Source organism: Shewanella sairae (genome assembly GCF_023283535.1).
In the GTDB taxonomy this organism is placed as follows: domain Bacteria; phylum Pseudomonadota; class Gammaproteobacteria; order Enterobacterales; family Shewanellaceae; genus Shewanella; species Shewanella sairae.
In genome coordinates this window covers 1-48091 of sequence record NZ_JAKILT010000040.1, presented here as the reverse complement: position 1 = coordinate 48091, position 48091 = coordinate 1, and the positions used below count along the sequence as shown (strand labels likewise).

Annotated in this window: 44 protein-coding genes; 24 read left to right on the top strand and 20 right to left on the bottom strand. The window is 43.3% G+C overall.

All coding sequences use genetic code 11. The features are described 5' to 3' along the window. Positions 1 to 326 precede the first annotated feature (326 nt). Positions 327 to 884 (top strand): gamma carbonic anhydrase family protein, encoded by a 558-nt coding sequence (locus L2748_RS16070; RefSeq protein WP_220781276.1) that lies wholly within the window; start codon positions 327 to 329, stop codon positions 882 to 884. Positions 885 to 901: 17 nt separating this feature from the next. Here the strand turns inward: L2748_RS16070 and L2748_RS16065 are convergent, their stop codons facing one another. Both L2748_RS16065 and aroE read right to left on the bottom strand, forming a co-directional pair. Then, positions 902 to 1180 (bottom strand): DUF1488 family protein, encoded by a 279-nt coding sequence (locus tag L2748_RS16065; protein ID WP_220781275.1) that lies wholly within the window; start codon positions 1178 to 1180, stop codon positions 902 to 904. 23 nt (positions 1181 to 1203) lie between these two features. Further along, positions 1204 to 2019, bottom strand: coding sequence for a shikimate dehydrogenase (gene aroE / locus L2748_RS16060; protein ID WP_220781274.1), 816 nt, complete (start codon positions 2017 to 2019; stop codon positions 1204 to 1206). A 172-nt stretch (positions 2020 to 2191) separates the two neighbouring features. Between aroE and L2748_RS16055 the strand changes: the two genes are divergently transcribed. After that, positions 2192 to 2623: a group II truncated hemoglobin gene (locus L2748_RS16055; protein WP_220781273.1), complete on the top strand. Its 432-nt coding sequence runs from the start codon at positions 2192 to 2194 to the stop codon at positions 2621 to 2623. A 144-nt stretch (positions 2624 to 2767) separates the two neighbouring features. Here the strand turns inward: L2748_RS16055 and hemF are convergent, their stop codons facing one another. The 3 genes from hemF to L2748_RS16040 form a co-directional block, all read right to left on the bottom strand. Then, entirely contained in the window at positions 2768 to 3682 is a 915-nt protein-coding gene (gene hemF / locus L2748_RS16050; RefSeq protein WP_220781272.1) for an oxygen-dependent coproporphyrinogen oxidase, read from the bottom strand. Between the two features lie 28 nt (positions 3683 to 3710). Further along, complete coding sequence (gene tsaC / locus L2748_RS16045) at positions 3711 to 4274, bottom strand: L-threonylcarbamoyladenylate synthase type 1 TsaC (protein ID WP_220781271.1); 564 nt, start codon at positions 4272 to 4274, stop codon at positions 3711 to 3713. Between the two features lie 87 nt (positions 4275 to 4361). Further along, on the bottom strand, positions 4362 to 4925 hold the full coding sequence (locus tag L2748_RS16040; RefSeq protein WP_220781270.1) for a DNA topoisomerase family protein: 564 nt from the start codon (positions 4923 to 4925) through the stop codon (positions 4362 to 4364). A 135-nt stretch (positions 4926 to 5060) separates the two neighbouring features. Between L2748_RS16040 and L2748_RS16035 the strand changes: the two genes are divergently transcribed. After that, entirely contained in the window at positions 5061 to 6833 is a 1773-nt protein-coding gene (locus L2748_RS16035; RefSeq protein WP_220781269.1) for a collagenase, read from the top strand. A gap of 197 nt (positions 6834 to 7030) precedes the next feature. Here L2748_RS16035 and L2748_RS16030 read toward each other — a convergent pair whose 3' ends face one another. The 3 genes from L2748_RS16030 to L2748_RS16020 form a co-directional block, all read right to left on the bottom strand. Further along, positions 7031 to 7504 (bottom strand): DUF494 family protein, encoded by a 474-nt coding sequence (locus L2748_RS16030; RefSeq protein WP_220781268.1) that lies wholly within the window; start codon positions 7502 to 7504, stop codon positions 7031 to 7033. 2 nt (positions 7505 to 7506) lie between these two features. Beyond that, a complete protein-coding gene (gene dprA, locus L2748_RS16025) occupies positions 7507 to 8526 on the bottom strand; it encodes a DNA-processing protein DprA (RefSeq protein ID WP_220781267.1) in 1020 nt (339 codons plus the stop codon). Positions 8527 to 8680: 154 nt separating this feature from the next. Next, positions 8681 to 9778, bottom strand: a complete 1098-nt coding sequence (locus tag L2748_RS16020; RefSeq protein WP_220781266.1) for a LysM peptidoglycan-binding domain-containing protein — start codon at positions 9776 to 9778, stop codon at positions 8681 to 8683. Positions 9779 to 9927: 149 nt separating this feature from the next. Here L2748_RS16020 and def point away from each other — a divergent pair, with 149 nt between their 5' ends. The 5 genes from def to L2748_RS15995 all read left to right on the top strand — a co-directional run bounded on the left by def (position 9928) and on the right by L2748_RS15995 (position 15709). Next, positions 9928 to 10440, top strand: a complete 513-nt coding sequence (gene def, locus L2748_RS16015) for a peptide deformylase (protein ID WP_220781265.1) — start codon at positions 9928 to 9930, stop codon at positions 10438 to 10440. Positions 10441 to 10444: 4 nt separating this feature from the next. Then, positions 10445 to 11410, top strand: coding sequence for a methionyl-tRNA formyltransferase (gene fmt, locus L2748_RS16010; protein WP_220781264.1), 966 nt, complete (start codon positions 10445 to 10447; stop codon positions 11408 to 11410). A 6-nt stretch (positions 11411 to 11416) separates the two neighbouring features. Further along, positions 11417 to 12697, top strand: coding sequence for a 16S rRNA (cytosine(967)-C(5))-methyltransferase RsmB (gene rsmB / locus L2748_RS16005; RefSeq protein ID WP_220781263.1), 1281 nt, complete (start codon positions 11417 to 11419; stop codon positions 12695 to 12697). 7 nt (positions 12698 to 12704) lie between these two features. After that, positions 12705 to 14114: a Trk system potassium transporter TrkA gene (trkA, locus tag L2748_RS16000; protein ID WP_220781262.1), complete on the top strand. Its 1410-nt coding sequence runs from the start codon at positions 12705 to 12707 to the stop codon at positions 14112 to 14114. 152 nt (positions 14115 to 14266) lie between these two features. Continuing rightward, on the top strand, positions 14267 to 15709 hold the full coding sequence (locus L2748_RS15995; RefSeq protein ID WP_220781261.1) for a TrkH family potassium uptake protein: 1443 nt from the start codon (positions 14267 to 14269) through the stop codon (positions 15707 to 15709). 55 nt (positions 15710 to 15764) lie between these two features. Here L2748_RS15995 and hemG (L2748_RS15990) read toward each other — a convergent pair whose 3' ends face one another. Continuing rightward, the gene (hemG, locus tag L2748_RS15990) at positions 15765 to 16304 is read right to left on the bottom strand and encodes a menaquinone-dependent protoporphyrinogen IX dehydrogenase (RefSeq protein ID WP_220781260.1); all 540 of its coding nucleotides are present in this window, start codon (positions 16302 to 16304) and stop codon (positions 15765 to 15767) included. Positions 16305 to 16504: 200 nt separating this feature from the next. Between hemG (L2748_RS15990) and L2748_RS15985 the strand changes: the two genes are divergently transcribed. After that, positions 16505 to 16813 carry an ArsR/SmtB family transcription factor gene (locus tag L2748_RS15985; protein ID WP_220781259.1) on the top strand — a complete coding sequence of 103 codons (309 nt, stop codon included), beginning with the start codon at positions 16505 to 16507 and terminating at the stop codon, positions 16811 to 16813. Between the two features lie 65 nt (positions 16814 to 16878). On the opposite strand, the gene hemG (L2748_RS15980) is transcribed toward L2748_RS15985, so the two are convergent. From hemG (L2748_RS15980) to pepQ, 4 genes are all read right to left on the bottom strand, one after another. Beyond that, positions 16879 to 17406: a menaquinone-dependent protoporphyrinogen IX dehydrogenase gene (gene hemG, locus L2748_RS15980; RefSeq protein ID WP_220781258.1), complete on the bottom strand. Its 528-nt coding sequence runs from the start codon at positions 17404 to 17406 to the stop codon at positions 16879 to 16881. A gap of 140 nt (positions 17407 to 17546) precedes the next feature. Further along, positions 17547 to 19004, bottom strand: a complete 1458-nt coding sequence (locus L2748_RS15975) for a TrkH family potassium uptake protein (RefSeq protein WP_220781257.1) — start codon at positions 19002 to 19004, stop codon at positions 17547 to 17549. Positions 19005 to 19139: 135 nt separating this feature from the next. After that, positions 19140 to 19754 carry a YigZ family protein gene (locus L2748_RS15970; protein WP_220781256.1) on the bottom strand — a complete coding sequence of 205 codons (615 nt, stop codon included), beginning with the start codon at positions 19752 to 19754 and terminating at the stop codon, positions 19140 to 19142. Positions 19755 to 19809: 55 nt separating this feature from the next. Further along, positions 19810 to 21132 (bottom strand): Xaa-Pro dipeptidase, encoded by a 1323-nt coding sequence (pepQ, locus tag L2748_RS15965; RefSeq protein WP_220781255.1) that lies wholly within the window; start codon positions 21130 to 21132, stop codon positions 19810 to 19812. A gap of 364 nt (positions 21133 to 21496) precedes the next feature. Here pepQ and fadB point away from each other — a divergent pair, with 364 nt between their 5' ends. From fadB to L2748_RS15930, 7 genes are all read left to right on the top strand, one after another. Next, a complete protein-coding gene (gene fadB / locus L2748_RS15960; RefSeq protein WP_220781254.1) occupies positions 21497 to 23650 on the top strand; it encodes a fatty acid oxidation complex subunit alpha FadB in 2154 nt (717 codons plus the stop codon). Between the two features lie 18 nt (positions 23651 to 23668). After that, the gene (gene fadA, locus L2748_RS15955; protein WP_220781253.1) at positions 23669 to 24832 is read left to right on the top strand and encodes an acetyl-CoA C-acyltransferase FadA; all 1164 of its coding nucleotides are present in this window, start codon (positions 23669 to 23671) and stop codon (positions 24830 to 24832) included. Positions 24833 to 25001: 169 nt separating this feature from the next. Next, positions 25002 to 25463: a GNAT family N-acetyltransferase gene (locus L2748_RS15950; protein WP_220781252.1), complete on the top strand. Its 462-nt coding sequence runs from the start codon at positions 25002 to 25004 to the stop codon at positions 25461 to 25463. 58 nt (positions 25464 to 25521) lie between these two features. Then, complete coding sequence (ybaK, locus tag L2748_RS15945) at positions 25522 to 25992, top strand: Cys-tRNA(Pro) deacylase (protein WP_220781251.1); 471 nt, start codon at positions 25522 to 25524, stop codon at positions 25990 to 25992. Positions 25993 to 26136: 144 nt separating this feature from the next. Beyond that, entirely contained in the window at positions 26137 to 26382 is a 246-nt protein-coding gene (gene tusA / locus L2748_RS15940; RefSeq protein ID WP_220781250.1) for a sulfurtransferase TusA, read from the top strand. A gap of 36 nt (positions 26383 to 26418) precedes the next feature. After that, positions 26419 to 26856: an MOSC domain-containing protein gene (locus L2748_RS15935; RefSeq protein WP_220781249.1), complete on the top strand. Its 438-nt coding sequence runs from the start codon at positions 26419 to 26421 to the stop codon at positions 26854 to 26856. A 410-nt stretch (positions 26857 to 27266) separates the two neighbouring features. Continuing rightward, the gene (locus L2748_RS15930) at positions 27267 to 30470 is read left to right on the top strand and encodes an amidohydrolase family protein (protein ID WP_220781248.1); all 3204 of its coding nucleotides are present in this window, start codon (positions 27267 to 27269) and stop codon (positions 30468 to 30470) included. 176 nt (positions 30471 to 30646) lie between these two features. Here L2748_RS15930 and L2748_RS15925 read toward each other — a convergent pair whose 3' ends face one another. After that, complete coding sequence (locus L2748_RS15925) at positions 30647 to 31204, bottom strand: DNA-3-methyladenine glycosylase I (RefSeq protein ID WP_220781247.1); 558 nt, start codon at positions 31202 to 31204, stop codon at positions 30647 to 30649. Between the two features lie 117 nt (positions 31205 to 31321). Between L2748_RS15925 and glyQ the strand changes: the two genes are divergently transcribed. Both glyQ and glyS read left to right on the top strand, forming a co-directional pair. Further along, positions 31322 to 32227 (top strand): glycine--tRNA ligase subunit alpha, encoded by a 906-nt coding sequence (gene glyQ, locus L2748_RS15920; RefSeq protein WP_220781246.1) that lies wholly within the window; start codon positions 31322 to 31324, stop codon positions 32225 to 32227. An 11-nt stretch (positions 32228 to 32238) separates the two neighbouring features. After that, a complete protein-coding gene (gene glyS / locus L2748_RS15915; protein ID WP_220781245.1) occupies positions 32239 to 34308 on the top strand; it encodes a glycine--tRNA ligase subunit beta in 2070 nt (689 codons plus the stop codon). 49 nt (positions 34309 to 34357) lie between these two features. On the opposite strand, the gene L2748_RS15910 is transcribed toward glyS, so the two are convergent. The 5 genes from L2748_RS15910 to dnaA all read right to left on the bottom strand — a co-directional run bounded on the left by L2748_RS15910 (position 34358) and on the right by dnaA (position 41621). Further along, positions 34358 to 35401 (bottom strand): HDOD domain-containing protein, encoded by a 1044-nt coding sequence (locus L2748_RS15910; protein WP_220781244.1) that lies wholly within the window; start codon positions 35399 to 35401, stop codon positions 34358 to 34360. A gap of 83 nt (positions 35402 to 35484) precedes the next feature. Continuing rightward, positions 35485 to 37902: a DNA topoisomerase (ATP-hydrolyzing) subunit B gene (gene gyrB / locus L2748_RS15905; protein ID WP_220781243.1), complete on the bottom strand. Its 2418-nt coding sequence runs from the start codon at positions 37900 to 37902 to the stop codon at positions 35485 to 35487. A gap of 16 nt (positions 37903 to 37918) precedes the next feature. Then, entirely contained in the window at positions 37919 to 39001 is a 1083-nt protein-coding gene (gene recF / locus L2748_RS15900; RefSeq protein ID WP_220781242.1) for a DNA replication/repair protein RecF, read from the bottom strand. A gap of 114 nt (positions 39002 to 39115) precedes the next feature. Next, the gene (gene dnaN, locus L2748_RS15895) at positions 39116 to 40216 is read right to left on the bottom strand and encodes a DNA polymerase III subunit beta (protein WP_220781241.1); all 1101 of its coding nucleotides are present in this window, start codon (positions 40214 to 40216) and stop codon (positions 39116 to 39118) included. 19 nt (positions 40217 to 40235) lie between these two features. Then, a complete protein-coding gene (dnaA, locus tag L2748_RS15890) occupies positions 40236 to 41621 on the bottom strand; it encodes a chromosomal replication initiator protein DnaA (protein WP_220781240.1) in 1386 nt (461 codons plus the stop codon). 444 nt (positions 41622 to 42065) lie between these two features. Between dnaA and rpmH the strand changes: the two genes are divergently transcribed. The 5 genes from rpmH (at position 42066) to mnmE (ending at position 45908) form a co-directional block, all read left to right on the top strand. Then, the gene (gene rpmH, locus L2748_RS15885) at positions 42066 to 42203 is read left to right on the top strand and encodes a 50S ribosomal protein L34 (RefSeq protein WP_011867659.1); all 138 of its coding nucleotides are present in this window, start codon (positions 42066 to 42068) and stop codon (positions 42201 to 42203) included. A 14-nt stretch (positions 42204 to 42217) separates the two neighbouring features. Continuing rightward, entirely contained in the window at positions 42218 to 42574 is a 357-nt protein-coding gene (gene rnpA / locus L2748_RS15880; protein WP_086020069.1) for a ribonuclease P protein component, read from the top strand. Then, positions 42541 to 42795 (top strand): membrane protein insertion efficiency factor YidD, encoded by a 255-nt coding sequence (gene yidD / locus L2748_RS15875; protein ID WP_220764178.1) that lies wholly within the window; start codon positions 42541 to 42543, stop codon positions 42793 to 42795. The genes rnpA and yidD overlap by 34 nt, the downstream gene beginning before the upstream one ends. Positions 42796 to 42798: 3 nt before the next feature. Further along, on the top strand, positions 42799 to 44433 hold the full coding sequence (yidC, locus tag L2748_RS15870; protein ID WP_220781239.1) for a membrane protein insertase YidC: 1635 nt from the start codon (positions 42799 to 42801) through the stop codon (positions 44431 to 44433). A 113-nt stretch (positions 44434 to 44546) separates the two neighbouring features. Then, positions 44547 to 45908, top strand: coding sequence for a tRNA uridine-5-carboxymethylaminomethyl(34) synthesis GTPase MnmE (gene mnmE, locus L2748_RS15865; RefSeq protein WP_220781238.1), 1362 nt, complete (start codon positions 44547 to 44549; stop codon positions 45906 to 45908). Positions 45909 to 46543: 635 nt separating this feature from the next. On the opposite strand, the gene L2748_RS24465 is transcribed toward mnmE, so the two are convergent. After that, positions 46544 to 47068 carry a type II secretion system protein gene (locus tag L2748_RS24465; protein ID WP_220781237.1) on the bottom strand — a complete coding sequence of 175 codons (525 nt, stop codon included), beginning with the start codon at positions 47066 to 47068 and terminating at the stop codon, positions 46544 to 46546. 282 nt (positions 47069 to 47350) lie between these two features. On the opposite strand from L2748_RS24465, the gene L2748_RS15855 reads away from it, so the two are divergent. Continuing rightward, positions 47351 to 47992, top strand: coding sequence for a LysE family translocator (locus L2748_RS15855; protein WP_220781236.1), 642 nt, complete (start codon positions 47351 to 47353; stop codon positions 47990 to 47992). Positions 47993 to 48091 lie beyond the last annotated feature (99 nt).

Here is a 48091-nt window from a genome sequence, read left to right as displayed (position 1 = left end):
AAGAAGTTTTTCAAGCGATGATTCTTTGTTCACTCTCGTGTAAACAACCATCATTCGAAGCTCTTAAAGCGATTGTCACCTGAGGCTAATTCCCGTAGAAGTTAATCTCTCTAACACCGCTGCAAGTCCCGTTCTATCTAAGCTTTCGTTTAGCTAGTTGGCCTGCTGTGCCGTGTCAGTGGATGCGCATTATAGGGAGTTCTCGGACTAGCGCAAGGGCAAAACTGAAGAAAAACGAACTTTTATAATCGTTTGCTCACAAAACCCACTGACTAGCTACTTTTTAGGCTTTATAATGCTAAAAACACCATAATTAGGACTTTTAGATGCCAAACTCTAGAAACAATAACTCACTACGCTCCTACAAAGGTGTCGCCCCTACACTTAAAGAAGGTGTTTATATCGATGAGGCTGCAGTTTTAGTCGGCGATATTACTCTTGATGAGAATGCCAGCGTTTGGCCTTTAGTTGCCGCACGTGGAGATGTAAACCATATCTATATTGGCAAACGTTCAAACATTCAAGATGGCACGGTTTTACACGTGACTCGTAAATCACCTTCGTTACCTGAAGGCCACCCACTTATTATTGGCGATGACGTCACGATTGGCCATAAGGCTATGTTACATGGTTGCCAAGTTGGTAATCGTATTTTAGTTGGTATGGGCGCAATCATTCTTGATGGTGCGATATTAGAAGATGATGTGATCTTGGGGGCTGGCTCTTTAGTGCCTCCTGGAAAAGTATTAAAGAGCGGCTTCCTTTATGTAGGTAGCCCAGCAAAGCAAGCTCGCCCCCTTACAGAAGCTGAACTCGCCTTCTTGCCACAGTCGGCAGACAACTATGTGCGACTTAAAAACGAGTATTTGCAAGAAAGCGTATAATCATACTTATATAGTGCCTATATAAGTACGACTCTACCTTGCTCATCGAATGACTCCTGTTCGATGAGCATTTCAACCTCTTCTTCTATATCAAAGCGGTATTCATCAAATACAGCTAACGCTTGAGCTTCAAGCCCATCGTTATCTTGTTCAAATGTGACTGAAGAAAGCTGAGTCAATTTATTTAAGCTAATGAGGCATTCAATGTTCGCCCCCTGCACTTGCGCAGGAAAGAGTATAGTCTGCGTTTGCGAGTCCCAATCTTGTAGATCTGGGAATAAAATACTTTGGTTCATATCTATCTCAAACTTTTCTAAAATTACAGTTCAGCTCGTAGCTGAGTTAATACCGGCTCAACGAGCGGCTTAGCCTTACGCCAAATATTGAAACTTTCTGCGGCCTGGCCTACCAACATACCTAAACCATCTATTGTTTGGCTCGCGCCCTGCGCTGCAGCCCAAAGATTAAATGCTGTAGGCTGTTTGCTATACATCATATCGTAGCAAACCGTTTGTGGCGTAATGGTATTGATACTGATGTTAGGCACATCACCACTTAAACTTGAAGAGGTTGAGTTGATGATCACATCGTAACTTTTTCCGGTATGATTTATAGGTAAAGCCTCTACAGTACCGTAACCCCAAAAGAGCTCTGCTAGCGACTCGGCTTTAGTTTGTGTGCGGTTAACGATAGTAAGTTTGGCAATACCTGATTGAAGTAGTGGTAATATACACCCTCTTGCTGCGCCACCAGCACCTACAAGCAGCACATCAAGCCCCACTAGACAGCCTAAGTTACGTTGCAGATCGGCAACTAGCCCTACTCCATCGGTATTATCACCACGGATTTTTCCATCGGCTAGTACAGATAACGTGTTTACTGCACCAGCTAGTTTTGCTTGCTCACTTAACTCATCACAAAGTAAAAATGCCTGCTCTTTAAAAGGCACGGTAACATTAGCACCACGACCATTATTAGCAGCAAACTCCTTAAAGCTGGCTTCAAATGCATCTACCGGCGCTAAAATGGCCTCATAAGTCAGTGGCTGCCCCGTCTCTCTAGCAAACATAGTATGGATAGTTGGCGACTTACTGTGGCCAATAGGATTACCAAATACTGCATATCGTTCAGTCATGCTTACCGACTCTATTTACTAAAAAATACAGTGTAACGTGGATTACGACCTAGGCAATCTATTCTAGTCCAGTTATTTTCAATTAAACTGACCAAGTAAAAAGCTTGATAAATCTACCGACTAGGTTGCTACACTAGCGGGCATATTTATTTGACTCTGGTATCAACAAGAAATGAACTGGTTAAAAAAGGTAATGGGTAGCAATAGCAATCAAGACAGAGATCCAAATCAATCGAATGCTTATGATCGCATTGGTGGTGAGAAAGTCATTCGTGCGATAGCCCATCAATTTTACGCTCAGATGCAAAGCAATCCAGCGACTCAAGAATTACTCGCGATTCATAGAGCCCCAATGGCTGACTCTGAACAGAAGTTATTTGAATTTTTAAGTGGTTGGCTTGGTGGACCGCAACTTTACCAACAGAAACATGGACACCCAGCACTGCGTGCCAGACACATGCCGTTTAAAGTCGATGAAGCAATGCGAGATCAATGGTTAATATGCATGAAAGCAGCGATAGAGATAGAAGTGAAACAGTTGCAGCATCAGCAAGCGATATATAGTGCGATTTCGACATTAGCCGATCATATGCGAAACCAATAGCGTTTACATGCTAATGGCTTCGCTATACTGGAAATCAGCTGATTACAACCTCTTGGTTTAAGCTGTTCACCATAGTGTAGCCCTTCTGGATTAGCAGCTGGAGTGTAAGCGCACTCCCTTCGCACCAACCAATAACGTAAATACTTATAGGCTTAGCCAATCTCTTGGTTTAAGGAAATCACTATATAATAGTGCCTCTGGGCTGCCCGCTTCTGGCGTATAAGCATATTCCCAACGAACGAGTGGCGGCATTGACATTAATATCGACTCGGTACGGCCACCGGTTTGTAGACCAAATAAGGTGCCACGGTCATACACTAGATTGAACTCAACGTAGCGACCTCGACGATAAAGCTGGAATTGACGCTCATGCTCGCCGTATTCGGTGTCTTTACGACGCTCAACGATTGGTGCATAGGCGGTTAAAAAACCATTACCTACCGCTTGCATAAAGGCAAAGCTCTGCTCAAACCCTTGCTTATTAAGGTCATCAAAAAATAAGCCTCCTACACCACGTGTTTCATTACGGTGCGGTAACCAAAAGTATTCATCACACCACTGTTTATATTTAGGATAAGCCTCTTCACCAAATGGTTCACACAATGATTTTGCACTTTGATGCCATTGCACAACATCTTCTAAATATGGGTAATAAGGCGTTAAGTCGAAGCCACCACCAAACCACCAAACGGGATCTGCACCTTCTTTGCTGGCAATAAAAAAGCGTACATTGGCATGAGTCGTTGGAATATGTGGGTTATTCGGGTGAATAACTAGCGAGACTCCCATAGCTTCAAAGCTACGGCCAGCAAGCTCTGGGCGATGCGCCGTTGCCGATGCCGGCATAGATGCCCCCATGACATGGGAAAAATTCACCCCTGCTTGTTCAAATACAGCACCACCGGTTAACACGCGGCTTTGCCCGCCACCGCCCTCTTCACGCTTCCAAGAGTCTTCAGCAAATTGTGCTTGGCCGTCTAACGCTGCTAATCCATTGCAAATTCTATTTTGAAGATCGAGTAAGAAAGCTTTTACTACTGCGGGATCTGGTGTGCTCATATTATTCCTTTTTATAGATAGAGGCTAATTAACCTTGTCTTAAAATGGTGCCAGTTTTGGCATCAATAATCGTTGATGGTGACGCTTGAGTGCCTAAATCGCCTTTTACCAATCCAGCAATCATACCGGTAAACTGTTGTTTGATACTTACAGCTGATAACGCGGGCTCTTGCCCTGATAAATTTGCACTGGTCGACACGATGGGCTTATTGATTGCAGCGCATAGTGCTTTAACCCCCTCATGCGCAGTAACACGCACAGCAATAGAATCAAAGCTACCGCTGAGTAACTGAGACAATCCCGGCTTAATCGGCATAATAAAAGTATAAGGCCCTGGCCACTTACTCTTGGCAAACTCGAGCTGCTCTGCGGTTAATTGTGACTCATCAATATAAGGCGTTAATTGTTGATATTCGCCAGCGACTAAGATTAAGCCTTTTTGCCAAGGCCGCTGTTTAATCTGTAATAGCTGTTCAATGGCATCATTATTATCAGGATCACAACCTAAGCCGTATACAGCCTCTGTTGGATAAGCGATAACGCCACCTTGTTTGACAAGCTCAGCAACGTCAGCAGGCAATACTTCTAACATTTATCTCTCTTCACCTTGTATTAGGCCATAGAATATATGCCGCCATGATTACTCAAAAGTGGCATTAGTGAAAGTTAATATGGCGATTTAAACTGTGCGTTTGTATTTACAGGCCTTTTCAGGACACTCCAAACGCATACCCGCCACTCCTTTACGCTCGACCAAAATACCAAAGCCACAATCAGGGCAAGACTCGGCTACCGGAGGGTAATTCACTAAAAATTTGCACTTAGGATAACCGCTGCACGCATAAAACGACTTACCAAAACGGCTAGTTCTATGCTCAATATGACCTGATTTACACTTAGGGCAAGGGATCTCATCTTCGCTATTCGCTTGGTCATGCTTTTCAATATGACTACAAGCAGGGTAATTAGTGCACCCAATAAAGATACCAAATCGGCCCGACTTAACTGCCAATTCACTACCACAATCAGGGCAAATGGAGCCTTGAATGACTTGAGTGTCTATCGACTCATGTTGAACAAGCGGCCGAGTGTAGTCACAACTAGGATAATTGTTACAGCCTATAAACCCACCGTGTTTACTGTGTTTCACCGACAACTCGCAGCCACATTTAGGGCAAAGCTCAAACTCTTTTTCAAGAGCGTGCTCATGCGTTGTAAACAGTTGTTGATCGATCTTAGCCATGATTATCTCAATTCATCTATGTGACGCCATTCTACCAAGGAATCGCTTAAGTTTTATATTCCAGTGTTAGAATTTCGTAAAAAGCAATGATATATTGTATTCAATATTTAAAGGTGTAAATTTAAAGGGATAAAAATGAATACATCCTCAAAGTTCGCTATAACAATTATAGCGGGTATGCTCGCCTCTCTTTCCGGCTGTGCTAGTGTCAATCAACCAGCAACCAACCCGCAGCTCATCAACCAAATCAATACGGCTGCAGAAGCCGATCTGTTTAATGCCCAAAGTCCGCTACTCACAAAAGAGGCTTTTTTACACGCTAGCCTCGCGCTGGGTATGACTCAAGACGTCGAAACCGCTAATCAATTACTTTACTACTTCCGTGCTTTTAGTTATTACGGACCAGTCGATGAGCTTACCGATGCTGACATCAAAGCTTTAGCTACCGCACTCGAAGAGCTCTCAGATTCAGGCATGCTCAATAGCCAATCTCGCCTGCAAGAGCAATATGCCGTAACCGTATACCGTTACTTTGCAAACAATGAAGCGGCTTTCGCCTTGGCGCCACTATTACCTCAATTAGCAACTCAACTACAGCAGCTTGCGACATCAACATCAAACGAAGCTAACGACTACGGTTTACTAGAAACACTTAAAGCCTATGGCTTTTTGCTTAATATTGGCCGTAAAGATATCGATGGTCAGCTAAATACAGTATTGCTAGATGCTGAACTCAATACGCCATTACTCGAGTTTGCGGCAAGCCCCGAAAGTATACGCGCCGAAAATGATTGGCCACGCGCCAACGCATATTGGACGCTAGCACTGTACCGCCTTGCCCTGCAATCATCTGAAAATGGTGAAGATACCAAGCAAGAGCTTGCCATTGATGAAGCTGTCGCTGCTATCGCAAAAGCCGACGTTGCACGACGTGGAGATGCAGCTAAAGATACTTATACAGCAGGTTTTCATGTCAACGTATTTGGTGGCCAAGAGCTGTGTGAAAAAAATAGCGAAATATGCCGCATTCCCGAGCTGAAAACAGCGTTACCTATTGAGCACCACTGTTCTGATAGCCTATTTATATTGACTCAAGATCTCAACCAGCAAGAATTGGCAGAAAGCTGCACTAAGCTGACATCTCAAGAGTCTAACTTCCATAGCGTGTTAGAGACCAAACACCAACCTGCACCTAATGATTTTAATACAGCCCTTAGAGTTGTCGCTTTTAAAAACTGGAGCCAATACCACTTAAATGGCCAACTTATTTTCGACATCAATACCGACAACGGCGGTATGTATATCGAAGGCACGCCCTCTAAGCCCGGTAATCAGGCTACATTTTTTGCCTACCGCCAGTGGTGGATTGAGCCAGAGTTTAAAGTTTGGAACCTTAACCATGAATATGTACATTATCTAGATGGTCACTTCGTCAAATACGCTGGCTTTGGCCATTTCCCAGCAAAAATGGTGTGGTGGTCTGAAGGATTGGCTGAATATATCTCTAAGGGCGATGAAAACCCATCAGCACTGCGAGTCATTAAGCGTGACATTGAGCAAGCACCTACTTTAGAAGAGGTTTTTGCTACCGAATATAAAGATGGTCAAGATAGAACCTATAAATGGAGCTACATGGCTATCCGCTTCTTAGCGGAAAACCATCACGCAGACTTTGTACAGTTAAGTCAATTTCTTAAAACCGACTATTTCGAAGGTTATGAGCAGTTGATGGCATCATTAACCAAGCACCAACCACAGTTTGCTGATTGGTTAAACGTTCAGGTTAATGCCTTTAATGATAGCGAAGGAAAGGCTAAACCTAGGCTGTACAAGCAAGGTCGATATGACTATCGCGACTACCTTCAGCCACAGCATTTAGCTCATGGTGAAAATCATCTGAAATTCTAAGCACAACGCCTATTTGTCTGCATCCATGGCAAATTGGCATAAGTGTTCAGACCTCTAGGGATAGAGGAAATGCGAATAAATATACGACTGAATGGATTCAGGAGGTAGAGTAACGCAGGACGCAGTTACCGATGGAACATTTATCGCCAGACACAAAAAAGGAGGCTTCGGCCTCCTTTGTTTTAATCATATTGCACTTATGAGTGCAAACGTCCATCGGGCTGTTCAAAGATCAGGTCTTCCATCTGCTCATAGGCTGATTCATGACCAGGGGCGTTAAATAACACCATTAAAATAACCCACTTTAGGTCGTCTAAAGTCAAAGTGGGTTCATCAATTTCCATCACACGATCAATCACCATTTCACGTGTTTCCACACTAAGCACTTTAATTTGCTCTAAAAATAGTAAAAAACCACGACTTTCGACATCTATCTTTTCCATTTCCGCATCAGTGTAGATTCGGAACGAATGCTGATCATGATTACAAAGATAAGGCGTGCCGGCTTCTTGTAGGTCGGCTAAATGCTCCAACCAAGCAAGGGCTTTAATGATTTCACTTTGATGAAATCCCGCGCGTGTTAGTTCTTTGGTGAGTTCGTCTTCATCAACAAGAAGTTCAACTTCACTGTGAACATAGTTTTCAAATAAATACATGAGGATATCAAACATGGCTAGCTCCTCTTCAGTCTTATGTAACCACCAGGGACTGCAGTAATCCAACCCTGCAGCTCGAGTTCAAGCAATTGCTCCAATACTAGCTCTATGGTTTTTCCACTATGTTCGACCACATCGTTAATTGTTGTAGTCTCATAGCCTACACTAGCTAACAGCGAGGAAAATGGCAAATCAGAGGCGCTTTCCCCCCCTATATGGTGACACGCTTTAACTTCTTCAAGGTGGTAATGCGATAAAGCTGCAACTTCTTCGAAAATATCACTCACCGATTCGACTAATTTAGCGCCATCACGTAATAACTTATGGCAACCTTCACTTTGGCCACTAAGCACGCTACCAGGAATAGCAAACACCTCTCGTCCTTGCTCACAGGCTAAGCGTGCAGTGATTAATGAACCACTCTTTAAACTCGCTTCAACCACTAAGGTTCCTATAGTTAGACCACTAATAATCCGGTTTCGTTTCGGAAAATTACCAGCAAACGGTTTGACCTCAGGCCAAAACTCACTAATAACACAACCATCTTTTTGAATAGTTTGGTAAATACTCTGATGCCGTTTAGGGTAAACCACGTCGACCCCTGTACCTAAAACCGCAATGCTAGGTTTACTAATATCAATGGCCGCTTGATGTGCAACGCCATCAATACCTAATGCCATTCCGCTAGTAATGGTTAAACCATGCTCTGCCAACTGCGTCGCTAACTCATAGGCAACCTTCTTACCCCCTATTGTTGCATTGCGACTGCCGACAATTGCGATGCTCGGAAATAATAATGCATCAATGTTACCCTTTAAAAACAACACTGTTGGGGGATCACTGATTTGTTTTAATAGTGGCGGGTAAAGCGGACTATCCAAGTAGATAAGGTGGTGATCATCTGCCGCTTGCTGCCAATCTAATGCGGACTCAACCAAAGCAAAATTGGGAGATAATGAAGACTTGAGTAACGATTCAGGCAAAGGTAACGCTTGTGGCTCGTGCGCTAACCTTTGCGTTAACTCAGCTACATCCATGTAGTTTAATAATTGTTTAATCCGAGCTGGCCCTAGCCCAGATACAGCAGAAACAACCAGCCAGTCGACCAGTTTATCGTTAATAGCTAATCCTTTAAAAAATCGATATCACAATAAAAATTATAATCGATAATAAACCTAGATTAACTTTAGACTACTCACTGCTGATCAGCGAGTCCGGTATAACTAACTTATCATCCACTCTTACTGGTCGATCATTTACCATGATGATACCCATACTGGTTTTATCAAAAACTTTGAATACCATTAACTTACCACGATAAAGATCAGGCATTTTCATCACGTTATCAGCAGACATATTTGCCAGTAGCTTTTCATAACGATTGCGGTCATGGGGTTGTACAGGTTGACCGTTACCGTCAATAACAACCACTTTTCCATCTTTAAAAATTGAAAAAACCTGGCCGGCTTCAAGCCCATCAGCGGTACCGCGATCGAGATAAACCACATCTAGCTTGCCCATTTCACGAATGTTCTTGCCAGATGCCAACACTTTCGTAGGCTCTGTAAGTTCAGCAGCTCGCGGCATAAAGTAAGCAGACATAAGTGAATCATCTTCAATAGGCAGCACCCGATATCCGGCCTCTGTTTCTCGGAGGTTACTCAATAGCTCAACCTTTGAGACAGCGCCAGACTCTACAACTCGACCAGAGGCGGAAAGAATTACCTCTAAACCTAAATGCTCTCCCTGGCTATTCTTAAATGTGCGTCCATCAGCATAAACCCCAAGCTTTTGACCAACAGGTAGCTCACCTTGAACATAGATAATATCGTTCATAACATGAAATTTAGAGGTACTTTCACCGCCCATAACTTTAGGTTGCAACTCGAACCAGCCACTATCAACAACACGATTTTGTAATAGATAAGATTGGATTAACGACAAATCAACCGCAGGAATTGCACCATTTTTTGCAGATATACGACCCTGAGGGCTCTTTTTTATATGTGGCTTCATCACCAAACGCGGTTCACCATCAATAAAAACCAAAGTCAGCTTGTCACCAGGGTAGATTAAATGAGGGTTAGCAATCTGTGGGTTTTCCCCCCACAACTTTGGCCAATGCCAGGGATCTTTCAAGAAAAAAGCAGAGATATCCCAAAGGGTATCGCCTTTTTTAACCACATAATAATCCGGGTGGCCAGATTTTAGCGTTAACGTATCTGCGAAAACCGAAGCACAACTAATTAAACTAATTATAAGTGAAGCAAGTAATATTAACCGTTTCATCTGGGTATCCGTACCATTTGCCCTTTTTATTAAAGTATATATAGAGCTTTTGCTGTTATTGAATGCCGCTAACGACTAAAATTGAGCCATTAGCAAAAGTCAGTATAACTAACTGGCTCAAATTTGACAGACTTGTTAAGAGTTTAGATATGAGTTTATTAAAAGTTTTACAATTTCCAGATGAAAGATTACGTACAGTAGCTAAGCCTATTACAGAGTTTAACGCTGCACTTCAAACACAAATCGACGATATGTTCGAAACAATGTACGAAGAGAAAGGCATTGGTCTCGCTGCCACTCAAGTTAATTACCACCACCAGCTGATAGTGATGGATCTGCAAGATGAAGTTGAACGCCCTAAAGTGTTCATCAACCTTGAGATTATTGCTAAGAGCGGTGACTTTTGTAATGAAGAAGGTTGTTTATCTGTTCCTGGCGTTTACGCCAAAGTAGACCGCGCCGAATTTGTTACCATTAAAGCGCTCGACCGCGATGGTAAAGAGTTTACCCTTGAAGCTGACGGACTGTTTGCCATTTGCTTACAGCATGAACTTGACCATCTAGCGGGTAAGTTGTTTGTCGATTACTTATCGCCACTTAAGCGTCAACGTATCAAGCAAAAACTCGAGAAAGCAGCTCGTCTAGAAGCAAAACAAGGATAAATTTTTGAAACCATTAAATGTCATTTTTGCAGGAACGCCAGACTTTGCTGCACGCCATCTTCAAGCGCTAATCGACTCAGAGCACAATGTAATTGCGGTATACACTCAGCCAGACAGACCTGCTGGCCGAGGAAAAAAATTACAAGCCAGTCCAGTTAAAGCACTAGCGCTTGAAAATGACATCGCAGTGTACCAACCAAAATCGTTACGTGATGAAGAGGCGCAAGCTGAACTCGCAGCGCTAAATGCAGACATTATGGTGGTTGTGGCGTACGGGCTTATTTTACCTAAAGTGGTACTCGACACCCCTCGTCTTGGTTGTATCAATGTACATGGTTCGATTTTACCTCGCTGGCGTGGTGCAGCCCCTATCCAACGTGCATTATGGGCAGGAGATACAGAAACTGGCGTTACCATTATGCAAATGGATATCGGCTTAGATACAGGTGACATGCTGCTTAAGACTCAGCTAAAAATCGAAGATACCGATACCTCTGCAACTCTTTATGAAAAGTTAGCCGAACAAGGTCCAAGTGCACTTGTTGAGGCTTTAGCTGGAATTGCAGCGGGAACTTTACCTGCCGAGAAGCAAGATGAAAGCTTAGCCAACTATGCAGAAAAGCTATCTAAAGAAGAAGCACGCCTAGATTGGACTAAGTCGGCTAACGCACTTTGGCGTGAAGTCCGGGCTTTTAATCCTTGGCCAGTTAGCCACTATGAGCACGAAGGCAATACCATCAAGGTATGGCAAAGCCATGTAAGCGACGAAACCAGCACCAAGCAACCTGGCACTATTTTATCTGCCGATAAAAACGGTATTAGCATTGCCACAGCTGAAGGTGTGCTAACCATCACTCAAATGCAACTGCCGGGTAAAAAGCCATTAAGTGTTGCCGACATTCTCAACTCAAGAGCAGACTGGTTTACTCCTGGCACTGTGCTAGCTAGTTCTGACAACCAAGAGGCTTAACCACTAATGAACTTAAGAGCGTTGGCCGCTAAGGTCGTTTTTCAGGTGCTAGAAAAAGGTATCTCTCTGTCAGTAGCATTGCCTGATCAGCAAAGACATCTCGATAATGGCAAAGATAAAGCCCTTCTGGCTGAGCTTTGTTACGGCGTAATGCGTTACTTGCCACAGCTTGATAAGCAAGTGAGTGACTGCATGAGCAAGCAGATGAAGGGCAAGCAACGTATCGTCCACCAGCTTTTGCTAGTGGGTTGCTACCAGCTGTATTTCACCCGCATTCCAAGCCATGCAGCGATATCTGAAACGGCCGAAGCTTGCCGACAGTTAAAGTTTGAAGGCTTGGTAAAAGTGGTTAATGGCGTGCTACGTAATATCCAACGTCAAGAAAAGCCATTAGCAACTGACAATGACACGCTGGCATACAACACACCCGCTTGGATTATTAAGCGCTTGAAAGAAGCTTATCCAGATAGCTGGCAAAATGTGATTGAGCAAAGCCATGAGCGCCCACCAATGTGGCTACGCAACAACCAACAATCTCAAACCAGAGAAACCTACTTACAAGCATTGGCGGGTTTAGAAATTGAAGCCGAAGCCGGCAATAGTCCTGATTCAATTTTATTAAGCAGTCCACGTGATGTAATGCAGCTGCCAGGGTTTGAAACCGGCGCGGCGTCGGTACAAGATGGCGCGGCTCAGTGGGCAGCCACATTATTAGCCCCGCAAGGTGATGAACTGGTACTTGATGCCTGCGCAGCTCCGGGGGGTAAAACTTGCCACCTATTAGAGTTAGCACCAGACATCAAGTTGGTTGCCGTCGACTTTGATGAAAAGCGTCTTGAACGCGTACAACAAAATCTCGATAGGTTGTCACTCAAAGCGGAGTGTATTCACGGCGATGCAGCCAAAATAGATTCTTGGTGGCAAGGCGATAAGTTTGACCGTATATTGCTTGATGCTCCCTGCTCTGCTACCGGTGTTATTCGTCGCCACCCTGATATTAAGTGGCTAAGAAAGAACAACGATATCGAAGAACTAGCGCAACTACAGGCACAAATATTTGATCATTGCTGGAAGTGGTTAAAGCCAGGTGGCACACTCCTATATGCAACATGTTCGATTTTGCCACAAGAAAACAAAGATCAAGTCAGTGCATTTTTAGCGAGAACACCTGATGCGACCTTGGTGCCGATTGCAGAGCAAGCTGATCCAAACGATATCGGTTGGCAGATTGTGCCAGGACAAAACAACATGGACGGCTTTTATTACGCTCGCCTAGTGAAGGATTAGTACGGCAATGAAAATTATCATTTTGGGTGCGGGACAAGTTGGCGGCACATTGGCCGAAAACTTAGTTGGCGAAAACAATGACATCACCATTGTCGACAGCGACAAGAATCGCTTACGTACACTGCAAGATAAGTACGATTTAAGAGTGGTGGTGGGTCATGGTGCTCACCCAAGTGTATTAAAAGAGGCCGGTGCTGAAGACGCAGACATGCTGATTGCGGTCACCAACAGTGATGAATGTAATATGGCTGCCTGCCAAATTGCCTATTCACTGTATGGTACGCCGACCAAAATTGCCCGAATTCGTTCAGAGCAGTACCTAGGTTTACGCGATAAGCTATTTATCGATAGTGAAACTAAAAATGCCGAAAACCGTCCTCGTGGCGGTTTTATCATTGATGAATTAATTGCTCCAGAACAGCTAGTTACCGCCTATATTGGGCGCCTAGTTGAATACCCAGGTGCACTGCAAGTGCTAGAGTTTGCTGAAGGCCGACTCAGCCTTGTTGCTGTACGTGCATATTACGGTGGTCCGCTGGTCGGTAACGCCCTCGCCGCCCTGCGTGAACATATGCCAAATATTGACACCCGGGTCGCGGCCATCTTCAGACAAGGCCGCCCTATCATGCCTCGCGGTACCACTATTATCGAAGCCGATGACGAAGTATTCTTTGTTGCCGACAGTCGCCATGTGCGCGCGGTAATGAGTGAAATGCAAAAGCTAGATAATTCTTACCGTAATATTATGATCGCTGGCGGTGGTAATATTGGTTTAGGTCTCGCTAAACAACTGCAACGTAATCACTCAGTAAAGCTGATTGAGCGTAAGCAAGAGCGCGCAGAAGAGCTGTCTGAGAAGCTTGAAAATACCACGGTATTTTGTGGTGACGCATCAGACCAAGAGTTACTGCTTGAAGAACATATCGATCAGACGGATGTGTTTATTGCTGTCACCAACGACGATGAAGCCAACATTATGGCGGCACTACTGGCTAAACGTATGGGCGCCAAAAAAGTCATGGTGCTAATCCAGCGTGAGGCTTATGTGGATATCGTACAAGAAGCCAATATTGATATCGCGATTTCACCTCAACAAGCCACCATTTCAGCCTTACTAACTCACATTCGCCAAGGTGATATTTGTAACGTGTACTCACTGCGCCGCGGCGCAGCAGAAGCGATTGAGGCAATTGCCCATGGCGACTCAAATACGTCTAAAGTGGTTGGTAAGCAGATTAGTGAGATCAAGCTGCCACCAGGTACAACCATTGGTGCCATCGTGCGTGACGAAGAAGTACTGATGGCACACGATAAAACCGTTATTGAACAAGGCGACCACGTCATCCTGTTCTTAGTGAACAAGAAATTTGTTGGCGAAGTCGAAAAGCTGTTCCAACCGAGCGCCTTTTTCTTTTAAAGCGTGTTGGTACATCAATGCTCTACTGCATTGCGCTTCCCTTGTTAGCCAAGCAATTTGGTTAACAAGGGGATTAAGCGATGCAATAAGAATTGAACCATCAAAAAGACTCATTACTGAGTGCCTTTTTAATTAGATTGGTATAACCCATTATGCTGAACTATCGCCCACTGCTATTTATTCTCGGTATTTTCCTGTCGACACTGACGGGCTTTATGCTAATACCCGGTGCCTTTGCCCTCTATTATGGTGAAGAAACCGTTGCCGCCTTTATGATCTCATCACTGGTTACTGGTACTGCAGCGAGTTTTTGTATGCATCAAGGCCAAAGCAGCAAATTGCACCTCAATATTCGCGACATGTTTTTATTAACCTGCCTAACTTGGGTTATTGTCAGTCTGTTTGCAGCCATGCCTTTTACCTTGTATCACGGCATTAATTATACCGACGCATTTTTTGAGACTATGTCAGGGATCACCACCACTGGCTCAACAGTATTGTCGGGGCTAGATACCATGGATCACAGCATATTAATCTGGCGCTCACTGTTGCAGTGGATGGGCGGTATTGGCTTTATCGTTATGGCGGTAGCCGTATTACCATTTTTAAATGTCGGTGGTATGCGCCTCTTTAGAACCGAATCTTCCGACTGGGGCGATAAAACCACGCCGCGTACCCAGTCGATGGCAAAAAACCTGTTTATTGTTTATTGCCTACTTACCTTTCTGTGCTTTATCGCTTATCACAATAGCGGTATGAGCTGGTTTCAAGCCATAAACCACGCCATGACTACCCTGTCGACTGGTGGCTACTCAACTTCAGATCAATCAATGGCCGCTTTTTCAAATGAGGCGCACTGGGTTGGCACCACCTTTATGTTAGCCGGCGGCTTACCCCTGCTAATGTTTGTGTATATGGTGCAGCATCGCTCTATATCCATTTGGAACGATGCCCAAGTAAAAGGCTTTTTAAAGTTTGTTATTTTCGTATCTTGCTCACTGGCTTTATGGCTATGGAGTAGCAGAGAGATCGATGCCCTCGATGCATTGCGCCTTGCTAGCTTTAATGTGGTGTCAGTGGTCACGACCACAGGTTATGGCCTTACCGATTACACCGCTTGGGGCGCATTAGCCAATATCGCTTTTCTATTTTTAATGTTTGTGGGTAGTTGCTCAGGCTCAACTTCTGGCGGGATTAAAATTTTCCGTTTTCAGATTGCTGGCGTCATCATGCGTGAGCAGTTAAAGCAGCAGTTCCATCCCAATGGCGTGTTTAAAGAGCGCTATAACAAGCGCATTATTAAAGATGATATTGTGCGCTCGTTAGTGACTTTTATTCTACTGTTTGTCATGGTCATAGTGCTGCTGTCTATAGTGTTAGTGCTTACCGGACTCGACCCAGTCACTAGCTTTACCGGCGCCATTACCGCTGTCACCAATGTCGGTCCTGGTTTAGGTGGCACTATTGGCCCAGCAGGAAACTTTTCTACTCTACCCGATGTGGCTAAATGGGCTTTAGCGATAGGCATGTTACTTGGTCGCTTAGAGATTTTAACGGTAGCAGTACTATTCCACCCTAGCTTTTGGAAGTACTAACCCTATTTTTCAGCTACAAAAAAGCCGCATCAAGTGCGGCTTTTGAGTCAATCGCCTACTTAGCTAAACTAATCAGGTGCTCTGCGTAAACTTTCACATCCTCCCAATCAGTGTAATCAATCACAGATTTAGGATCAGTAGGGCCGTCGGTGATCTTCATAATCAACTGGATCATCATTCTGTCGTACCAACGCCAAGATGGGTAATCCACCTTACCCGCAATCACTTTAACATCATTTGGTTTCCAAGCTGAAAGCTCAATAAACTTTTGCAGATATTTATTATTTTCAGGAATGCGCTTTTCAGGGTTACGGGCAACCACGTTGACACTAAAGAAGCTTGAAGCCTTGCTGTTTAGCTCTGCTTGGTACTGGGCACTAAACTCAAATACCGACTTATGATAACTGCCATAAAGTACGCAAGCACCTAAAGCAACAACATCATATTTAGCCCAATCAATACCTTCAGCTTTAGCTTCGTTGATATGCATCATATCGCACTTGTGACCAATACTTAGAAGGTGGTCGGCAACAGCGCGGCTAATTCTGGCAGTATGACCACCACGAGAATAATAGAGTACCAGAACAGATTTCATCTTGATCCCAATAGAGAATTTGTTGTTTAAAGACATTGTTACAGCAAATTGTAGTTTTTACAGGAGAATGGATCACAAATTAGGTATAGCTCATATTATCGACATCAAAAATTGTGAGAAGCAGCATCCACAAGTATATTGTCTTATCAATACGACTCAATTAGAATTAACTAATTAAAGGCTATGGGGTAAGTTAGCGTATGCAACAAGAAATCGATGCCAGTGCAATGGTCACTAATGCAGAAAGTGCGGCTAAATGGCTAAAAGCAATTGCTAACCCATATCGTCTAATGATCTTATGCTTATTACTCGATAAAGAGCTCAGCGTTACCGAACTCAATAAAACAGTGCCACTAAGTCAATCAGCACTTTCGCAACACTTAGCTGTACTACGCTCAGAAGATTTGGTCGCCACTCGCAAAAGCTCTCAAGTGGTTTATTACACCCTGAAAAATGAACAAGTCACTGAAGTCATTTCAATACTGCATCGTAAGTATTGCGCTCAATAAGCACTGCCAATTTTAAAACAAAAAAGCCTGCTATTAAGCAGGCTTTTTATGATTAATACGAACGGTTAACGCTCAGCAAAGGCGCGAGCAAACTCATCCACTTTATTCCAATCAGTAAACTCGAAGGTACCAGTTGTATCTGTCGGTCCCTTGGTCATCCACATAATAAAACGAATCATCACTTTATCGAATAAGCGATATTTAGGGTAATCAATCTTACCTGCAAACACGGCTAACTGTTGTGGTTGCCATAATGACAGTGCCAAAAACTTCTTCATGTAGGGGTTGGTTTCTGGGGTGTTTTTCTCTGGTTTACGCGCCACAACGTTAACGGTAAAAAATGCATTTTGCTTAGCATTAAGTACCGCGTGGTTACGATTAATAAACTGATAAAGTTCCGGTCTATGTTTACCGTAGCGAATACTCGCCGCCACTAAAATTTTATCAAATTGTGCCAAGCCAAGTTTTTCAGCCTCATCAATAGACACCATAGAAACCGTGGCATTTTGCTCTTGGTTAATTTTTTTGATTTGCTCGCAAATCGCTTTGGTTTGGCCATCAACCGTCGAATAGATTATTAGTGTATTGCTCATTAACGTCCTACTATTTTCCTAGTATCACTTAGGTCTTACTAGGCACAACTTACAATTATTGGCCTATCTATATTCAATATACTTGCGAATGATTAACGCTAACTTAGCCCAAGTATACAAGTAAGTATCTTTACACTAATTTAGTTTTTCCAGAAGGTCGGCGTAAACAAAATGAGTAACGTAAACACTTCTAAACGACCAAACAGCATGGCAAACAATAGCACCCACTTTTCACCATCGCCAATACTGGCGTAGTTACTCGCCACCTCACCTAAACCTGGGCCTAAGTTATTCAAACAAGCTGCTGTTGCACTAAAGGCTGTAATCGCATCCATCCCTTGCGCCATCAAAATAAGCATACACACGACAAACACTAACGCGTAAGCAGAGAAGAAGCCCCATACCGCATCAATAACCCTATCGGGCAGCGCGTTACCACTAATACGAATAGAGAACATACCACGTGGATGTACTAAGCGTTTTAACTCTCGAGAACCTTGTAGCAAAAGTAAAATAACGCGAATGACTTTAATACCGCCTGCTGTTGAGCCACCACTGCCACCAATAAAGCTAGAGAAAATTAGTAAGATAGGTAAGAACAGCGGCCATGCATGGAAACTCTCGGTACCAAAACCCGCTGTAGTGGAAATCGATACAGCTTGGAACAGCGCATAATCAAAAGTTTCTTCTGCCGAGTCATAAATGCCTGAGCCATACAGGGTGACAAAACAGATGGCAGTTAGCACCAATTGAATCGCAATGAGCACTTTAAACTCGGCGTCTCTAAAGTAGACTCTAAGGTTAATACCGCGGCGAGAAAAAGCCGCAAAGTGTAAGCTAAAATTCAGTGCTGCAATCAGCAGAAACACCACACAGATCAGGTTGATTGTTGGGCTGTCAAAGTAGCCCATACTGGCGTCGTGAGTAGAGAAACCACCAATTGCAATGGTTGAGAATGAGTGACAAATCGCATCAAACACATCCATCCCCGCCAACCAATAAGCAAAGGCGCAAGCGACGGTTAATGCTAAATAGATATACCAAAGCGCCTTAGCGGTTTCGGCAATCCTCGGGGTCATCTTACTGTCTTTAACTGGTCCCGGCATTTCAGCGCGATATAGCTGCATCCCCCCAACGCCAAGTACAGGCAAAATAGCCACCGCCAGTACAATAATCCCCATACCACCAAGCCATTGCAGCAAGTGGCGATAGAACAAAATCGCTTTGGGTAGGCTATCGAGGCCGACAATCACCGTGGCACCGGTGGTGGTCAGCGCAGAGAACGACTCAAAAAAGCTGTCGGTTAAACTTAGTGAGGGTTGGCCGGAGAAAATAAACGGCACAGCACCAATAGAGCCTAGTACCACCCAGAACAATACCACCAGCAAGAAGCCTTCGCGGGTACGCAGATCTTTACGATGAGCACGGTTGGGATACCAAAGGCTAAAACCCAAAATCAGGCACAATACAAACGCCTGAATAAATGCCATGCCGCCACCATCTTTATAAATAACGGCTACTAAGGCAGGTGGGAGTAAAGATAAAGAAAACAGCCCCATCAGCAGGCCTGTAATTCTTATAATTGTTCGATATTGCATTGATTCCCATCACTCGCGCTAATGCTACAGCGCATTTTTGTACACATAATTAATGACCTTGTACCGCAGCAATTGCAATACAAAGCGCTTGTTACACTTATTACCGATAAATCAGCAAACATAAAACTGGCTAACTTACTCGGCAAATATGGCTTTCAACTGGCCTTTACTCATAGTGGCTAGATCGACGTTTAGCTGCACCTTAAACGCTTTAGGTATAGCAAATTGAATCACTATATTGTCGCTAAACTGTTTGTCGTCAATCACCACGTCATATTGGGCAAAAATATGCTCAACATCTTTGAGTTGATGATAATCACACACTAGAGTCGCTGGATAACGGATCTGCTTAAGTTGAGTTTGCAGCTGAGGAATCGCTTGTTTGATCCCTGAACTATAGGCTCTTACCAATCCACCCACGCCCAGTTTAGTCCCGCCAAAATAGCGGATAACAACTGCGCCAACTTCACCAATATTAGCGCCCTGTAGCGCCGCTAACATCGGCCGACCAGCACTACCTGAAGGTTCACCGTCATCACTAGAGCCCATATTGACGTTATCCGTTGGTGCACCACCAACAAAAGCGTAGCAATAATGGTTTGCTCCCGGATACCCAACCTTTAGGTTGGTAAGTACACACTTCAACTCTTCTGCAGACTGGCAGTGAAATAGAAAAGAGATAAAGCGACTATGCTTTATCTCTTCTTCAAATAATAGCTCTGCGGCAGGAATGAGATAGCTCTCGCTCAAAATAGTTCTCTCAATCGATTATTCGCGATTATCTCGGCCAAATTAGCGAAAAACATTAGCGATTCAACCCTAAATCTCGGGTCATATTCTCAATACTCTCGCCATGAACAATCACGTTATCTTCAATACGAATACCACCAAATGGCCTTAGGGTATCTACCGTATTCCAATTAATTTGAGACTGACGCTTATCTTGTTTTAGCTGCGCTAATAGCGAGTCAATAATATAAACGCCCGGCTCTATGGTCAGTACCTGATTAACATCTAACTCTCGGGTACAACGTAAAAACGGATGCGCATCAGGAGCCGCAATATGAGTTCCCTTATCATCACCAAGGAAACCGCCCATGTCGTGCACCTGAATACCTAACATATGACCTAAGCCATGGGGGAAGAACACGCTAGTTATGCCCTGTTCGACCAGCCCCTGTACATCGCCGCTGACAATATCAAAATCCAACAAGATCTGCGCTAACTTATAATGAGTTTCGACGTGCAATTGCACATAGCTCACACCTGGCTTCATCATATTGATGATCTGCAGCTGTAAATTGTCCATAGCAGTAATCAAATCATCGAAAATATTCTTCTCGAACGCATAGCTACGGGTGATATCAGATGCATAACCGTTAAAGTTAGCACCTGCGTCAATTAAGAATGAACGACGCTGGGCTGGCGGTTTTTGCTCGAGTGCCGTGTAATGCAAAATCGCCGCGTTTTCATTAAGCGCAACAATGCTGCCGTAAGGGACTTGGTTTTCACCTTGTGATACCGCCGATAAGTAAACTTGTAAGATCTCAAACTCACTCGCACCATTATAGAAAGCTGTTTTAGCCGCCTGATGCCCGGTCACAGCAATTGCGTTGGATTGACGCATACAAACCAACTCATAGTCAGTCTTTGTTGCACGGTGGTAATTAAGGAAGCTTAACACTGCGTCTGGATTACGCGCCTTAAAGCCCAAGACATCAGCCACATCTAAGTGCTCACCAATATAAGCCCAATTATCAATATCTTTAGGAAGATACTCAGCAACTTTATCGGCTTTGGTCAAAAACTTAATATCGACGTGCTCTGACCAATATTCTGTCGGCTCTGCAGCCACTTTATGCCAAAAATCCACAGGGCGATAAAAGATTAACACTGGCTTATCTATGCCATTTACGATCAACCATGAGTTAGGATTATCGGTCACCGGTAACCAGGCTTTAAAATGTGGATTAACTTTAAAAGGGTAATCTAGATCATCTAAAAACTGTCTGTGTGCTTGGCCTGAGTGAATGACTAAGCCCGACAAATTTTCGCGAGAAATAATCTCGGCGACACGACCATTTAAGACTTGAAGATGGTCATGATAGAGATGCGCTAACTGTTCCATGAGGGTTACCCTATTGTTATTATTTAGCCAAATTTTCGACGACGGCTCAGTCTAACACATCGTTAATTAAAATTTTTCTTCAAACACATTATTCGCATTTACAGGCAAATAATCAGCCGCCAACTTAAAATCTAAAAGCCTGCAAAAGAACAATAAAACCATGATTATTAAAAGCTATTATTTAGGTGAACCAAAAAACCAAACGATCGTTTAAATTGGGTGTTGTAATTTTATGTGATTCATCGCACACTGGATGGCAACTGGTCAAATGATGGCCTAAGCTGCTGTGACAAAGAAAGTTACATTCAGATAATAAAATCATTAACGATCTGGATAGTGGACTTAAGCTATAAGGAAGCAAGCAATGATCTACCAAAGCCCTACAATTGAGGTTGAGTTACTCGAAGATAATATCGCTCACCTATGCTTTAAAGCACAAGGTTCAGTTAACAAATTAGATAGAGCAACCCTCGATTCGTTAAATGCTGCGCTCGACAGCATCAAACAAGATCCAAACATCAAGGCATTGATGCTGAGCTCAGCTAAAGATGCTTTTATCGTTGGTGCTGACATCACAGAGTTTCTGGGACTATTTAAAGAAGAAGATGCGGTATTACATTCTTGGCTTGAACAAGCTAACGACGTATTCAATAAGTTAGAAGATTTACCCTTCCCAACTCTTTCAGCAATTAACGGCTTTGCGTTAGGTGGCGGTTGTGAAACCATCTTAGCAACAGACTTCCGTATCGCAGACACCACAGCTCGCATTGGTCTTCCTGAAACTAAATTAGGTATTATCCCCGGCTTTGGTGGCACAGTACGTTTACCACGTGTTATCGGTGCCGACAACGCACTTGAGTGGATTACTTCAGGTAAAGATCAACGCCCAGAAGCCGCGCTAAAGGTTGGCGCTATTGATGCCGTTGTCGCTCCAGAGCAGTTAAAAGCCGCTGCATTAAAAATGCTTAAAGACGCCCTAGCAGAAAAGCTAGATTGGCAATCTCGCCGCGCGAAAAAGCAAGCATCGCTAACCTTGCCCAAACTTGAAGCTATGATGTCTTTTGCTACAGCGAAAGGCATGGTATTTAAAATTGCCGGTAAACATTACCCTGCACCAATGGCTGTCATTAGTGTTGTCGAGCAAGCAGCACAAAGTAGCCGAGCAGAAGCCTTACAAATTGAACATCAAGCGTTTGTAAAGCTAGCCAAAACCGAAGTTGCCCAAGCACTGATTGGTATTTTCTTAAACGACCAACTCGTTAAAGGTAAAGCTAAGAAAGCTGGCAAACTGGCTAAGAAAGTCGATTCAGCTGCGGTACTTGGTGCAGGCATCATGGGTGGTGGTATCGCCTACCAAAGTGCCAGTAAAGGTACACCAATCGTGATGAAGGATATCGCCCAACCCGCACTCGATTTAGGCTTGGGTGAAGCAGCAAAACTGCTTACCGCGCAAGTTAAGCGTGGCCGTTCAACGCCTGCGAAAATGGCTGCTGTATTGAATAACATCACCCCTGCACTCGACTATGCACCGGTTAAAGATGCTGACGTCATTGTTGAGGCGGTTGTTGAGCATCCAAAAGTTAAATCTATGGTACTGGCTGAAGTTGAACAGCATGTTAGTGAAGATGCCATTATCACCTCTAACACTTCAACGATTTCAATCAACCTATTAGCTAAGAGCCTTAAAAAGCCTGAGCGCTTCTGTGGTATGCACTTTTTCAATCCGGTGCACAAAATGCCATTAGTCGAAGTTATTCGTGGCGAAAACAGCTCAGAGGAAACTGTTGCTTCCGTTGTAGCCTATGCCAGCAAGATGGGTAAAACCCCTATCGTGGTTAATGACTGCCCAGGTTTCTTTGTTAACCGCGTACTCTTCCCTTATTTTGCAGGCTTTAGTGGTCTACTAGCAGATGGTGCTGACTTTGCGGCTATCGATAAAGTGATGGAAAAGCAATTTGGTTGGCCAATGGGCCCAGCTTACTTACTTGACGTTGTTGGCCTAGATACGGGTCATCACGCACAAGCTGTGATGGCCGAAGGTTTCCCAGACCGTATGGGGAAATCAGGTAAAGATGCTATTGATGTGATGTTTGAAGCAGAACGATTTGGCCAAAAGAACAGTAAAGGTTTCTACCAATACTCAGTTGACCGCCGCGGTAAGCCAAAGAAAGATTTAGACCCAACCAGCTATGAATTACTACAAGCTGAGTTTGGTGAACAAAAAGCATTTGAATCAGATGAGATCATCGCTCGCACTATGATCCCTATGATTATCGAGACAGTGCGCTGTCTTGAAGAAGGAATTATCGCTTCGCCTGCTGAGGCGGATATGGGCCTAGTTTACGGCCTTGGTTTCCCACCATTTAGAGGCGGTGTCTTCCGTTACCTAGATACTATGGGTGTAGCTAACTTTGTCGTACTAGCAGATAAATACGCACACTTAGGTGGTCTATACCAAGTGACCGACACTATGCGCGAACTTGCCGCCAATAATGGCAGCTACTACCAGCAGGCTTAAGCAGGAAGGATTAGAACAATGAAAAATGCCGTTATCGTAGATTGTATCCGTACGCCAATGGGCCGCTCAAAGGCTGGTGTATTTAGAAATGTACGTGCAGAAACTTTATCTGCAGAATTGATGAAAGCGCTACTTGAGCGCAACCCAAAGCTTGATCCAAACACTATTGAAGATGTGATGTGGGGTTGTGTACAGCAAACCCTTGAGCAAGGCTTTAATATTGCCCGTAACGCGGCTTTGCTAGCTGGTATTCCTAAGCAAGTTGGCGCAGTTACTGTTAACCGTTTATGTGGCTCATCTATGGATGCTCTCCACCAAGCGGCTCGTGCGATTATGACAGGCCAAGGTGATACCTTTATCGTAGGTGGTGTTGAACATATGGGTCATGTACCAATGAACCATGGCGTCGACTTCCACCCAGGTCTTGCTAACAATGTTGCTAAAGCCTCAGGCATGATGGGCCTTACAGCAGAAATGCTCGGCAAGATGCACGGTATTACTCGTGAACAGCAAGATGCCTTTGCAGTACGCTCACATCAACGCGCTCATGCAGCCACAGTGGAAGGCCGTTTCGCCAATGAAATAGTAGCGATTGAAGGTCATGACGCCGATGGCGCCTTGATAAAAGTAGAGCACGATGAAGTGATCCGCCCAGAAACATCAATGGAATCACTGTCAGGTCTACGCCCAGCTTTTGACCCAGCCAACGGTACAGTGACTGCTGGTACTTCATCAGCATTATCTGATGGCGCGTCAGCCATGCTAGTAATGGAAGAAGAGAAAGCTAAAGCGTTAGGCTTACCCATTCGTGCAAGAATTCGCTCAATGGCGATTGCTGGTTGTGATGCAGCGATTATGGGTTACGGGCCTGTACCTGCCACTCAAAAAGCACTTAAGCGTGCAGGTCTAACCGTTGATGACTTAGACGTTATCGAACTTAACGAAGCCTTCGCTGCTCAGTCGCTACCTTGCGTTAAAGACTTAGGTTTGATGGATGTGGTTGATGAGAAGATTAACCTTAATGGTGGCGCGATTGCGCTCGGTCATCCACTTGGTTGTTCTGGTACGCGTATCTCTACTACCTTGATCAACCTAATGGAAGCCAAAGATGCTAAGTATGGTCTAGCAACCATGTGTATTGGTCTAGGCCAAGGCATCGCGACTATTTTTGAGCGCCCGTAAAAGCTTCAGCTCTAATAGATAAAAAGCCAGCGTAAGCTGGCTTTTTTGTTTTCGATTCAAGCTGTTTACCTCAAACGAGAAATCATAAGTCACTCAAAGTCCAAACCGGCTAGCCTATTTCCAACAACTGCATTAACCTGAAGTCATCTGTTCTCCCTTAGGATGCGCGATGAAATTAGTATTGCTTGCCGACAATGACTCAGCCATACCTCAAATAGCTAAATGGTATAACGATGAATGGGGCTCTATTGGTGAAGGTCGTAGCACTCAAGAGCTGCAACTTAAGCTCAAGGCTTACCTTAACCACGACAAGCTTCCTTTAATTATCTTAGCCCAAGATGGCGATGAACTACTCGGTGAAGCTCAACTTCGTTTCCATGAAATGGATATCTACCCCGAGAGAGAGCATTGGCTTGGTGGAGTTTATGTTGCCTCCCAGCATAGAGGTAAAGGCATAGCCAATAACTTAGTAAACGCTATTATAGATAAGGCCAAGGAGATCGGGGTAAACAGTATTAACTTACAAACCCAAGATTTTACTGGCGGTCTATATACTCGCCTCGGTTGGCAACCTGTAGAACAGGTCACTTATCACGGTATTAAAGTGCAGGTTATGGAAAGATCACTGTAACTTTAGGCTCGTATCAACTTAAGTCCACACGGCCTGCACTGCATATATAGGTAACACAATGACTCCCGCTATCGACTTGCTCGTTAAACACAAAATTGCTCACCAAGTACATGAGTATCAGCATGACCCATCTTGCCAAGCTTACGGCTTAGAAGCGGCAGAGAAAATAGGTGTCGCGCCAGAGTTAGTATTCAAAACCTTAGTGGTTAAGTTGGACGGTAAGCAACTCGCGGTAGCCATTATCCCCGTTGCTGAAAAGCTCAGCATGAAGTTAATAGCAAAAGCAATCAAAGCCAAAAAAGCAGTAATGGCCGAAGCAATGGAAGTGCAGCGTAGCTCTGGTTATGTGCTTGGCGGTGTCAGTCCATTAGGACAAAAAAGACAGTTAATAACAGTTATTGATCAGTCTGCTGCTACTCTTGAAAAAATGTTCGTCAGCGGCGGACGCCGCGGGCTCGATATTGAACTTGCACCCGATGATATAAAGTTATTACTAAAAGCCCAGTTTACTCCAATCACCGCTGAGTAACAGTCTATTAATTTACAGTGTTCCACGTGGAACATTGTAAATATCCAAATGACCTCAGCTCACAAATTAAAGCGTCACGCTTGGATAAAACAGGTTGCTGGAGTAATATTAGCCACTTCTGTTTAATCGTTCGGCTGAGGAAATATGAACGACCTATTAAATGCTGCGCAACACCAACTAGACGCTTTAGGGCTTCGCTGTCCAGAACCAGTCATGATGGTACGCAAATCAGTAAGACACATGAATGATGGTGAGACCTTATTGATTATTGCTGATGATCCAGCAACCACTCGTGACATTCCTAGTTTTTGCGAATTCATGGATCACACCTTGATTGCCAGCCAAACAGAATCGACACCTTATCAATACTTGATAAAAAAAGGCTTATAGCCACTCGCCCAAACCTAATGGATAAAAGGAATTACCATGGCATCACTTATTGGCATTGCATTTAAAACTGAAAAACGTGGTCAAATGATTACGGTTGAACAAGCTCAAGTGACCCAAGCTAAAGGTGTTGAGAACGACATCTTTGGCCGTCCGGGTAAGCGCCAAGTTACAGTGATGTCTATCCAGCAATGGCAGCTTGCCTGTAATGATGTCGGTAAAACCTTACCCTGGTTTACCCGCAGGGCAAACTTACTCGTCGATGGAATCAGTTTCTCTTCTAAAGATCTAGGTAAGCAACTTGTCATCGGTGACCTCATTTTAGAGATCACTGGTGAAACAGATCCTTGCAAGAAAATGGAGCAAGCTTACCCAGGTTTAGAAGCCGCTCTATTACCGGACTGGCGTGGCGGTGTCACTTGCCGAGTACTTAACGATGCCAAGATTCAGATTAACGTCCCTGTAGACTTAGCCTAAGTTAACTACTCAAGTAAGTTAAGATTGCAGCTTTGTATCGCTCTGATTTAAAGCTGTTTACTTTCCGACTCCTATAAAAACGATATTTCCTAGACTAGAATTACCCCAATTATTCCATCCTCGCAGTTAATAGCGATATTCTCTACAGCCAACGACAACCCTGCTTAAGTCAATCCCAGCCCAAATCAACCCTGCTTCTAGCATCACCCCCTATCTATAGTGCAATCATTTTAATCTTTAATACTTCGATATTTAGCTTAACTAATTGAAACAGAATTTTTGTTTTACTGTTAATTAAATTATGCGATAACTGTTGCACAAATTAATCTCCAATTAAGCCCTAGCCCTAACAATCAATAAATTAAATTGAAAACCACTCCTTTAAAACGATAACAATAATTAGGATTATCATGTTAAAGAATAAGCTTACCCCTCTATATGCCGCTATTGCATTGAGCTTTAGTGTTCCTACAATTGCCGAGGAAGACAAAAAATCTTGGCAAGTTAATGCGCCAGCAAACGCCCCTTTAGAACAAATTAAAATTGAAGTCGATGAAGGGACCTGGATGAACGTTAGTGTTAGCCCTAACGGCAAGCACGTGGTGTTCGACTTACTTGGTGACATTTATCAAATGCCAATTGCGGGCGGCGAAGCCAAGCCATTAGCTAAAGGCATTGCATGGCAAATGCAGCCGGTTTATAGCCCAGATGGTAAATACATCGCCTTCACTTCTGATGAAGATGGTGGTGACAACATTTGGATAATGGAGACTGACGGCAGCAACCCTCGCCCAGTCACTAAAGAAACATTCCGCTTATTGAACAGCCCAGCTTGGAGTCCAGATGGCCAATACCTAGTCGCACGCAAACACTTTACAGGTAGCCGAAGCTTGGGTGCAGGTGAAGTATGGATGTATCACGTTGCCGGTGGTGACGGTGTAAAACTTACTGAGCGCCCAAATGAGCAAAAAGATTTAGGTGAACCTGCCTACTCGCCAGATGGTCGTTATATCTACTTTAGCCAAGATGCGACGCCGGGTAAGACCTTCCATTACTCAAAAGACTCAGTAAAAGGCATCTATAAGATCAAGCGTTATGATACCCAGACCGGCGATATCGAAGTATTGATCCAAGGTACTGGCGGCGCGATTCGACCAACGCCAAGCCCAGATGGCAATAAGCTAGCCTATATCAAACGTGATGGTTTCCAGTCTTCACTCTATCTTCTCGATCTAAAGTCGGGGAAAACAGAAAAACTATACGGTGAACTAGACCGAGATATGCAAGAAACCTGGGCTATCCACGGCGTATATCCAACCATGAGTTGGACAGCCGATAACGATGAAATCGTATTCTGGGCTAACGGTAAAATTAACAAACTCGATGTTGAATCTAAATCAGTAGAGCAAATTCCATTTACAGTTAAAACGGAACGAGCTGTTCAGCCTGCCGTTCGTTTTACCCAAGATCTCGATAAAGATGTGTTCAACGTAAAGATGCTACGTATGGCGCAAGTATCTCCTGATGGTAAGAAAGTTGCTTTTGAAGCCCTAGGTAAGATCTGGGTTAAGAGTTTACCCGACGGCAAGATGTCTCGACTCACCAAGCTAGATAGTGATCTACGTGAACTGTTTCCACAATGGTCACGCGATGGAAAACGCGTTGTTTTCACCACTTGGGATGACCAAAAGCAAGGTACTGTTAGTTTAGCTACCGTGCGCAATAAGCGTGTAAAAGTACTAACCGATGAGCCAGGTAAATACGTAGAACCTACCTTCTCACCAGATGGTGAGACTGTTGTGTACCGTAAAGCTAAAGGTGGCTATATCACTCCACGCACATGGTCACAAGAAACAGGCCTTTATCGAGTAGATATTGATGGCGATAAAAATACTAAGATCACCGCTGCAGGTTACCAACCTCAATTTGGCGCAGACAACGACCGAGTCTACTTTATGGAAAGTGGTGAAACACCACAGCTTGCATCTATTGGACTCAATGGTTTTGAAAAGCGTGTACATTACACCAGTAAACACGCCACCGAATTCAGAGTATCACCAGACGGTAAGCAACTCGCTTTTGCTGAACGTTTTAAAGTGTTTGTCACCCCATTTGCTAAACACGGTGAAACGATTCAAATAGGCCCTAAAGCCAGTAATCTTCCAGTTGAACAATTAAGCGTACGCGCCGGTGAAAGCATCAGTTGGAACACTGATAGCAACCAACTGTACTGGACACTCGGGCCTGAACTTTACCAAGTTAGTGTTGATACTCAATACCAGCAACAAGCAGAAGGTGCTGAAGTATCTAAAGTTGAGCCAACCATTACCGATCTTGGCTTCACCCAAAAAGCTGATGTTCCACGTGGAACAATCGCCTTTGTTGGTGGAAAAATCATTACCATGGAAAATGATGAAGTTATCGAAAACGGCACGGTAATCGTTAAAGATAATCACATTGTCAGTGTAGGTTCTGCATCTGTTATCGATATTCCAACTTACGCTAAGGTCATCGATATTAAGGGTAAAACTCTGATGCCAGGCTTATTCGATGCCCATGCTCATGGTGCTCAGGGTGAGAATGAAATCATTCCGCAGCAAAACTGGGAGTTGTACTCGAACCTTTCTCTAGGTGTTACCGCGATTCACGACCCATCAAACGATACCACAGAGATCTTCGCGGCTTCTGAGCAACAGAAAGCCGGTAATATTGCTGGCCCACGTATTTTCTCTACCGGTACTATTTTATATGGCGCGAACCTTCCAGGTTATACCTCTCATATAGATTCACTCGATGATGCCAAATTCCATTTAGAGCGCTTGAAAAAAGTCGGTGCTTTCAGTGTTAAGAGTTATAACCAACCACGTCGTAACCAACGTCAGCAAGTTATCGCAGCAGCACGCGAGCTGGAAATGATGGTAGTGCCTGAAGGCGGAAGTTTACTGCAACATAACCTAACCATGATTGCCGATGGTCACACAGGTATAGAACACTCGCTACCCGCAGCGAATATCTATAGCGACATTAAGCAGTTCTGGAGCCAAACTGAAGTTGGCTATACACCAACGTTAGTTGTTGCTTATGGTGGTATCTCAGGTGAAAACTACTGGTACGATAAAACGGATGTTTGGGCACACCCTCGTTTGTCTATGTACGTACCATCAGATATTTTGGATGCTCGCTCAATGCGTCGCCCGACAGCACCTGACGGACATTACAATCACTTTAACGTCGCGCGTGTAGCCAATGAACTAAATGAAGTTGGCATTAAAGCTAACATCGGTGCTCATGGTCAACGTGAAGGTCTAGCGGCTCATTGGGAAATGTGGATGTTTGCTCAAGGTGGTATGAGCAATATGGAAGTGCTAAAAACAGCAACCATCAACCCAGCTAAACATTTTGCGATGGATCACCAAATTGGTTCAATCAAGCAAGGAAAATTAGCCGACCTTATCGTTATCGATGGCAACCCGCTAGAAGATATTCGCGTAACCGATCGTGTAACCTACACCATGGTTAACGGTAAACTATTCGATGCCGAAACCATGGATCAGCTAAATGGTGGTTCAAAGAATAAAGGTAAGCAAAGAGAAACCTTCTTTTTCGAAAAATAAATCCAGTTTCAAATTTAAAATCTGGCTAACTTAGCTACGATTTTAAATTTTGAGGAAAATTATTTTTTGATTCAAAAATACGCTTTTTACCTAAAAGCTAAAAATGAAAAAAGGATGTTCCACGTGGAACATCCTTTTTTTATAGAGTAGCAGCTAAGCGGTATAGCACTTTAGTGCTAGTCGCGACAAAAACAATCCGTGGTGTGGTCATTGACCATTCCCACCGCTTGCATAAACGCATAACAAATTGTCGGCCCCACAAAATTGAAGCCCATTTTTTTCAGCGCTTTCGACATAGCCTCAGATTCAGGTGTTTGTGCCGGTACTTGTTGCATAGACTCAAAATGGTTCACTTTGGGTGAGCCACCAACAAACTCCCACAAAAATTTAGAGAAGTCATTACCCTGTTCGGTATAAGCCAAATAGGCTTTAGCATTTTTAATAATAGAATTAACCTTGAGACGATTACGCACAATTCCCGGGTTGAGCATTAGCTGTTCGACTTTGGCATCATCAAAAGTTGCAATTATTTTTGGCTCGAAATTAGCAAATGCCGCCTCATAATTTTGCTGCTTTTTGAGGATAGTAATCCAAGATAATCCTGCTTGCTGACCATCTAAACACAGCTTTTCAAACAGCTCGCGGCTGTCATAAACCGGCTGCCCCCAAACCTTGTCATGGTACTCTTGATAGATAGGATCTAGTCCTACCCAAGCACAACGTGTCACTTCCATTGCTATTTCCCTAATTTTTTAACCTACCAGATAAAAAATAACCTACATAAGCGTAATTCTACAAGGTATAATCGATACCATTTTCTATTAAAGCTTCCAGGCAGTAGACAAGCGGATATGACGACGAAACACGACGTAAAAACATTCCAGGGCTTCATTATGACCCTGCAGGAATACTGGGCGCAGCAAGGTTGCGCAATCGTTCAACCATTAGATATGGAAGTCGGTGCGGGTACATTCCACCCTATGACATTCTTACGTTCATTAGGTCCTGAGCCAATGAGCAGTGCCTATGTTCAACCATGTCGTCGCCCAACTGACGGCCGTTATGGTGAAAACCCTAACCGCTTGCAGCACTACTACCAATTTCAAGTAGTACTTAAGCCATCACCAAGCAACATTCAAGAACTTTACCTAGGCTCACTTGAAGCGCTAGGTGTAGACATGAATGTGCATGATGTTCGCTTCGTAGAAGACAACTGGGAATCACCAACTCTTGGTGCTTGGGGTCTAGGCTGGGAAGTTTGGTTAAACGGTATGGAAGTCTCTCAATTTACTTACTTCCAGCAAGTCGGTGGTCTTGAGTGTAAGCCAGTTACAGGCGAAATCACTTACGGTCTAGAGCGTCTAGCTATGTACATTCAAGAAGTAGACAGCGTTTACGATCTTGTGTGGACTGACGGCCCAATGGGCAAAGTTATGTACGGCGATATCTTCCATCAGAATGAAGTTGAGCAATCAACTTATAACTTTGAACACGCCAATGTTGAAGTGCTATTCAAGATGTTTGATGATTGCGAACAAGCTTGCGATCGCTTATTAACCTTAGAAAAGCCACTTCCACTACCTGCTTATGAGCAAGTAATGAAAGCCTCTCACGCATTTAACTTGTTAGATGCTCGTCATGCTATCTCTGTTACTGAACGCCAGCGTTATATTTTACGCGTTCGTACCATGGCTAAAGGCGTAGCTGAATCTTACTATCAGGCCCGTGAAGCGCTTGGCTTCCCAATGTGTAAGTAGAGGACCAACAGATGAATTTTGAAAACTTACTTATTGAAGTAGGCACTGAAGAGTTACCACCAAAATCACTGCGTAAGTTAGCTGAATCATTTCTAGCTAATTTTACTGAAGAGCTAAATAAAGCAGAACTTAACTTTGAGTCTGCAGTTTGGCACGCAGCACCACGTCGTTTAGCCATTTGCGTTAACCAACTAGCATTGGCGCAAGCTGACAAAGTAGTTGAAAAGCGCGGCCCTGCTGTTGCACAAGCTTTTGATGCTGACGGTAACCCAACTAAAGCCGCTATGGGCTGGGCTCGTGGTAACGGCATTACTGTTGAACAAGCTGAGCGTTTAAAAACAGACAAAGGCGAATGGTTACTACACCAAGCTCGCGTTGTAGGTGTTGAGACCAAGAGCCTTATCGCTGATATGGCACAACGCTCTTTAGACAAGCTACCGATTCCAAAGCCAATGCGCTGGGGAAGTAATACCACGCAATTTATCCGCCCAGTCCACACTGTGACCATGTTGCTTGGTAGCGAAGTGGTTGATGGCGAGCTACTAGGTATTAAGTCTAATCGCATTATTCGTGGCCACCGCTTCATGGGTGAATCTAGCTTTGAGCTAGATCATGCAGACAACTACCTTGTTGCTCTTAAAGAAAAAGGCATGGTTCTAGCAGACTACGAAGCACGTAAAGCGATTATCAAAACTGATGCTGAAGCGGCTGCCACTAAAATTGGCGGTGTAGCTGATCTAGAAGATGATTTACTGGAAGAAGTGACCTCTCTAGTAGAGTGGCCAGTAGTGCTAACAGCAAGCTTTGAAGAAAAGTTCTTAGATGTGCCTGCTGAAGCGTTGGTTTACACCATGAAAGGTGACCAAAAGTACTTCCCTGTATTTGATAATGCTGGTCAGTTGCTACCAAACTTTATCTTCGTGACTAACATCGAATCTAAAGATCCGCAGCAAATTATTTCGGGTAACGAGAAAGTGGTTCGCCCACGTCTTGCCGATGCTGAGTTCTTCTTTGAAACAGATAAAAAAGCCACACTTGAAGCGCGCCTTGCTAGCCTAGAAACTGTTGTTTTCCAAAAGCAACTTGGCACAATCAAACAACGCGTTGAGCGTATCTCTGCGATGGCAGGTTACATTGCAACTAGCATCGACGCTAACAGCGAAGAAGCAGCGCGTGCAGGTCTATTATCTAAGTCAGATTTAATGACTAACATGGTAATGGAATTTACTGATCTTCAGGGCACCATGGGTATGCATTACGCCCGCCTAAACGGTGAAACTGAAGCAGTTGCAGTAGCGTTATCTGAGCAGTATAAGCCTAAGTTCTCTGGCGATACCGTACCAATTGCACCTATCTCAATTTGTGTGGCATTAGCTGAAAAGCTAGACACGCTAGTAGGTATCTTTGGTATTGGCCAAGCACCAAAAGGGGCTGCAGATCCATTCGCACTACGTCGTGCTGCTATTGGTGTGTTACGTATCTGTTTAGAGAACAACTTACCGCTAGATCTTGTTGACCTGATTGCTAAGGCACAAGCGCTACACGGTGAAAACCTCACTAACACAGACGTTGCCGAACAAGTACTTGAGTTCTTTATGGCTCGTTTCCGTGCTTGGTACCAAGATCAAGGTGTGAGTGTAGACGTGATCTTAGCCGTACTGGCTCGTCGCCCTACTGCTCCTGCAGATTTTGAAAGCCGCATTAAAGCTGTTGCTCACTTCAGAACACTTGAGCAGGCTTCTGCTCTAGCAGCTGCTAATAAGCGCGTATCTAACATTCTAGCTAAAGTTGAAGGCGAGCTACCGGCCGCTATCGATGACAAGCTACTTGTTGAATCGGCAGAAAAAGCACTCGCTGAAAAGCTTGCTGAATTACAGCCACAATTAGCGCCGCTATTTGCTGCCGCTAACTATCAAGAAGCATTAGCACTACTAGCAAGCCTACGTGAAAGTGTCGATACCTTCTTCGAAGATGTGATGGTAATGGCTGATGATGAAGCACTTAAGAACAACCGCTTAGCGCTACTTTCTAGCTTACGCGAGCAGTTCTTACATGCAGCTGATATCTCGTTACTGCAATAAATAATAAGTAGATATAAAAAACGCGCCTAAGGCGCGTTTTTTTAAGTCACTAAAACTGTACTAGCTTTTGATGCAGCTCTTCAAACGTTTCAAGATCGAGCCCGGCATCAAACAGCAACCTGCCCAACTGCTCAGGCTTAAGCTTATTAGCCTCGAGTAACATTGAACACTCACTAATTAAGTTAGCTCGCCAAATAAGCTCTGCAAGGCCACCAGCAGGTTTAGAGTCGACAACGGCTAAGCGGCTAAGTTCTGATTCAAACAAAGTTGGAAGCTCCCAGCTGCCAGCCAATAATGAACTTAAGCTTAGTGATTTCGCCGTCATCACCTGACTAAATAAACTAGAACAGGGTTGTTCACCTGGCTCTGCTTGTTTAAAGGCTTCTAATAACAATTTGAAAATCGCTATCTTACCCACATCATGCAATAGACCCAGTAGAAATGCGCTATCAGGGTTTTCATCTGTCAGCTCACTCGCGAGATAGGCCACTTGCATCGAATGACGCCAAATTTGACTACCAAAGCGACGGAAATAGATAGGCTTAACTTCTATAACTTTACGCATCATAGCTGTAGTGACAAAGCGCCTAACCTGCTCTCTTCCTAATTGGACTAAAGCTAGTTGTAAACTGGTAATCTCTTTCTCGCTACGCTTAAATAACGGTGAATTACACAGTTTAAGCACCTCAACACTCAACACTGGATCTTGCTCAATTAAAGCAAGTAGTGTTTTGATATCGGTATTTTCATCGGCTAACTTTTTATCTAAAGACGCTATTTGAGCCGGTAACTTCAGCACCCTTTCAGCAATTGCTTGAGGTGATGCTAATGCTGCCTCTACACGCCTAAAAACACTCTTTTCAAGTTCATTAGCCGTGCCATTTAACTGAGTACTTGGAAACAACAAGCTATAAAACAATGCAGATAGATCGATAGCAACTTGTGGTGGAGAAGGAGTATTAACTCTTGAGGTCGCTATGGGATCATTTAGTAATGGTTGAAAGGACTCCATCGAGCCACTAAAGCTCTTTGGTTTTTCAATAACCACTCGCTCTCTGATATTAAATAGCTTTTTAAAGGCTTTGCTAAACAAATTTTATGACCGGATATAATTATCAATAAAAAAATCGGTGCCTATAGCACCGATTTAAGTCAAATATGAAGCAGAATTAACACCTAGACGTCTAGGTTAGCTACATTCAATGCGTTCGCTTCAATAAAGTCGCGTCGAGGCTCAACTTGATCACCCATCAAACAGGTAAACAGTTGGTCTGCGCCAATCGCGTCTTCAATCGTTACTTGTAGCATACGGCGAGATTCTGGATCCATTGTGGTTTCCCACAATTGCTCAGGGTTCATCTCACCCAATCCTTTATAACGCTGGATGTATAAGCCACGCTTAGATTCGTTCATCAACCAATCTAATGCTTCTACAAAGCTAACAACGTCTTTAGTACGCTCGCCACGTTGTACATAACCACCTTCTTCAACTAGACCATTGATTTCTGCGCCCATCTTAACGATGCGTTGGTAATCAGTAGACTGGAAGAAGTCATATGAGAACATGTAGTGGGTATCAATACCGTGCTTACGAATCGTAATCTTAGGCAGATACACTTGACGTTCTGGATCTAGAACCGGTTCAGCACTATATAAGATACCGCCTGTTTCTTTGTCAATTAGGTCAGCAACAAATGCGTCAGCCCAAGCTTTAACTTGTGCTTCGTCGCTTAACACGTCATTAGTAATAGCTGGATGATATAGCATTAGATCAGTGATGTTAGTTGGGTAACGTTGCTCTAGACGAGCAATGATAGCTTCCACTTCACGATACTGATTAACCAAACGCTCTAATGGCTGACCAGACATACCTGGTGCACCTTGCGATGGGTAAATATTTGCATTATCTAGCGCTTGAGTCGTTAAGTACTCAGTTAACGCTGGATCATCTTTAAGGTACTGTTCTTGCTTACCCTTTTTAACTTTGTATAGTGGAGGCTGTGCGATATACACATAACCACGCTCAATAAGCTCAGGCATTTGACGGAAGAAGAAGGTCAATAGCAAAGTACGAATGTGCGAGCCGTCGACGTCAGCATCGGTCATGATAACGATGTTGTGGTAACGCGTCTTATCTGGATCGTATTCGTCACGGCCAATACCACAACCTAGTGCAGTAATTAGCGTGGCAACTTCTTGAGAAGATAACATCTTATCAAAACGTGCTTTCTCTACGTTTAAGATCTTACCTTTTAGTGGCAGAATTGCTTGGTTCTTACGGTTACGTCCCTGCTTGGCGCTACCGCCAGCAGAGTCCCCTTCCACTATGTAAATTTCAGAAAGACCAGGATCTTTCTCTTGGCAGTCAGCTAGCTTACCTGGCAAACCGCCTAAATCTAGTGCGCCTTTACGACGGGTCATTTCACGCGCTTTACGTGCGGCTTCACGAGCACGTGCAGCATCGATAATCTTACCAACAATCATCTTAGCTTCGTTTGGATGCTCCATTAGGTAATCACCTAATTGCTCACCCATAGTCTGCTCAACTGCTGACTTAACTTCGCTTGAAACTAGCTTGTCTTTAGTCTGTGAACTGAACTTAGGATCCGGCACTTTAACAGAGATAACAGCAGTTAGACCTTCACGAGCATCGTCACCCGTTGCAGCAGTCTTACCTTTCTTGTTATATCCTTCACGTTCCATGTAGTTGTTCAAGTTACGTGTTAACGCCCCACGGAAGCCCGCTAAGTGAGTACCACCATCGCGCTGAGGAATGTTGTTAGTAAAACAGAAGATATTCTCTTGGAAGCCATCGTTCCACTGCATTGCAACTTCAACGGTAATACCGTCTTCACGCTCTTGGCAGAAATGGAATACTTCTTTGTTTACCGGTGTTTTGTTAACGTTTAAGTAGTCAACAAACGCACTGATACCACCTTCATATTTGAAGAATTCATCGCGATTATCACGCTCGTCAACTAGACGAATACCCACACCAGAGTTCAGGAATGATAATTCACGAACACGCTTAGCTAGAATATCAAAGTGGAACAAGACATCAGAGAAAGTCTCTGCACTTGGCCAAAAACGGATTTCTGTACCGGTCTTTGTCGCTTCACCAATTGCCGCAATCGGCGCATCAGGCACACCGTGAGTGTAAAATTGCTCATATACCTTGCCGTCACGACGAATAGTCATCTGCAGCTTAGAAGATAGCGCGTTTACAACCGACACACCTACACCGTGCAAACCGCCCGATACTTTATAAGAGTTATCATCGAATTTACCACCGGCGTGAAGTACGGTCATAATAACTTCAGCAGCTGAAATACCTTCCTCTTCGTGGATAGATACCGGAATACCACGACCGTCATCACGAACCGATACAGAACCGTCTGCATGGATTGTGATAATAACGTCGTTACAGTGGCCCGCTAACGCTTCATCGATAGAGTTATCGACTACTTCGAATACCATGTGATGTAGACCTGTACCATCATCGGTATCACCAATGTACATGCCTGGTCTTTTACGTACCGCATCAAGGCCCTTTAGAACCTTAATACTCGAAGAATCATAACTATTCTCTGACATATTATTCTCTCGTCGGTTATTCAATTACCGTTACACAACCGTGTTCCACATGGAACATCTTACTTGGCGGCGTGATTAACGAATCCACTATTGATGCAGGCTCAATAGCCGTGACAAAAACTTGTGCCCCGGTATCCGCTAATTGCTGTAACAATAGTTTTCTATGCTGTGCATCCAATTCCGATGGAAGATCATCCACCAGATAAATACTTTTTTTATCTATTTGTTGTTTGAGCAACTTTCCCTGTGCAATGCGTAATGCACAGACTAACAATTTCAACTGACCACGAGATAAAGCATCTTGTGCAGGTAGAGTGCCTACCCGCAAACGTAAATCTGCTTTATGTGGTCCACTGACGGTGTAGCCTGTGGCTAAATCTCTAGGATATTGCGTCTCGAGTAGCTGCGCATACTCGGTTTTAGCATCCCATCCTCGGGTAAAAGAAACCTTAACATCAACCAGAGGTAAAAACTCTCCGATTATACCCTTAAGTAGCTCATTTAACGAGTCTACATATTGCTTTCTTATGTCGGTAACCAGTTCAGCATAACGAATAAATTCTTTATCCCAAAATTGAATCGAACTATAGGGCGAACCGTCTCTGAGCAATTGATTTCGCTGCTTTAAAATTCGGCGAACATTAACCCAAGCAGCGTAAAAACGTGGATCAGAATGAAACGCCCCCCAATCAATAAACTGCCGTCTGGATTTTGGCCCTTCAAAAAGTAAAGAAAAGCTTTCTGGCGTGATTACCTGGATAGGCAATGTTTCCGCCAAGGTCGACAAACGTTTTACTTTATCACCATTAATTTTAACTTCAATATCACCGCTTCTATAGCGACGTAAACCTATCTTGCTCTGCTCTTCAGCACCTTCCATATTCGCAAATAAGGTTAATGCTTCAGATTCGTTATTTATAACGCGTTGAGACAAATGACTACGAAAAGAACGCCCCATGCCCAGAAAGTAAATTGCTTCAAGTATGCTAGTTTTACCGCTGCCATTTTGGCCATAAATCAAATTTAAGCCAGCCCCCGGCTGCAATTGAGCAGAAGCTATATTTCGAAAAGACTCAATATGAAGACGGCTAAGACTCATTGATAACCTTATGAATGCGGGAGGAGATTTTTAAGGAGAGTAAAACAATTAACCAGATAAACACACTAAGTTATTTATCTGGTTAATCAAAGGCCGAGATACAACGAATAAAGACTACAGGCGCATTGGCATGACAACGTACATAGAATCTTGCTCTATGTGGTTATCGATAAGGGCGCTGGAGTTACCGTCAATCAAGGTAATACGCACATCATCAGAAGGCAGGTTATTAAGTACATCAAGTAAGTAACTGACGTTAAAACCAATCTCTAATGGTGTGTTTTCATATTCAACATCTAAGATCTCTTCCGCTTCTTCCTGTTCAGGGTTATTAGCAGTGATCTTAATTAAATTATTTTCTAGCTGAACACGTACACCACGGAACTTCTCATTAGATAAAATTGACGCGCGCAGTAACGCTTGCTTAAGCTGTAAACGACTGGCAATAACAATTTTGTCGCCGCCTTTTGGCAATACCCGACGATAGTCAGGGAAACGCCCATCAACCAGTTTACTGGTAAATACTGCTGTAGCAGTCGTAGCTCGAATTGCGTTATCACCAATGGCAATAGTTACATCTAAATCGTCAGCTTCAAACGAACGCATCAGCTCTAGTACGCCTTTACGTGGCACAATCACCTGTTTTTCAGGTAATGTTGCTTCGATTTGACGATGACTTAAGGCTAAACGATGGCCGTCAGTTGCAATAGCACGCAATACGTTACCTTCAGTTTCAAGTAACAAACCATTGAGGTAATAACGTACGTCTTGGTTAGCCATTGAAAACTGGGTTGAGTCAATCAACGACTTCATCGTGCCTTGCTTAAGCGTAAATTCAATTTCCGCTTCAAATGCTTCTACGTTTGGGTACTCTTCCGCCGGTAAGGTCGCTAAAGTAAAACGACTCCGTCCCGAACGCAGCAACAAGCGATTTTCTTGTTGCTCAATCTTAAGCTCTACCTGATCGGGTAAAGACTTAACAATATCTAAAAACTTTTTAGCAGGAACGGTTGTCCGTCCCTCAAGGATTTCTCCTTCGAGCTGAACCTCACCCACCAATTCAACTTCTAAATCGGTTCCGGTCAACTTAAGTGAGTGGTTACTCACCTCAACTAAAAGGTTCGCCAATATAGGCAAATTGTGACGCCTTTCAACCGCACCACTCACAAGTTGCAATGGTTTTAGTAGAGCGTCCCTATCAATTGAAAATTTCATTGGTTCAATATCCCTGATCTTAAGAAGATAAAGTTCTTATCAAGTTAGCATAATCTTCTTTAATGTCATGACTTTCTTCTCGCAACTGTGCAATTTTACGACAAGCGTGTAATACAGTTGTATGGTCACGACCGCCAAACGCATCACCAATCTCTGGCAAGCTTTGGTTAGTTAACTCTTTCGATAACGCCATTGCCATCTGTCTTGGGCGTGCCACACTACGTGAACGACGCTTAGATAACATATCAGCCATCTTAATTTTGTAATACTCGGCTACCGTTTTTTGGATATTATCGATGGTGACTAACTTTTCTTGCAAGGCCAGTAAGTCACGTAGTGCTTCGCGCACAAAATCGATAGTAATCGGGCGGCCAGTAAAGTTAGCGTTAGCAATAACACGATTTAACGCGCCTTCAAGCTCACGTACGTTTGAACGTAGACGCTTAGCAATAAAGAAAGCCACTTCATCGGGTAAGTTAATGCCACTCTCTTGTGCTTTACGCATCAAGATCGCTACACGGGTTTCTAATTCTGGAGGTTCAATTGCTACGGTTAAACCCCAACCAAAACGCGATTTAAGACGATCTTCAACACCATCGATCTCTTTCGGGTATTTATCCGACGTCAAAATGATCTGGTGATTACCTTCTAACAATGCGTTAAAGGTATGGAAGAACTCTTCTTGCGATCTGTCTTTGTTAGCGAAGAATTGAATATCATCGATAAACAACGCATCAACACTACGGTAGTAACGCTTAAATTCTTCAATGGCGTTATTTTGTAACGCTTTAACCATGTCTTGCACAAAACGCTCAGAATGCATGTAAACCACTTTTGCATCTGGCTTGTTCTTAATTATGCCATTACCAACAGCGTGCAATAGGTGAGTCTTACCTAGACCCGTGCCGCCATAAAGGAACAACGGGTTATACGCACCACCAGGATTTTCAGCCACCTGTAAAGCTGCCGCTTTACCCAATTGGTTTGATTTACCTTCTACGAAGTTATCAAACTGGTAAGTAGGATTGATATTACTACGATGATTAGCATTTGCCATTGGCTCTGCATGCGGAGTATTAAAAGAAGGTTTAGTCACTTCTCTACTAGCTGGTCTGCTAGTTCTTACTGCTGCGGTGGCCTGAACAACAGGTTTAGCCGATGGACGACTACCGATATCGAAACGCAAATTCGGCGCATCGTTACCCATTTGTTCAGTAAAAAATTGGTTGATGATATTTAGGTATTTATCCCTAACCCAATCCAAAACAAAACGATTAGGCGCATAGATGACGAGCGTATCGCCTTCCATTTCTGCTTGTAACGGTCTTATCCACATACTGAATTGTTGAGCAGAAAGCTCATCTTGCAGCCTTGCGATACATTGTTGCCAAAGTGAAACCGCCACGAGTTATCCCCAAAAGATCATACAAAAGAGGCCTATTCTATAATGAGATCACGCTGATCGCTATCCTTTAAATAGATTTATCCCCAGATAGATCATCTAATCTTGAATATCTCGATCCAAAAAGATCCTTGGCGATCAAAAAATATTAGCAAAGCTGCAAATCCAGCTTTATAAAGCGATCCAGATCGATCTATAATAAATGACTTTCGATCAGCGTTTTGATCTGTAAAACCACAAGATGTAGTGTCTACTCACAGAGTTATCCACATATTCTTGTAGAGCAAAACTATCGAAATATTCTTAGAGTAACCAATATTTAACCACTTGTGCTTATTCGTAGTTGACGTGCATAACTAAAGTGATTACAATTCGGCCTCTTTTTTGCCCTTAGTTCTATTTTATAGAATTTAAGGATTATTAACCTAACAAAGACGGATTGCCATAATGAGTAAACGTACTTTTCAACCTAGCAACCTGAAGCGCAAGCGTTCTCACGGCTTCCGCGCTCGTATGGCTACAGTAGGTGGCCGTAAGGTCATCGCACGTCGCCGTGCTAAAGGTCGCGCTCGTCTTTCTGCGTAATCGTAGAAATGCAAGTGACTAGCTATACCTTTACGCGGGAGTTACGTTTGTTAACTCCCGCGCAATTTAAATCTGTATTTACCAAACCTATCAAAGCGTCCTCCGCTGAAATAACACTACTTGCAATTCCTAATTCTGAACAACATCCTCGTTTAGGACTAACTGTTGCTAAGCGTTATGTCAAAAAAGCAAACCAACGTAACCGTATTAAACGCATAATTAGAGATAATTTCCGTTTACACCAGCATGATCTACCCGCTGTGGATATTGTGGTGCTTGTGAGAAATGGCGTACTTGATATGGAAAACGCAGAACTCAAAAACTTAGTAGAAAAGCTATGGCGAAAACTCTCTCGCCGTTACAATGGCTAGCGACTACGATTATTCGTGGTTACCAACTACTCATAAGCCCCATGCTGGGGCCTCGTTGTAGGTTCAATCCAACGTGTTCACATTACGCAATCGAAGCAATTCGATTGCATGGAGTGGTGAAAGGGTGTTGGTTTGCAGGTAAACGCATATTAAGATGTCACCCTTTACATCCGGGCGGTGAAGACCCCGTCCCTAACAAAAAACATAGGTGCGATAAATAGGTTATGGAATCTCAACGCAATATATTGCTGATCGGTTTGCTGTTTGTCAGCTTCCTACTGTGGCAACAGTGGCAAGCAGATCAAGCTCCTCAACCGGTAGCAGCTCAAACTCAATCTTCAATTCCTGCTTCAACGGTTGCTGACGCTCATAGTTCAGACGTACCTGATGCCGATTCTGCTGTACCGGAAACGGTTAGCGCATCAAAAGAACTGATCACCGTATTCACTGACCAACTTGAAATCAAAATTGATCCAGTTGGCGGTGACATCGTTTATTCTGCGCTTCTTGCTCATAAACTTGAAGAAAATGGAACTGACCCATTCGTTCTACTAGAACAAACTAACGATATCTACTATATCGCCCAAAGTGGTCTTATTGGTCGTGATGGCATCGATAGTAGCGTTAAAGGTCGTGCTCACTTTGACAGTGCATCACGCGAGTATAAATTGGCTGATGGCCAAGACACACTCAACGTGCCACTAACTTATGTAAGCGACAAGGGTGTAACTTACACTAAAGTATTTGTATTCACTCGCGGTAAATACAATATCGCAGTTGATTACCAAATCAACAATACATCAGATGCACAACTGCAAGTGCAAATGTATGGCCAAATTAAGCACAGCATCAAAGAAAGTGAAAGCAGCATGATGATGCCGACTTATCGTGGTGCAGCTTTCTCAACAGCAGATACTCGCTATGAGAAATATAGCTTTGATGACATGGCAGATAAGAACCTAGACAAGTCTACACTTGGCGGTTGGGTTGCTATGCTTCAGCATTACTTTGTATCGGCATGGGTTCCACCAGCAAATGATAAGAACATTATCTTCTCTAGCGTTAGCGCTGGTGGTCTAGCAAATATCGGTTTCCGTGGTGCACTATACGATATCGCACCTGGTAGCGAGCAAAGCATTAAAGCTGAATTCTATGTTGGTCCTAAAGATCAAGAAGCACTTTCAGCACTATCAGATTCTTTGAATCTAGTAGTTGATTACGGTTTCCTATGGTGGCTAGCAGTACCAATTTACAAACTATTGATGTTCTTCCAATCAATCGTTGGTAACTGGGGTATCGCAATTATTCTAATCACCCTAACAGTTCGTGGTTTGCTATATCCGCTAACGAAAGCGCAATACACCTCTATGGCGAAAATGCGTAATCTACAGCCTAAACTAGCTGAGCTGAAAGAACGCTTTGGTGACGACCGTCAGAAGATGGGTCAAGCTATGATGGAGCTGTACAAGAAAGAAAAAGTTAACCCTATGGGTGGCTGTCTTCCAATCTTGCTACAGATGCCAATCTTCATCGCACTTTACTGGGTACTACTAGAAAGCGTTGAATTACGTCATGCGCCATTCATGCTTTGGATTACTGACTTGTCAGTACAAGATCCTTACTATGTATTGCCAATTCTAATGGGTATCTCGATGTTCATTATGCAGAAAATGCAGCCAATGGCACCGACGATGGACCCTATGCAAGTTAAGATGATGCAGTGGATGCCAGTAATCTTTACCGTATTCTTCCTATGGTTCCCAGCAGGTCTGGTTCTATACTGGTTGGTAGGTAACTTAGTGGCGATTACCCAGCAGAAAATTATCTATGCTGGTCTAGAGAAAAAAGGGTTAAAATAACCTTTAGCTCAGACTAACAAAAAGCGGTCAATACTGAGTATTGACCGCTTTTTTGCTTTCTATGTAGAGACAATATTTTTAACCCGCTGAAAATCAGATTAGGAAACACAGTAATGACTACAGATACTATCGTGGCACAAGCGACCGCTCCAGGGCGTGGTGGCGTAGGTATTATTCGCGTATCAGGCGACCTAGCCAGTAATGTTGCTATGGCCGTATTAGGGCATATTCCTAAAACTCGTTATGCAGATTACTGTGACTTTAAAGATCATGATGGCGAGGTTATTGACCAAGGTATTGCGCTGTTCTTTAAGGGTCCAAATTCATTTACTGGTGAAGACGTATTAGAGCTTCAAGGTCACGGCGGCCAAATAGTGCTTGATATGCTGATCAAACGTGTAATGGAAGTCGATGGACTGCGTATTGCCAAGCCTGGTGAATTCAGTGAACAAGCCTTTATGAACGACAAGCTTGATTTAACCCAAGCAGAAGCCATTGCCGACCTGATTGATGCGACCAGTGAACAAGCCGCTAAAAGCGCATTGAACTCGCTTCAGGGTGAATTCTCAACTCAAGTACATGACCTAGTTGAAAAGGTCACTAATCTTCGCCTATACGTTGAAGCAGCGATTGATTTTCCAGATGAAGAAGTCGATTTCTTATCAGATGGTAAAATTGCCGCTTCTCTTAACGGCATTATCGGACAGCTAGACGGTGTACAAGCAAGTGCTAAGCAAGGCTCAATCATCCGCGAAGGTATGAAAGTCGTTATTGCTGGCCGCCCTAATGCGGGTAAGTCGAGCTTGCTCAATGCCCTAGCAGGTAAAGAATCTGCCATTGTGACCGAAATAGCCGGTACTACACGTGATGTATTACGTGAACATATCCATTTAGATGGTATGCCGCTGCATATTATCGATACAGCTGGTTTGCGTGATACAACAGACACGGTTGAAAAAATTGGTATTGAGCGTGCTTGGGACGAAATAAAAACCGCTGATCGCGTATTATTCATGGTTGATGGTACAACCACAAGTGATGTTGATCCACGCGCAATTTGGCCAGACTTTATTGATCGTCTCCCCAGCAATTTAGGTGTAACCGTAGTACGCAACAAAGCCGATCTAACCGGTGAAGATCTTGCCGTTACCGAAGAGATTGGTCATAACATTTATCGTATATCTGCTAAGACAGGTTTAGGTGTAGAAGATCTAAAACAACACTTAAAGTCACTAATGGGCTACCAGAGCAATCTTGAAGGTGGATTTATTGCCCGCCGTCGTCACTTAGAAGCACTCGACTTAGCAAGTAGCCACTTAATGTTAGGTAAAGAGCAATTAGAAGTGTACCAAGCAGGTGAATTACTGGCTGAAGAGTTGCGCATGTGCCAAATGGCACTATCTGAAATCACTGGTAAATTCACCTCAGACGATCTACTCGGTAAAATCTTTAGTTCATTCTGTATCGGTAAATAGCGTTAAATAAACCAAACTAGCATTTTATAGCCTAATAATAAGCCACAGTAGCGTTAGCGACTGTGGCTTTTTTGTTTCACTAAATAGCGATCTTTTATATTAGTACGATCAATTATGATCCATACCATAAAAAAATGATCGAGTTCACCAAAGCCCAGATAAGTATCAACAGAGATATCAACAAGCTAAGCTGATCTGTGGATAGATCTATAACTCACGTAAATGTACAGCTTAACCTGCTGTTTATTAAGGAGTATATATAACCAGATCTATCCTCGTTATATCTATTTGATAGTAAAAAAAAGATCTTTTTTGAGAAGTTATACTCAGGAAAAATAGTAAAAGATCGAACAAATAAATGACCGACATTTATCAACAAAAATAACCTGCTGTAATCTACAGTTAAACTGACTAAACATTAACTTGAATTAAATATTTCATTTGAGTGAATAGATCGACTTACTAAAACCCAAAAATGAAGAAAATTTATCAGTATGTTTAAAAAAAATGATTAGTTCCACGTGAAACCTTTTGTTACTCATGCTTATAGTAAAACAAAAAGCCATTATTTATCAAAACCATAAAGAGTAATCATAAAAAAGACTCTCGCTTTCACGACAACCAAGAGCTACAAATTAACAGCCTAAATCTATGATTTCAAAAACAGGCATAACAGTCGGACTCTGAGCCTCGGTGTACTTAAGATAACACTCATCCCCAGTAAACTTTTTTGACTGAGTCATAAAGCGAATAAAGCCATCAGTTGGACCATTATTCTGGAAGTACCAATCAGCAGGACGTTCTGGGTAAAATTGCGAGTCCTCAAATTTAGCCATAATCAACTTGCTCCAACTGTTAGCAGCATCTGCAGCAGGATAGCCATAAACTAAGTCGATCTTGACCCCATCAATTACAATGAAGTTTTCCTCACCATTATCTTTGTCGGGTTTAGGTAGGCTCGCTAATCCCTGTAATACTGATTTAGGGTAAAGCACGCTCATCGCACCATGCATCTGGGATTTTAAACCCTCTAAAGAAGCTATACGCGAATCAGATTGGAGAGCAATAAACTTAGGAACGGCCATCACACTAAGGATGCCCAAAACAATAATCACAACGACTAACTCAATTAATGTGAAACCATTTTTTTGTATATACATCTTCAATCTACTTATCGTATACATTATGAAATATGGCTTTAAATCATACAAAAGAATGACATAGATTGATACGCAAACCCATTAACTTTCAAGAAGAATCGAAAGAGTTAATGGCCTATTCTTAGTATATTTTATCTATCTATAACCAGCCTTTAGTAAGCGTAAACAAAGACTGCCAATTAGATGATAACTTTTACAAGCTGTATCACTTTCATTCCAGTTCGATCAATGTAGAATCCGCGCCTTGTTTATTCAAAGCCTGCTTCCGCACTGCATTTTATGATGATCGACTCAGCTTTATTACCTCTATACTTAACCACTGTTATTGCCCTGCTACTTATCCCTGGCCCTGATATGCTGTTAATCGCTAGTTCAAGCTTGAGCTACGGTAAAAGAGTCGGTGTCTATGCCAGTTTTGGTAATGCAACTTCAGGGCTAATATTAACCTTATTAGCAGCAATGGGTGTTTCAGCCATAATTGCAATGAACCCAATGGCGTTAGAAGTACTACGTATTTTAGGTGGTGCCTATCTGCTAAAAATGGGGTGGGATTGTATACGCAGCTCTGCTGCTGAGGCGCCTGAAATAGCCCAACAAAAAAACCTCGCTAAACTATTGTATCGACGTGCCGTATTTAGCAATTTACTTAATCCAAAGGCGTTAATATTCTTCGTATTATTTTTACCTCAGTTTGTTTCAACTCAGCTCACAGCCAGCTCTGGTGAACAAATGCTGGCACTTGGTTTATTGTTAAACGTAATGGGCTTATTATTTAATTTATTGCTAGTGGCATTGGTTGGAACAGTAGGAAAACCACTACTGAAAAATGAAAAGTTTAGAACCTATCAAAACAAATTTATGGGTATGATCTTCTTTGTTTTAGCTATTTGGCTATTGGCATCACAAGTACAAAATATCAGCTAAACAGCCTGTGTCTAGTCCTAAAATAGGTTGACGGTTTTTATTAAGCCAGTTGGTACTCCCAACTGGCTTTTTCATGCACCTCGTTTGGGGTTTTCATTC

Coding starts and splice junctions, on each gene's coding strand:
- rpmH (WP_011867659.1), top strand. CDS start 42,066: ATGAGTAAACGTACTTTTCAACCTAGCAACCTGAAGCGCAAGCGTTCT.
- def (WP_220781265.1), top strand. CDS start 9,928: ATGAGTTTATTAAAAGTTTTACAATTTCCAGATGAAAGATTACGTACA.
- L2748_RS15975 (WP_220781257.1), bottom strand. CDS start 19,004: ATGCAATATCGAACAATTATAAGAATTACAGGCCTGCTGATGGGGCTG.
- hemG (WP_220781258.1), bottom strand. CDS start 17,406: ATGAGCAATACACTAATAATCTATTCGACGGTTGATGGCCAAACCAAA.
- hemG (WP_220781260.1), bottom strand. CDS start 16,304: ATGAAATCTGTTCTGGTACTCTATTATTCTCGTGGTGGTCATACTGCC.
- L2748_RS15985 (WP_220781259.1), top strand. CDS start 16,505: ATGCAACAAGAAATCGATGCCAGTGCAATGGTCACTAATGCAGAAAGT.
- yidD (WP_220764178.1), top strand. CDS start 42,541: ATGGCGAAAACTCTCTCGCCGTTACAATGGCTAGCGACTACGATTATT.
- fadA (WP_220781253.1), top strand. CDS start 23,669: ATGAAAAATGCCGTTATCGTAGATTGTATCCGTACGCCAATGGGCCGC.
- aroE (WP_220781274.1), bottom strand. CDS start 2,019: ATGACTGAACGATATGCAGTATTTGGTAATCCTATTGGCCACAGTAAG.
- mnmE (WP_220781238.1), top strand. CDS start 44,547: ATGACTACAGATACTATCGTGGCACAAGCGACCGCTCCAGGGCGTGGT.
- L2748_RS15950 (WP_220781252.1), top strand. CDS start 25,002: ATGAAATTAGTATTGCTTGCCGACAATGACTCAGCCATACCTCAAATA.
- dnaN (WP_220781241.1), bottom strand. CDS start 40,216: ATGAAATTTTCAATTGATAGGGACGCTCTACTAAAACCATTGCAACTT.
- L2748_RS16035 (WP_220781269.1), top strand. CDS start 5,061: ATGAATACATCCTCAAAGTTCGCTATAACAATTATAGCGGGTATGCTC.
- gyrB (WP_220781243.1), bottom strand. CDS start 37,902: ATGTCAGAGAATAGTTATGATTCTTCGAGTATTAAGGTTCTAAAGGGC.
- L2748_RS16040 (WP_220781270.1), bottom strand. CDS start 4,925: ATGGCTAAGATCGATCAACAACTGTTTACAACGCATGAGCACGCTCTT.
- fadB (WP_220781254.1), top strand. CDS start 21,497: ATGATCTACCAAAGCCCTACAATTGAGGTTGAGTTACTCGAAGATAAT.
- recF (WP_220781242.1), bottom strand. CDS start 39,001: ATGAGTCTTAGCCGTCTTCATATTGAGTCTTTTCGAAATATAGCTTCT.
- glyS (WP_220781245.1), top strand. CDS start 32,239: ATGAATTTTGAAAACTTACTTATTGAAGTAGGCACTGAAGAGTTACCA.
- rsmB (WP_220781263.1), top strand. CDS start 11,417: ATGAACTTAAGAGCGTTGGCCGCTAAGGTCGTTTTTCAGGTGCTAGAA.
- L2748_RS24465 (WP_220781237.1), bottom strand. CDS start 47,068: ATGTATATACAAAAAAATGGTTTCACATTAATTGAGTTAGTCGTTGTG.
- L2748_RS16020 (WP_220781266.1), bottom strand. CDS start 9,778: ATGAAACGGTTAATATTACTTGCTTCACTTATAATTAGTTTAATTAGT.
- tsaC (WP_220781271.1), bottom strand. CDS start 4,274: ATGTTAGAAGTATTGCCTGCTGACGTTGCTGAGCTTGTCAAACAAGGT.
- L2748_RS16065 (WP_220781275.1), bottom strand. CDS start 1,180: ATGAACCAAAGTATTTTATTCCCAGATCTACAAGATTGGGACTCGCAA.
- trkA (WP_220781262.1), top strand. CDS start 12,705: ATGAAAATTATCATTTTGGGTGCGGGACAAGTTGGCGGCACATTGGCC.
- L2748_RS15935 (WP_220781249.1), top strand. CDS start 26,419: ATGGCATCACTTATTGGCATTGCATTTAAAACTGAAAAACGTGGTCAA.
- L2748_RS15925 (WP_220781247.1), bottom strand. CDS start 31,204: ATGGAAGTGACACGTTGTGCTTGGGTAGGACTAGATCCTATCTATCAA.
- L2748_RS15930 (WP_220781248.1), top strand. CDS start 27,267: ATGTTAAAGAATAAGCTTACCCCTCTATATGCCGCTATTGCATTGAGC.
- tusA (WP_220781250.1), top strand. CDS start 26,137: ATGAACGACCTATTAAATGCTGCGCAACACCAACTAGACGCTTTAGGG.
- L2748_RS15995 (WP_220781261.1), top strand. CDS start 14,267: ATGCTGAACTATCGCCCACTGCTATTTATTCTCGGTATTTTCCTGTCG.
- L2748_RS16070 (WP_220781276.1), top strand. CDS start 327: ATGCCAAACTCTAGAAACAATAACTCACTACGCTCCTACAAAGGTGTC.
- pepQ (WP_220781255.1), bottom strand. CDS start 21,132: ATGGAACAGTTAGCGCATCTCTATCATGACCATCTTCAAGTCTTAAAT.
- L2748_RS16055 (WP_220781273.1), top strand. CDS start 2,192: ATGAACTGGTTAAAAAAGGTAATGGGTAGCAATAGCAATCAAGACAGA.
- hemF (WP_220781272.1), bottom strand. CDS start 3,682: ATGAGCACACCAGATCCCGCAGTAGTAAAAGCTTTCTTACTCGATCTT.
- L2748_RS15855 (WP_220781236.1), top strand. CDS start 47,351: ATGATCGACTCAGCTTTATTACCTCTATACTTAACCACTGTTATTGCC.
- yidC (WP_220781239.1), top strand. CDS start 42,799: ATGGAATCTCAACGCAATATATTGCTGATCGGTTTGCTGTTTGTCAGC.
- ybaK (WP_220781251.1), top strand. CDS start 25,522: ATGACTCCCGCTATCGACTTGCTCGTTAAACACAAAATTGCTCACCAA.
- dprA (WP_220781267.1), bottom strand. CDS start 8,526: ATGGATGTAGCTGAGTTAACGCAAAGGTTAGCGCACGAGCCACAAGCG.
- L2748_RS16030 (WP_220781268.1), bottom strand. CDS start 7,504: ATGTTTGATATCCTCATGTATTTATTTGAAAACTATGTTCACAGTGAA.
- glyQ (WP_220781246.1), top strand. CDS start 31,322: ATGACGACGAAACACGACGTAAAAACATTCCAGGGCTTCATTATGACC.